The following is a 57,671-nucleotide window of genomic DNA, read 5'->3' on the forward strand; positions in this document are numbered from 1 at the left end:
AATGCCGATCAAAAGGGACACCAAAAAGGCAAAAAAGCACAGTTCCAAAGTGGCTGGGAATACAACGGCGAGCTCGTCGTAAATCGCATTGCCGTTTTTACTTATGCCAAAATCGAGTTGAGAAAGGTTGATTAAGTAAGTTTGCCAGCCAGACCAAAAATCAACGTTTGCCCAGTGCGAGAGAGGGTCAAGGCGAAGCAGAGAAAAACCTACTAATGTAAGGATCATCAAAGTGATGATAAATAGGTTAAAGCGTCGAACGGTATACCAAAACATCAGTGAATTCTCTCAACTCTATCAAACGGTTGGGCATTGAAAGGGCTTGATTTGAAGCCTGTCAGCGATTTGTCGTGCACACGGAACTGCACGCCATGCGCCAGAGGAATAACCGGGAACTCTTGATTCAAAATGTTCTGTGCTTGGCGATATAGGTTCAAACGGTAACGCGGTTCTTGAGTTTCTAACGCCAAATCGAGCAAGAAATCGAAGTCATCGTTACACCACATGGACACGTTAAGGCCAACGCGGTCAGACTCGCAAGATAATAAAGGGCGGAAAAAGTTGTCAGGATCCCCGGTATCACCAATCCAACCTGTTAAAAGTAAATCGATATCGTTGATGTTCTCCAAATCCACACGTTCAAACCTATCATCGGTCAGTAGCGTTAATTTAACCCCAATATCGGCAAAATTCGCTTGGATTAACTCCGCAGTCTTGCGAGGGCTTGGGTTAAAAGCACGTGGTTCAAGTGGTACCCACATGGTCAATTCTAGGCCGTCTTCGTAGCCTGCATCTCGAAGTAGTGCCAATGCATAATTCCGGTCATAACGAATTTTTACGCTGTCTTTTTGATAAGCCCATGAATTTGGTGGTAGCAAGGTATAAGCTTGGGAGCCAGTTCCGTAGTAAACCGAATCTAAAATATTTTGACGGTTGATCGCTAAGTTAAGAGCTTGGCGAACTCGAGCATCACTCAGCGCGGTGGTTTCTGTGTTTATCGCAATAAAGGAAACGTTGTTAGCTGGTGTAGCCGTCAGCTCAAGGTTGTCATTTTCTTGAATGACAGGTATTTGGCTCGAAATAGGTGAAGAGAGTACGTCACACTCGTTTCTTAAAAGTTTAGCTAATGTACCCGTGCCTCTGTGAGAGATATCGAACACCACTTGTTCCATTTTTGCTGGTGACTTCCAGTAATTAGAATGACGCTCTAATCGAATCAAATCGTTCACTTGGTACTCTTTTAATTGATAAGGGCCGGTACCGATAGGAAGTTGGTCGATTTCTTCTTTATGATCTTTTGCTGCCAATTGCTGTCCATACTCCGCAGACAAGATAACCGCATGGCTGGTGGCAATATTGGCCAAGAAAGAAAAGTTTGGCTGAGATAACGTAAACCTTACCGTATGCTCATCTATTGCAACCACGTCTTGGAGTAGGTTTTGAAAATCTAACCCTGCAAACCATGGATAAAAACCACCACCTACTTGGTGAAAAGGATGGTCTACATCGATGATTCGCTTGAAGCTAAATACCACATCTTTTGCATTCAATGGGCGAGTGGGTGTGAACCAAGGCGTGGTTTGGAATTTAACACCACGTTTAAGCTTAAACGTGTATTCCGTCCCTGATTCATTTACTGACCAACTCTCGGCGATGCTTGCCACGGGCTGATGTGATTTAGGATCGAGCGTGAGCAGCGTATCGTACAGCTGCGGGCTAAGAGCCTCTGCGGTAATACCGCTATCAATAAGCTGAGGGTTAAACGTGGTCGGCTTACCTTGTCCGCAAAACACAAAGCCAGCTTTGCGAATATCATTGTGGTCAATTTCATCGCCACAAGCGGTCAGTAGGCTAATCCCAATAAGGCTCAGCGATAATCTTATAAAAGCATTCATAATATGAAATGTTCATTGGATCTTGCTCGTTTCGTTTGATCTTACTCTTTCAAAGCTAACAAGCGAAAATGATCTCGCTAATTTATCACCTTTGTGAACTCGCTCCAAACATAAAATCCATACACTGTAAGGTGTTATGCCATAAATGCATGCGAATTAGAGCGCAGTCACGAGCTCGTGTATTGATTGAGTACTCTCGGTCAAGTTAGCTTTGTCCGACCAAACCATATTTTCTAACCATCCCTCGTAATTGGTGATAGCTCAAGCCAAGTAGCTCGGCTGCTTGTCGTTGATTAAACTTGGCTTCTTCCAACGCACGATTGAGTAAATGGATATCTTGTTCCTCTTGCCATTGTTTATAGTCTAGAGGGAATTGGATGGTGTTGCTTGATGCTTCCTCTTCTTGTTGTTCTGCTTGTGTTGCACTATGGCCAAGCGCGCTGTGCCAAACCGTTTCAAAAGGATTGAAAACCAGTTCATCAATTGGGTGAGCATTCAGACCATGTTGGTAAATCGCACGTTCAATCACGTTTTTTAGTTCGCGGACGTTACCGGGCCATTCATATTCAATAAGCGACTGCTGCGCTTTTGGGGTAAAACCGACAAAGTATTCCAGTTGCAGTTCACGACACATTTTCATCGCGTAGTGCTCTGCTAAAGAGAGAATGTCCTCTTTGCGCTCGCGAAGAGGCGGTAACATAATGACATCGAAGGCTAGCCTGTCGAGCAGATCTGCACGAAAATCACCTTGCTCTGCCAATTTTGGTAGGTCGGCATTGGTTGCACAAACAAGTCGAACATCCGCCTTTAGAGCGGTATGACCGCCAACTCGCTCATATTCACCATATTCAATGACACGTAATAGCTTTTCTTGAACCAAAAGTGGTGCGGTTGCCAGTTCGTCAAGAAACAAAGTACCGCCCTCGGCACGCTCGAAACGCCCTTTATGCTTACCTTTAGAGCCCGTGAAGGAGCCGGATTCATGTCCAAACAATTCGGAATCTATTAGCCCTTCGCTTAATGTCGCACAGTTGAGTGATAGTAGTGGTTTATCCCAACGTCTTGATAAATAATGCAAACGCTGAGCGATGAGTTCTTTACCCGTACCTCGCTCACCAATGATGAGGACAGGGCGCTCAATGGGTGCAAGTTGTGATACTTTATCTAGTACAGCGAGAAAAGCAGGTGATTCACCAATCAGGTTTTGCTTCATAAAATCCTTCTTATTTAACAGCCGAGCCATGATTCAGGGATAGAGTTGGTAAATTTCACCAACAGTTGGTGAAAAACATCATAGCACAATAGTGTGTAACGACAACAAAATGAATAACGCTCTGATTTAAAAGAAAATTATAAGTTGGCACGTTACTTGTTATATATTCAGGGAGACACAAGGTTAATCACCACCTTGTCGAGTTTTAATAGGAAAAAAGAGGAGTTCCGTTATGGGTATTTTTTCTCGATTTGCAGATATCGTTAACTCAAACATCAGTGCATTACTGGACAAGGCGGAAGATCCTGAAAAAATGATCCGTCTTATCATTCAAGAAATGGAAGACACACTTGTTGAAGTGCGTACTAACTCGGCTAAAGCGATTGCAGACAAGAAAGAGTTGGCTCGTAAGGTTGAAACGTTAGAAGAGCAAATTGGCGAATGGGGCCAAAAAGCGAGCTTAGCATTAGTGAAAGAGCGTGAAGATCTAGCTCGTGCAGCGTTAATTGAAAAGCAAAAGCTAGAGCAAGTGATTAAAGGCCTCCACACTGAGCAAACCTTAGTGGAAGAAACGATCGATAAGCTTACTGGCGAGATTGGTAAGTTGGAAAGCAAAATTGCCGAAACGCGCGCAAAACAGCAAGCACTAGCAATTCGTAACCAAACTGCATCTAACCGTCGTGATGTGCAAAAACACCTGCACACTAGCCGCACTAATGAAGCGATGGCGAAATTTGAGCAGTACTCACGTAAAGTGGATGAAATGGAAGCGGAAGCAGACCTGTATGCTCAAACTGGTAATGCTAAATCGCTAGAACAAGAGTTTGCAGAGTTGCAGGCACAAGACGAAATTGAAAAAGAGTTGGCAAAACTGAAAGAACAGATGTCATCGAAAGATAAATAAGAAAGGAGCCATTTATGTCGGCATTTTTTATAGCAGGACCAGTGATTGTCTTTTTAATCTTTGTCGCTCCACTATGGCTCTTCTTACACTATCGCAGCAAACGCAAAACAGATAGTGCACTGTCGAGCCAAGATTTAGAGCGCCTTCAGATACTATCTGAAAAAGCGGAAGCGATGCAGTCCCGAGTTGATACATTGGAGCGCATCTTGGATGCTGAGTCACCAACATGGAGACGAAAGTATGAATAATCGAGAACTGTATCGTGATCCAGTAAATGGCAAAATCTCCGGTGTTTGCGCCGGAATTGCCAACTACTTTGGTGCAGAAGTTTGGTTGATTCGTATTGTAGTGATTTCTGCAGCGCTGTTAGGTGGTACGTTTTTGGTATTGTTAGCGTACATCGCGATGGCGTTTATGTTAGAAAAGCAACCAGTAACGTATTCTGAAAATATCAGAGCGCAGCAAGAGCATACGCTCAAAAGTAAGCCTTGGCAGAAAGGGCAAAGCCCTGATCAACTGCTCAGTGTGTTGGAAAGGGATTTTGACCGTCTTGATGGCAAAATTCGTAACATGGAAGCGTATGTTACGTCTGATGCATATAGGGTGAACAGAGAATTCAGTAAGCTCTAGGCATTTTGTATCCAAAGAAGATTTAACTGAAGCAGGCATAAAGCCTGCTTTTTTATCACAAATTACTAATTTTAAAGCACTATTAATCTTTTCTGCTCTGGAAGTTCGTTCAAAATTCATCTACTTTAAAAATAATCCCCCAATTTTTATGGATGAATGTAATGAGAAAATTGCTCATTCCTATTGCCATCTCGGCTGTCTTGTCGGGGTGCGGTAAAGAACTTCCTCCTGTTCCTGAACCTGAATCGCGCCCTGCGAAGCTATTTACAGTATCTGTTGGCAATGCCCAGTTTGAGCGACATTTTCCTGCTACGACGGAAGCTGGCGATAGAGCAGTACTGACATTTCGAGTTCCTGGGCTTCTTCAAACGATAGAAGTGAATGAAGGTCAAGTCGTCAGTAAAGGTGATGTTTTGGCGTCATTAAACCCAGATGAATATTCTCTGCTCGAACAGCAAGCTCGGGCAAATTTTTTGCTCGCAGATGTGCAATACAAGCGATACCAAAAGCTACGTAAAGACCAAGTAGTATCTGAGCAAGATTTTGATGAGGCAAAAGCGAATCACAACTCGGCAAAAGCTCAATGGAATCAAGCAAAGGCAAACTTAAGATATACCAAACTTGTCGCGCCATATGATGGCACCATTTCGTACATTCCAGCAGAAAACCATGAATATGTTGCCGCGAAAGAAGGGGTGATGAATATTCAGTCCAACCAACTCCTCAAAGTGATATTCCAAATCCCAGACTATCTTCTAAATCGTTACACGCAGGGGAGCGATGTCTCTGCCAGAATGATATTTGATGCGTTCCCCGAGCGAGCCTTTGACTTAACCTTTCAGGAAATCGATACAGAAGCCGATCCTAAAACGGGCAGTTACAAAGTCACGATGGTCATGGAGCGACCAGCAGAAATAGGCCTTTTGCCGGGAATGTCTGGCAATGCTTACCTCCTGTCCAAAAGTGCAGGAGCGACAAAGATTCCTAACTCCGCGTTGCTAGAAGAGAACGGCAAAACATACGTTTGGCGTGTCGATGAGCAAGGCATTGTGTCCAAAGCCGCAATTGAGATGAATGACAAAAATCAAGTGTTAGCTGGGCTTAACGATGGCGACCAAATCATTATCTCGGGTGTCAGTGTAATTGAACCCGGAATTAAGGTAAGAGCGTGGATTAAGGAAAGAGGGTTGTAATATGAAAGGAATCATCTCTCTAACGACTTTACTTTCAACGCTTTTTCTCGTTGGCTGTGGGGATAAGGCGCCAGAAAAAGAGCTCGAAACGCCACGAGTTAGAGTTACGTCATTAGCGGGAAGCAAGGTGGATGACAACTTGTACTTCCCTGCGGTTGCGAATGCAGCGGATCGCTCTCATTTGAGCTTCAGAGTGGCAGGAGAAGTCAGCAGCATCATGGTAAAAGAGGGCGACAAAGTCACGAAGGGTGATGTTATTGCAACACTAGATCCTACTGACTATGAGTTGGATGTAGATAATGCGAGTGCGCGTTTTTCTGTTGTCGACAGTCAGTATCGCCGCTCACGCCCTTTGGTCGATAAAGGCCTATTAGCTAAGTCTCAGTTTGATGAAATTGCAGCACAACGACAAATCGCCTTAGCTGAGCTTCAGTTAGCCAAACTTCGTCTATCATTTACTGCCTTAAAAGCGCCCGTGGATGGGATTATTTCGCGAGTTAATATCGACCAATTCGAAAATGTTCAAGTCGGACAGCATATCGTTAATATTCACAGCTTGGAGCGAGTCGAAGTGTTGATTCAGCTTCCTGACCGCCTCTATGTGAACCAACCGCCAACGGAAGAAAGGCTTACCGCGATCAAAGCATTAGTGCGCGTGCCCAGTGGTAACGAATATAACGCGACGGTAAAAGAATTTACAACCGAACCCGACCCAACAACAGGTACGTTTACTGTCACACTGTCGCTTCCTATGCCGGAAGAAGAGTACATCCTAGATGGGATGGCTGTTGAAGTAACGTCTAAAGACGAGAATGTTGGGCTTGATCTCAACCTAGGAATTAATGTCCCTATCGAAGCCATTTTTAATGCGGATGGTGACGAGCTGGGGCGCGAAAACAAATTTGTTTGGGTACTGAATGACGACAATACGGTATCGCGCAAACAGGTGCGAGCAGGTAAGGCATCTAAAACGTCCATTCAAATCCTTGATGGTCTCATGCTCAAAGACAAAGTTGTGATTGCCGGTGTTTCTCGATTAAGGGATGGCATGAAAGTGGAAGTGATACAGGAAATGGCTACGCAGGAGGCCGGTCTATGAGCGATCTTAATAAATCAGCGCCTCAAAGTGATGATGATGTGACCGGTATTGCTGCGTACTTCATCCGAAATCGCGTCATCAGTTGGATGTTCGCACTGATATTTTTGATTGGTGGTATCGCCGCATTCTTTGGTTTAGGGCGTCTTGAGGACCCTGCTTTTACTATTAAAGATGCGATGGTAGTGACCTCTTACCCTGGTGCAACACCGCAACAAGTCGAAGAAGAAGTGACGTACCCAATCGAAAAAGCGATTCAGCAGCTTACTTATGTTGATGAAGTCAATTCGATTTCTAGCCGGGGATTATCTCAAATCACGGTCACGATGAAGAACAATTATGGCCCTGATGATCTACCACAAATTTGGGATGAGTTGCGCCGTAAAGTGAACGACCTTAAAGGGACGTTGCCTCCAGGTGTGAATGAACCTCAAGTGATCGATGATTTTGGTGATGTTTACGGGATTTTGTTAGCGGTGACTGGCGACGGTTATAGCTATAAAGAGCTACTGGATTACGTCGATTACTTACGCCGAGAGCTCGAACTGGTTGATGGTGTGAGTAAAGTTTCGGTATCCGGGCAACAGCAAGAACAAGTTTTCATCGAAGTATCGATGAAAAAGCTGAGCAGTATAGGTCTTGCTCCGGATACCGTGTTTAATCTTCTTTCGACGCAAAACGTGGTTTCTGACGCAGGAGCGATCAGAATTGGTGACGAGTACATCAGAATTCAGCCGACTGGCGAGTTCCAGAGTGTGGAGGAGCTGGGTGATTTGTTAATTACTGAGTCGGGTGCTCAGGGGCTCATCTTCTTGAAAGATGTGGCGGAAATAAAACGTGGTTACGTAGAAGTCCCGAATAATATTATTAATTTTAACGGCAGCCTCGCACTAAACGTGGGTGTTTCTTTTGCTGAAGGCGTCAACGTCGTTGAAGTCGGAAAAGCGTTTGATCATCGCCTTGCAGAGCTAAAGTACCAACAACCTGTTGGTATCGAAATCTCGGAAATTTACAGTCAGCCTAAAGAGGTGGATAAATCGGTTAGCGGTTTTGTTGTGAGCTTGGCTCAAGCTGTCGGTATCGTCATTATCGTACTTCTGTTCTTTATGGGGCTACGTTCAGGTCTGCTTATCGGTTTAATTTTACTGCTGACGGTGTTGGGTACGTTCATTTTCATGAAATATCTCGCGATAGATTTGCAGCGGATTTCATTAGGTGCCTTGGTTATCGCGTTAGGTATGTTGGTGGACAATGCAATCGTCGTGGTTGAGGGGATTTTGATTGGTACGCAAAAAGGGCGAACTCGACTCCAAGCAGCGACCGACATTGTTACCCAAACAAAGTGGCCATTACTTGGGGCAACTGTGATTGCGGTAACTGCATTTGCGCCAATTGGACTGTCTGAAGACTCGACGGGCGAATACTGTGGCACTTTATTTACGGTTCTGCTGATCTCTTTAATGTTGAGCTGGTTTACCGCTATCTCGTTGACACCATTCTTTGCTGACATCTTCTTTAAAGGCCAGAAGATTAAACAAGGTGAAGGGGAAGAAAATGATCCATATAACGGGGTTATTTTCGTTATTTATAAAAAGTTTCTTCAGTTTTGTATGCGTCGTGCTTGGTTTACCGTTGTGGTGCTGATTGCGGGATTAGCGGCAAGTGTTTACGGGTTCACCTTTGTGAAGCAAGCGTTTTTCCCATCTTCGACAACGCCGATTTTTCAGTTAGATGTATGGATGCCAGAAGGAACTGATATTCGAGCAACCAACACAACGCTTAAAGAGTTAGAAAGTTGGTTAGCTAAGCAAGAGCATGTTGACCATATCACGACGACCGCGGGTAAAGGCTTACAGCGCTTCATGTTAACGTACGCGCCAGAGAAAAGTTATGCGGCTTATGGTGAGATAACCACTCGTATGGAAAACTACGAAGCGTTAAAACCATTAATGGCGAAGTTTCGAGAGTATTTAAAAGCCAACTACCCAGAAATCAATTACAAGCTCAAACAGATTGAGTTAGGCCCTGGTGGTGGTGCAAAAATTGAAGCGCGCATTATTGGTTCAGATCCAACCGTCCTTCGTACGATAGCCGCTCAGGTCAAGGACATCATGTACGCCGATCCTCAGGCAACAAATATCAGGCATGATTGGCGTGAACGAACCCAAGTTCTTGAGCCTCAGTTTAATGAGAGTCAGGCACGTCGCTATGGCATTACAAAATCAGATGTCGATGACTTCTTGTCCATGTCATTCTCTGGAATGACGATAGGTCTTTACCGAGACGGCACTACGCTCATGCCTATCGTGGCTCGCTTACCTGAAGATGAACGCATTGATATTCGTAACATCGAAGGCATGAAAATATGGAGTCCAGCACAGAGTGAGTTTATCCCACTTCAACAAGTCACAATGGGTTACGACATGCGTTGGGAGGATCCTATTATTGTGCGTAAGAACCGTAAGCGTATGCTCACTGTGATGGCAGACCCAGATATTCTAGGTGAAGAAACCGCATCGACGTTGCAAAAACGCTTACAGCCCCAAATCGAAGCGATTCAATTACCACCAGGTTATTCCTTAGAGTGGGGTGGTGAATACGAATCTTCAGGTGATGCTCAAGAGTCACTGTTTACTACTATGCCAATGGGGTACTTGTTCATGTTCTTGATCACTGTATTCCTATTTAACTCTATCAAAGAGCCACTCATTGTTTGGCTTACCGTGCCGCTGGCGTTAATTGGTGTCACCACTGGTTTATTGGCGCTCAACACGCCGTTTGGTTTTATGGCATTGCTCGGCTTCTTAAGCTTATCGGGAATGGTGCTCAAAAATGGCATCGTATTACTGGACCAAATTGAAATTGAAATGAAGTCCGGTAAAGAGGCTTATGACGCGGTCGTTGATGCTGCGGTAAGTCGCGTCCGTCCCGTTTGTATGGCTGCTATCACGACGATCCTTGGTATGATCCCACTGTTGCCAGATATTTTCTTCAAACCAATGGCGGTTACGATTATGTTTGGTTTGGGTTTTGCGACAGTCCTGACACTGATTGTCGTGCCAGTGTTGTATCGTTTGTTCCATAAAGTGGCAGTACCGAAACAGGCTTAGTGCTACTGATATAACGATGAAAAATATCGCGCCTCTAGCTCATCAGTTAGAGGCGCTTTTTAAGGAAGAATAATGACAGAACAAAAAACGTGTGCGTGGGCGATGAATCACCCATTAGAACGCGAATATCATGATTCCGAATGGGGCGTGCCAGTATATGACGACCAAGTCCTGTTTGAATTTATTACTTTGGAAGGTGCGCAAGCTGGGCTTAGCTGGATCACCATCCTTAAAAAACGCGAAGGTTACAGAGAAGCGTTCGAGAACTACGACCTAGATGCGTTGGAACAAAGAAATGAAGAACGCGCTGAATACATCGTGGAAAACTTCGATGTTGTGAGACATCGCGGAAAGATTAACTCGGTATTTAGTAATGCCAAAGCGGCTAAAGCGTTAATTGCTGAATACGGGAGTTTATCAGACGCGTTGTGGCAGTTCGTGGACGGTGAACCAATCGTCAATCAATGGCAACATATGAGTGACGTACCAGCTTCGACAGAGCAATCCAAAGCCATGAGTAAATTCCTAAAAAAGAAAGGCTTCAAGTTTGTCGGTGAAACCATCTGTTATGCTTTCATGCAAGCCGTCGGCATGGGGGATGACCATATCGTTGGATGTCCTAAAAAGCAGAATAAGTGACGTTTGGCTATTAAGCTAATGTTGTTAGTTCTGGCTATCATGAATACGTTCCAAAGCTTCGATTCGACGCCATTGAGTGGCATCGAAGCTTTGTTTTCTTAAAGCAATGATTTCTGCCTGTTTTTCGTCTTGCCCTAGAAAATCCCTATTCAGAATATTTTGACGCTGCTTTAAGTAAGTGGCGAGTTGAGTCTTAAATGATGCTCTTTGCTCATCAAGCTTTTGCAGCCTCTGCGCTCCGGCATCTCCTACCAGAGCAACACGGGCGATGTACATGTCTTGTGAATCAAGCTGAGAAGCTTGCTCGAGCTGCTCTGCTAATGCGTTATTGCGTTCACTTTCTCGTATGTAATCCGGTTGTTCTGATAACGCTTGATTGAGAAGGTGGGTCTGACTCTCGATATCCGATGCCTGTTTTTTGATCGTCAGCTTTTCTAATGCAAGCTGGCGAAGTCGGTTTTCTTCGTCAAACAACTGGGTTATCTGCACCTCGTTAAAGTATTGAAGCTGTAAGTTCAGTATTGCTTCATTCAGCATGGTTAAATGTTCAAGCGTTAGGTGGTTGTGCTCAAAAGGCTCTAATGCAGAGAGTGCTTGCTTGTAGGAAAGGTAGGTTTGAAAAAGTTTGGCATCAATATTCAGAGTTTGCTTTGCTAAAGTGTCATCATTAACTTCCGCTTTGATCGTATCGAGATCTTCTTCGCCCAGCCGGCTAAGAGAATATTCGAAGAAGTCTTTTGGGGAAGAGACATCGGCGGCTATATCTTGCTGAGATTGCGAATGGTTAGAGGTTATCTCTTGTTGTTTGTCGCTTTGCAACAGAGAAAGCGCTCCCACGCCAAATATCGAGAGCAGGATAAAAGTGGTGAGAGCGACTTTCTTCATTGTGATGACCTCTTATAAACCTTGAAGTTTGAGACGATTTGCATGTTGGCGATAAAGCGTGACTGGATCGGTTTCAAAAAGATGATGAATACCGAGTAGGCCGTTAATTTCATCCAAATGGTTCATTTGATAATCATCACGTATGACTTTGCCCAAATGTGTGCTGCACGCACCAACTAAGCCATCATTTGGCCCATCAAAGGCTAAGCCAAGTACCATCATGGCAGCATCGGTCGGATCGAAAACGTTTGTAAAAGTGGATGATCCGGTCCATGAGTAGTAATAAACGCCATTTGAAGCCAGCAAGTCACCATTACCACATTCACTGGTAGGGACTCCCTCCGGGTAGTGTTGGTTAAACGCTAATGATCCTTCCGTGGTTAATGCTGCTAATGAGGCCAAAGGGTCTTGGTCGAGATCAGAACCACCTGATAGAAGATTAATAAGAGTGGTTAAACCTTGCGCCAGTTTTACCGCGAGCTGCTCACTACCCGACCCCTCAGATACGGTGCCACGAACTAAATCTGCCACTTTAGACCCTTTATTAACGCCACCTATACTCGTAACTGATGCGACTAGGTCAGGACGGACAGAGGCAACATAGCGCGTTGTTGGACCACCATGACTGTGACCAATGAGATTGACTTTCTCTGCGCCTGTTGCTGCAAGTAAGGTTTCGACTTGAGCAAGCAGTTGCTCCCCTCGAACTTCGCTGCTATTGGTCGCGGATACCTGCGCTACATAAACTTTAGCGCCGTCTTTCGTTAAGGAATGTGGTATTCCGAAAAAGTAATCAACGCCTGCCAGGGTATCAAAACCAAACAAACCGTGAACCAGAACAATCGGATACTTGGTTTGGGTATAACCTGTTGCAGCGTATACGGAGGTTATTGGGACGGTAACTAAGGTAAAAAGCATTAGCGCTATAAATTTGAGTTTCAAAACTATCTCCTTGTGGTATGACCTCTTATGAATGATAAAAAGTAGGAGAGAAACTCTAAATTTGGAAAGCCTATTTGTGGCACATTATTTCATTCTGTGACTGCTCAATTGAAAAACAACACAAATGATTAACATTAATTAATGGTTCGGGTGAATGTTTAGTTAATTCTAATTAAGTCAGGGAGTTATAAAAACGCCCCGCAATGCAGGGCGATCCAATCATTGTTATAGGGAGACTTCTTTTTCAAGCATTAAGGCATTATAACGCGCAAAACCAGCCTCTAAATCAGCGATCAAGTCATTTACGTCTTCTAAGCCAATATGAATACGAACCAAAGTACCTTCAAAGTGTGGGTGAGCTACGGTTCTCAGGCTGTTAAAGCTCTTAGGTTCGTTAGCTAGAATGAGGCTTTCATAACCGCCCCAAGAGTAACCCATACTGAAGTGTTTCATGCCATCAAGCAGAGCCGTCGTCGCTTTTGGATAAGACGTTTTGAGAACAAATGAAAACAAGCCGTTTCCACCTGTGAAGTCTCGTTTGAAAAACTCATGGCCAGGATTTGTTTCTAAAGCGGGATGGCGGACATGATCAACTTCTGGGCGAGAAGCGAGCCACTGAGCGACTTTTAAACTGCTTTCTGCGTGCTGTCTTAGGCGAACATCCAACGTGCGAATACCTCGAAGACCTAGGTATGCGTCGTCAGGAGAAACGCACTGACCCATCAGGTAGCTTTGTTCACGAAGCTGATCCCAATACTTTTCAGAAGCCACAGCAGTACCTAGCATGACATCTGAATGTCCAACGATATACTTAGTTGCCGCTTGAATGGAAATGTCTACGCCATGCTCGAAAGGAGAGAAGTTCACGCCTGCTCCCCATGTGTTGTCTAGCATCACGATGATATCTTGCTCGTGGGCAATGCGCGCTAATGTAGGCACATCTTGGACTTCCATGGTTATTGAACCAGGAGACTCCAAGAAAAGGACTTTGGTATTCGGCTGAATCAAGTCTTGGATACCTTCACCGATCATTGGGTCATAATAGGTGGTTTCGATACCCATCTTCTTCATGATGGTGTTACAAAAGTCACGAGTTGGTTCGTAACAAGTGTCCACCATTAGAATGTGATCGCCAGTTTCAACGAAAGAGAGGATGGCGTTTGAAATTGCTGCCGTTCCACAAGGGTAAAGCGCGCAACCAGCTCCACCTTCAATCTCAACCATTGCGTCTTGGAAAGCAAAGTGCGTGTTGGTGCCTCGGCGACCATAAAACAACGTTTTGTTTGCACGATTAATGGTGGCTTGGTTCTTTTCTGCAACGGTATTGAATACCACTGTTGAAGCGCGTTGAACGGGTGGGTTTACAACACCATTTGTCCACTTTTTATCGCGGCCAGCGGTAATGAGTTTGGTTTTTTTTCCCTCTGACATAAAAGTTCCCTGTCTTAAATATTGCGGTTTTGAATATTTAAAACATGGACGACGTAGGTTATGCAAGGGAAAAGTCGACTATCAGCCAATAACAGCCAAGATGAACAGGTAATGATGTCGAGAGGTATCGTGTAGATAGGGAGCTAAAAGAACAAACCTCCAGCAGGATGCATGTAGCGCTGGAGGTTTTTTAGTCGGTGTATTTGAGGTATTAGAGGAGTGGGTTGAAGAGATAGAACACTCGCTCTAAGAACCGAGAAAATAGGCTCCTTTTCTCCCATTCTTCCAATACAACAGTGTGAGATTGCTTAATATAGCTATCTTGTAACCAAGACATTTGCTTGGTGAACTCTTCGTCATCAACGGCGAGGGTCACTTCGAAGTTCAGCCACAAGCTGCGCATATCCATGTTTACGGTGCCAACTAAACAGAATTGGTCGTCAATTACGACAGATTTTGTATGCAGCAAACCACCATAAAACTCATAAATCTTGACCCCTGCACTCAAGAGCTCACTATAAAAAGCGCGTGACGCCCATTGCACCATCATAGAGTCATTTTTATGGGGAATAATGAGTTCAACGTCAATGCCTCGTTGTGCTGTCATCTTTAACGTTTCGAGTAAATCAGCATTGGGCACGAAATATGGTGTTGTGATTCGTACCGAGCGATTGGCTTGGTTTATTGCCAATGTTAATACTTGATAGATCAGATATTCCGGCATACCTGGGCCAGAAGGCACAACCTGAATAGGGTGTTGGAATTCACTCTCATCGATCTTGCATTCAGGTAGTCTTGGTAAATGACGTTCGCCAGTTTCGACTTCCCAATCCCAACAGTGGATGGCACTCAATACGTTTACCGTTGGTCCCGTAATGCGAACCATGATGTCCACCCAATGCCCGACGCCACTGTTTTGCTTGAAGTAAGCCGGGTCAACCAGGTTCATTGAACCGGTATAAGCAATTTCATCATCAATTACGATGATCTTGCGATGTTGGCGAAGATCAAGACGACGTAAGAAAATACGCCACATCTTCACTTCTAGCGCTTGAATAACTTCAATTCCAGCATCCTGCATCATTCGATACCAAGGACTTCTGAAAAAACGTGGACTACCTGCTGAATCGAGCAATAGCTTGACATCTACGCCGCGTTTAGCCGCTTGAATAAGCGCAGAAGCGACAGAGTCAGCCAAACCACCCGGATGCCAAATGTAGAATACCATTCGAATACTGCTCTGCGCGTTTTCGATGTCTTCAATAACGGAATGCAAAATCTCATTAGGTGACTGTTGCAGCGACAATGTATTACCGCTCAATGCGGGAAGACCAAGGCGGTTGTTACAAAGTTCATCAATTCGGTAGATGTGCCTTCCCATCGTTTCTGGGTTGTGCGCGTTACAGTCGTTAAGCTGACTGAACCACTTCTCGAATGGTGTAAACATCTCTTTCGCACGTTCGGCTCGCTTTCTGCCTAAGTTCAGTTCACCGAAGAGGAAATAACATGCGACACCCAGAACGGGAAGGATATAAATGATCATTAGCCAAGCTAAAGACACGCTCACTGCACGGCGCTTTAAAACGACACGAATGGTCACACCTGCGACCAGTAACCAATATAGCCCGATGCCAGCTAAAGTAAGAAAGTGATAAAACTTGTCCATATACGCTCAGAGTAATATGCCCTTCTAGGATATTAAGCATAAAAGTGGGTTGGGGGGAATAGATTTCCCATTTAGACGTGGGATTGACCTTATATGAGGAACGAATTTCATAACAGCTGATTCTGTTATTTTAATGTGAAAAATAAGGCCATTCTTTAACTTTTGAACAAAAAAGCAGCATTTAACCTGCGTAACTCGACACTTGTGCGATAAATGTACTTTTTTGGGGTTCCAATTTTAAAGGGGAGCTGCTTTACTTTCTAGACATAGTGCGTCGAACGCTTATTTTATAAGTGTACAATAATTTTTACATAAACTTTTTAGACGCCTATCTCTATGCATACACAACAAACTAATTTTGGAGAAAAAGCGTGGCTACAACTAATACAGCAGCACCACGTGATACGTGGGGGTCTAAACTAGGCTTCGTAATGGCAGCAGCGGGTTCCGCTGTCGGTTTAGGCAATATATGGAAATTCCCTTACACAGCAGGTGAGAGTGGCGGCGGTGCATTCGTTGCTATCTATCTTATCTTTGTAATTTTTATCGGCTTTAGCGTGATGCTGACAGAGTTCGCTATTGGTCGTAAGACAGGTCTTTCTGCCGTAGGTGCATTCAAAACAACTGACCGACGCTGGACGTTCACTGGCGTTATGGGAGTCTTCAGTGGTCTTTTGATCATGGGCTTCTACCCTGTGGTTGGTGGTTGGGCATTGGCCTACATCTTTAAAGTGGGTGGTGGTCTACTCAGCGCGCCAGAAGCAATTGGCGACAGTTTTGGCGGTTTCATCTCAGATCCGATTCAACCTTTAATGTGGATGGGTGTTTACCTGTTCCTTAATGTCATGATCGTGATGAAAGGGATTTCGGGTGGTATTGAGAAAGCCGGTAAGGTTCTGATGCCGCTTCTGTTCTTAATCCTAATCGTTGTTTCTGTTAAAGGCTTGATGCTGCCAGGTGCAATGGCTGGCCTTGAGTTCTTATTCATGCCGGACTTTTCTAAAGTCGACAGCAACGTAGTTCTTGCTGCACTAGGGCAGGCGTTCTTCTCACTTAGCTTAGGTATGGGTTGTATGATGACGTACGGTTCTTACCTGAAGAAGAAAGAGAACCTAGTTCAAACAACCGGTATGGTTACTGCGATGGATACAGGTGTCGCGATTCTTGCTGGTGTTGCTATGTTCCCAGCAATGTTTGCCTTTGGCATGGAGCCTGCAGCAGGCCCTGGTCTTGTATTCGTTGTCGTTCCTCAGCTATTTGCTGAAATGGGCGGTGTGATTGGGTTGCTATTCGCGTTGCTATTTTTCATCGGTTTGACGGTGGCGGCATTAACTTCTTCAGTATCACTATTGGAAGTTGTCGTGTCTTACCTAATCGACGAGAAAGGCATGAAGCGCTCTAACGCAGTTCTGTCTGCAAGCGCAGTTATGGCGGCATTATGTATTTTTGCGTCACTATCGTTAGGTGGAATGGGACCAACGCTGTTTGGTACCGGTGCCTTTGATATCTTCGACTTGCTAACGGACAAAATCTTCCTAGCGGTTGGTGGTATGTTGGTTTGTATCTTTGCTGGATGGCGCCTAAGCCGTGCTGAGCTAGAAAAAGAGATCACTAATGACGGCGAAGTATCCTTCCCGCTATTTGGATTGTGGTACAACCTAGTTAAATACCTGATTCCTGTTGCGATTGCTATTGTTGCCTTCATGGGGATTAAGTCTGGCTTTGACAGTGGCAAAGGTGAAATCATGCTGCTGGGTATCGCAATCATTGGTCTTGCTGGCATTTTCTCGAAGAAGCTTTAGCAAAGACCTTGGGGGCAAGCCTCGATAGCTTTGTCCGATAACTTATGTATACTGCTGGCTCCAAACGTGGAGCCAGTTTTTTATGTTCGATATTCTACATACCCATCCCGATTTTCTGATCATCAATAAGCATCCTAACGTCTCTGTTCATAAAGACGATGGCGACACAATGCTGCTGCAAGAAGTGGCTAAGCAGAGTGGTGATGAGCATCTCTATCTTATCCATCGCTTGGATAAAATGACATCGGGTATTCTGCTCCTCGGACGCAACGCCAAAGCGGGCAGTGCGTTATCGCAAGCTTTTGCTGACCGCCAAGTGGAAAAGTTCTATCTGGCGATTGGCTCTAAAAAGCCGAAAAAGAAACAAGGTTTGGTCGTTGGTGATATGGAGCGTTCGCGCCGTTCATCATGGAAGCTGGTCAACAGCAAAAATAACCCAGCCGTTACCCAGTTTTTCTCTCTTGCGGCAGAGCCCGGAGAGCGTTTATTTTTATGTAAGCCGCACACTGGTAAAACGCATCAAATCCGCGTGGCATTAAAATCGGTTGGCTCAGGTATTGTTGGCGACCCGATTTACAATGCAGGCAATGAGGCTGATCGCGGTTATCTGCATGCATTTTCACTTTGCTTCCAATACCGAGATGAGCAATATTGCTTTGTTTGCGATCCACGAGAATACCAAGTGCTTGGTAACAAATGGCACAGTGAAATCGTCTCTCAGGGTTTGGATACTTGGCTTTCCCCCTGGGAACTGAACTGGCCTACGATCAAATAACCGTCACAAAGAAAACTAATAAGAGAACTCGATGCAAGCATCACAACTTTCGCTGTTTTTTCAGCATCTAGAAACCGAGCTCGCGCAAGCTCCGAATGAAATTCGTCGACTGTTTCATGGTCGTGGTCGTCGTTTTGAGGGCCTAGAGCAAATCACCTGTGACTGGTTACAAGGTCAGTTGATCATCAACTTGTTTAAAGAAGTCGATGACGTGTTTCTCGCTGAGCTGAAAAGCGGCCTCAATGCGTTGGCACTATCACCACTGTGGGCAGACAAGCAAGGTCGCACTATGGTTCTTCAGCACCGTTATGCCGATGGTGCGCCTTCAGAAGTGCTTGTCGGTGAATTAGACGCTCGCCCTGTCGTTGAAGAAAGCGGTTTGAAATACCAATTGGATATTGGCCGCAACCAAAACTTCGGTCTGTTTTTGGACATGCGCTACGGTCGTGATTGGGTTCGCGAAAATGCGAAGCATAAAAATGTGCTCAACTTGTTTGCTTACACGTGTGGCTTTTCTGTCGCTGCCATTGCGGGTGGTGCAGATAAAGTGATTAACGTCGACATGGCGAAAGCGTCGTTGTCTAAAGGCCGTGAGAACCACAAGCTAAATGGTCATAACATCAACCAGGTAAGCTTTATGGGGCATGATATCTTTAAATCTTGGGGTAAGATTAAGAAATCTGGTCAGTATGACTTGATCATTATCGATCCGCCTTCATTCCAGAAAGGCAGCTTTGCGCTGACTAAAGACTACAAAAAGATTCTACGTCGATTGCCGGATTTGTTGGCAGAAGGCGGTCAAGTGATGGCATGTGTGAACTCACCATCTGTGACAAGCGACTTCTTGATTGAGAGCATGAAAGAAGAAGCGCCAGAGTTGACATTCCGTGAGCGTCTGGATAACCCGCCAGAGTTTATGGACGTAGACAGCGAAGCAGCATTGAAAGTGTTGTTGTTTAGCGAGAAGCAATGACGACGAAACGAAAGTTGTACCTATCTATAATACCAGCCGTTTGAGTACGGCTGGCATCTCCGCGATACCCCGTCAATCTGAATAGCGAGACGCGAGTGTGATTCAGAGTCTATTATCAGAGTGAGTTATTCCTAACACGCTGATTTTAGATTCCTGACCTCGCTTAGGCTCGTCGGAATGACGGGAAACAATAAAAGATCGATACCAGCAGCATTAACCGATCTGCACTTCAAGATCCGCTTCGATGGTTGATGAGCAGGCGAGCACATAGCCTTGTTCAATTTCTTCTGGCGTTAATGTTTCTAGGCTGGTGGAAGAGATGCTGCCTTGACGAACCTTGCATTTGCACGAGCCACAAATGCCGCTACGACAAGCGACGATTAATGGTAAACCTGCGCCTTCAAGCACATCGGCCAGTACCTGACCTTTTTGCGCATCGATGGTTTGAGCAAAGTCAGGAACAGAAACACGAACAACTTCATCGGAGACCGATGTTTCTGCGCCAGTCGCTGGCGTAAAACTCTCTTGGTAGAAGTTCGTCATGTCAAAACCAAGGTCATTCAAATAGCCGTGAACATCTTGCATAAACTGGCTTGGACCACACAGGTAAACGGTGCGCTGTTTGAAATCAGGAACAAGCTCTTTAAGCCAGTCGGCATTCAAACGACCTTGTGGATGCGATGTTCCTTCGCGGTTTTTCAGCAACAACTTTAAATTGAAGTTGGGATATACGGCGTCTAACGTTTCTAGCTGATCGTAGTAAATCGTCTCTTCTGGGCTGCGTGCAATATGAAGAAATGCGATGTCCACATCGTTGTCGTTTTCATCTTGATTACTCAGCCAGTGCTTTGCCATCGAAAATACGGGCGTGACGCCGCAACCTGCACTGATAAGCAAGGCTTTTGTTTCGCCATCACGTAACACGGGTGGATGGTCGATGCAGTTAAATTCGCCTGCTGGTGGTAATGCTTGAACAGTATCACCGAGCAGCAGCGAGTCAACGATGTAGTTCGATACTTTACCGCCAGATACTCGTTTGATTGTGAGTTGAAGGTGATCGTCTTCATTGATCGAGCTGATTGAATAGGCACGAAACTCCATTTTTCCATCAATTTCGACGCCCAAGTTAATAAACTGGCCAGGCTTAAACTGAAACAGAAGTGATTCGGTTAGTTCGGCCAATTTTATGCTGACGGTGTCGTGTGTTTCGAAGTATTTGTCGATGCAACGGAGTGTGACGGGTTGGTTACCTTGCCATTCAAAAAACATAACAATCTCTTTGGTTGTGGCTATTTTTGGTTCGAAATAGATAGCGCCTCCGCGTAAGGAGGCGCGTAACAAGCAAGTTTATTAAGCTGCTAGGATGGCTTTTAGATCATCCTGAACATTGCCAATACTGCGCATATCGAACTTCTCTTGGATGATGGCGATTAGGTTTGGCGTTAGGAATGCTGGTGCAGTAGGGCCTGTGTAAATGCCTTTCACGCCCAATGCAAATAGCGTTAGCAAGATAACGATCGCTTTTTGCTCGAACCAAGAAAGCACAAGCGTGAGTGGCAGTTCATTGATGTCACAGTCAAACTCTTTCGCCAGTGCAAGTGCAAGCTGGATTGCAGAGTAAGCATCGTTACATTGGCCCACATCCAATAGGCGAGGAATGCCGTTGATATCGCCAAACGTATTCTTGTTGAAGCGGAACTTACCACACGCCAAGGTCAGGATTAGCGTGTCTTCTGGTGCTTCAGCCGTAAAATCGGTGTAGTAGCTACGTTCCGCTTTATCGCCGTCACAACCGCCGACTAGGAAGAAGTGCTTGATGTTGCCTTGCTTCACTTGGTCGATAACCGCAGGGGCGGCGTTCATCAGTGCATTTCGACCAAAACCAACCGTGATGTGGTGTTCGATTTCATCGTGTTGGAAACCATCTTGCGCTAGAGCACATTCAATCACTTGGCTAAAATCATCGCCTTCGATGTGAGCCACACCAGGCCAGCCAACAATACTACGAGTGAATAAACGGTCTGCGTATTGACCCACATTTGGATTCAACAAGCAGTTTGACGTCATTACGATTGCGCCAGGGAAGTTTGCGAATTCTTTCTGTTGGTTTTGCCATGCGCTGCCGTAGTTGCCGACAAGATGAGGATATTTCTTCAGCTCAGGGTAGCCGTGTGCAGGCAGCATTTCACCGTTGGTATAAACGTTAATGCCTTTGCCTTCAGTCTGTTGCAGGATTTTTTCTAGGTCATGCAAATCATGGCCAGAAACAAGAATACATTTGCCTTTTACTGGCTTGACGTTCACCGTGGTTGGTTCTGGATGGCCGAAGGTCATTGTTTCACCTTGGTCGAGCATTTCCATCACTTTGTAGTTCATCAGGCCGATGCGCATTGAGCAATCAAGTAGTTCGCCGAGATCTTCAGGGTCTGTGCCCAACCACGCCATGATTTCATGGTATTCGGCATAGATATCGTTGTTGGTTTGCTCAAGAACACGTGCGTGCTCCATGTACGCGGCTGCACCTTTAAGGCCGTATAGGCAAAGTAGACGCAGGCCAATCACATCTTCATGTACTTGGTCTTTACCACGGTTAACGGCAACTTGAGGAGCAAAAGCTAAGATCGCTTCTGCGCTATTTGGTAGCTCAAAGTGAGAAACAACAGGGATGTCAGCAACTTCGGTATCGGCGAGTGTTGCAGCAGACATTACTTGCTCTTTTAGCAATGCTTTGTACGTTGCCGCTTGAGAAGTTAGCTCTAGGACACGTTCAGGGTCAAAGTTTACGTTCGTCAATGTAGAGAAAAATGCCTTTGGTGCCCATTGGTTGATTTCATCGTTAATGATGTTGAATTCAAGTGCTTTTGATGCCCAAAAAGAAACCCCTTGCAGTGTGTAAACCAACACGTCTTGAAGGTCAGATACTTCAGAAGTTTTACCACACATACCTTGTGCAAAAGAACAACCTTTAACAGCAGGGGTTTGAATTGTCTGTTCACATTGAATACAGAACATATTGGGTTCTCCAGTGATTGTTTTAATAGTCGTGATGTTGACCACTAGAGAGCAGAATGTGTGCCAATTGTTATCTTGTTGATTTGTATTGAATTTTATCAGATTTAGGAGAGTGGTTGATGTAATTAAGACAACGGGGTTGATGTCTTAATTACATCGGCTTCTTGTGGTTGGTTATTTATTGATCCCGAGCTTTTTACCCATCCGATATAAGTTCCCGCGATCCATTTGTAAAAACTCCGCTGCTTTTGCCCAAACGCCACCAGTTTGGCTCAAAGCATGTTCAATTAAATCACGTTGATAGCTTTCTATTAGCTCTCGCATTGGTTGGCTTTCTTTAGGCAGATAATGCGATGTGTTTTTTACATCATCGAGAGCCAGTGAGGTGTCAAAATGGTTAAGCATGATCGTGCTTGCACCTTGTTGAATGGCGTGTAAAGCCGCGCGAGTTAAAGTGTGTTCGAGCTCGCGTACGTTTCCGTACCAAGGTAAAGACTCCAGTTGAGTCAACACTTTAGGGTGAACGTGAAGATTGGGCGCATTAAATTGTTGGCGTACCTTTTCTAACAGATATCCGGCTAAAACGGGAATATCACCGTCACGGGCACGAAGTGGGGGAACTTGGATTGGGAATACGTTTAAACGGTGGAAAAGGTCTGCTCGAAACGTGCCAGCTTCGACCTCTTTTTCTAATTGTCGATTGGTCGCGGCGATGATGCGCACATTGACCATCAAATGCTGATCGCTACCCACACGTTGCAGCTCGCCTTGCTGAATTACGCGCAGCAATTTTGCTTGCAAAATCATAGGCAGTTCGCCCACTTCATCAAGGAAAATCGTTCCACCGTCTGCCAGTTCAAACTTACCGGCACGGTGGCTATTAGCACCTGTAAATGCGCCTTTGACATGGCCAAACAGTTCACTCTCAGCCAGACCTTCAGGCAGGGCCGCACAGTTGACGTAAATCATCGGCTTATCGCTACGATGAGATTGCGCGTGTACCGAGTGCGCGACCAGTTCTTTACCAGTACCGGTCTCTCCTGTGATAAGTACTGCGTAATCTGATTGAGCAACAGTCGCAATGTTGTTTCGTAACTGGTTGACCTGTGGACTAAAACCCACCATTTCGCCATGTTGAGAACGGGCTTGCTGGATAAGGGTTTGAGTGACGCTTTTTTGCTTCTGGTTTTGCGCTTTGAGCGCTTTTAATTGCGCAATGTTACGCAATGTCGCAGCGGTCAAAGCCGCAAAGGTTTCGATAGCGACAGGATCGATGCCATCAAACGCGCCCACCGTTAGTGCATCCATCGTTAGTGCGCCAACAAGTTGGCCTTCGACATACAAGCTAAAGCCCATGCAATCGTGAACATCAATGCATTGGTCTTCAGTTAATAGTGTGCCGTCGAAAGGATCCGGCAGTGAACAATCGGCATCGAAACGCACCGGTTCACGGCTATGAATAATGGCATCTAAGCGAGGGTGCGCTTTGGGGAAATAGCGACGACCTAAGACCGAGCTGGATAAGCCTTTTACCGCGACAGGAGTTAGAAACCCATCCTCATCGAAGATAAACAGGCAGCTCGCATCACATGGGAATACTTGCGCGACCCCATCAATGAGATTTTGATATTGCTGCTCGTGAGAGCGATTTGAGCTGAGGTTTAGCGCGATATTAAGGAGTACGTGGTCAACAGTCGGAGTCATAACAAGCCCAAAGTTATCTGGAATGGGCTCATGCTAGCAACTTGATGTCATTTGAACATCGAAAGGTGTGGGAGATTGATGTTCCATTGACGACGATCAAGTTTGATACGAAAAGAAACGCGCAAGTTAACAAGCCAGTGATGTAAGCTTGCGCGGGTTAGGTGTTTGAATTAAAGCAGGCCAAAGGTTTGGTTCGTCCGAATTAACGAGGAACGACTCTGGCGTCATTACCAGAAACATTGATTTGGACCGCTTGGCCTGGTTGGAAAATCATGTTTGGATTTGCTTCTTGAACAATAGAGATAATCTTTCCGTCCTCTAAACGAATGGTCAGATTCACGCCATTTCTTTTCGCGGTTGCTTCAGCCGCTTTGCTGCCTGCATAGCCACCCAATAGACCACCACCAATGGCAGCGATATCCGAGCCAGAACCGCCCCCAACTTTTGAGCCTAAGATCCCGCCCACGGCAGCACCAGCGATGGTGCCAATGGCATTGGATTGGGTAGAGGCATCAATGGTTACGGGTTCTACTTTTTCTACTGTGCCGTAGTAAACCTGCTGAACTTTGCGAGTGTCGGATGAGCCGTATGCATCTCCGTACGGGTTAGGTGAGCTACAGCCGCCAAGCACGAGCGCACAAGTAATGGTGAGCAACATGCCTAAATTGATCTGTTTTTTCATATAGCCTCCGAATGGTTTCTTCATTCAAAGAGTATATACCCCAATTTAACCTGCGTTTTGGTGCTTTATAAAACAGTGGCTTAGCGGCCTGTCCCTTAAGGAAACGCGATTGTCTAAGCAGTATTAATGATCGTTAAGCGTATGAAACCCTGAATAAATACGTGTAAAAGTAGTAAACCAGCATGCCGCGCCAAAGATATACGCGATGACGGCAAAGTGTTGCGGTAGCAAACAAAATAAAACCAAGCAGCCAATGGTTTCTGTACCTTCGGTTAAGCCGCTCATGTAGTAAAGCGATTTGTTTTTATATACCGGATTATCGATGCCTTGTTTTCCTGCCATGATGGCAAAAGCCAAAAAGCTGCTACCAGTGCCGATGAAGGAAAAAATCAAAAATGCGCCTGCAACGGCATTGTGCTCTGGGTTGGCAAGCACAAAGCCAAAAGGAATCAACGAATAGAACAAAAAATCTAAGCTGATATCAAGAAAGCCACCCGCATCGGTAATGCCTTGAATCCTTGCCAGTGCACCGTCTAACCCATCACAGATTCTGTTCAGCAAAATAAACAGCAACGCCAACAAGTACTGTTCGGTGATCAAAGCCGGCAGGGCAAAACAGCCAAGCACAAAACCAAATACTGTCGTCTGATTTGCGGTGATGCCACATTTATCGATATATGTCGCACTGAGTGCCAGCGGTTTGCGGATGAGCTTTATACTCAGGCTATCAAGCATGATTTGTCTCCCACGGCCAGTTTAGGCAGCGGCTGCCATCAGGAATATCATCTTCATCGTGCGTTACCATCAAAGTAGGGATGTTCGCTTGCTGCAATTGTTCGACCACCCAATTGCGAAATTGTACACGCAGGTCTTTATCCAACTTGCTATAGGGCTCATCAAGTAGCGCAACTTTCGGCTTTGCTAGCAGCATACGAGTCAATGAGATACGGGCGCGTTGCCCTCCCGAAATTTGGTCAGGAAAGGACTCTGCTAGTTTGGTCAATGAAATGTTCTTCAGTGCTTGCATGGCGTGAGCTTTACGCTCTTCACCTTTGATTGAGTTTGGTAGCGCGAAGGCAAGGTTCTCCCACACCGTTAAATGAGGGAAGAGCAAATCTTCTTGGAACAGAATACCGACCTGACGCTTATGGGCAGGGAGGGCATCCAACTTTTCGTTATCAAGCGTAATGGATCCAGAGTAGTTGAACTCGGCGGATAGGTGCCCGGCAATGGCATCCAACAAAGTGGATTTACCACAACCGCTAGGCCCCATCAGGGTAACGATTTCACCTTTTTCTACGGTCATATTGAACGCCGAGAAAAGCGCGTCGCCATTGGTTTTACGGATGGCGAGGTTTTCGAGACAAAGACTCATTCAGTAGTAAACCTTTTATAGACAAGCGGCGATACTTCCTGTGCAAGTGGCTAAGCAGTATCGCAAAAGAGAAGAACAAGAATGGCAGCAGAGCTTGCCAAATAGCGTAAATAGCGGTGACACGTCGGTCAAAACCACTGGATAGTGCAACGGCTTCGGTTGTGATGGTGCTAATGCGCCCAGCCCCTAGCACCAATGTCGGTAGGTATTGCGCCAGACTTACGCTAATACCGATAGCCCATGCGAATGCAATCGCAGGCAGGAGGATTGGTAGTTTCACTTTTAACCAAGCTTGCATCGGTGATTTACCCAAGCTGAGAGCGACACGAGTTAACCCATTGTCGAAGCTGCGCCACGGACCGTCTAGCGAGAGGTAAATAAATGGGAACGCAAAGAATACATGCGCCCAGCATACCCAAAAGAAATACGCGTTACTGTTTAAGTACAGTGTTACCACTTGCATACCGAATAGCACGGATAGCTGAGGAATCAGCATCGGGATGGCGATGATGTAACCGGGCACCTGCCAGCGATAACGGAGACGATACTCATGTGCTATTAAAGCAAGAACTAGCGCGACAGCCGCGCTGATCAGGGCGATTGACATACTTTGTTCTAGAGTCCCTAGAATACTGTGCCATTCGTATTCCCAAAAACGCAGGCTGTAACGGCTTGGGAGCAAATCTGGAAAGCGCCAACGTTGGGCAAAGCTCCACAGCACCATGAGTGGAATCATTAGAAGTGCAAGTAGAGCAATCAGTGAAAATAGGGTTTTACCGGGTAAACGAAACCCGTTTCGACCAGAGTACTGCCAGCGTTTGAAGCCTTTGGTAATACACCATTCCATTAAGCGTGCAAATCCAATCAAAACGCTAGCGATCGCAAACAGTATTACTGCGCCAGCGGCAGCTCTTGGTAGGAGCGATAAATCTGGATCGTTAAACCATTGCCATACCAAAACCGCGAACGTCGGTGGGTTGGTAGGGCCAATAATCAGGGCGACATCGACAACGGACAAACTGTAAGCCAATACCGCCAGCATTGGGAAACGAAGTTTTGCTAACCATTGCGGAAATACGCATTTCCACCACGTTTGCGCGGAACTGTAGCCCATCGAGTGACTGACTTTTTCAACCTTATCGACTTTCAATTGCTGAAGGATCGGAATACTCATCAACAATAAAAACGGCACTTCTTTAATCGCAAGCATGATGACCAAACCGAGTGCATGTGGGTCTTTAATCAGCAATGCTAAGTCATTCACCGTTTGTGCATTCGGGTCGTAACCAAACAGTTGGTTGAGAACACGAACGCCCATACCCGTAGGGGCAAATAAGAACGCAAAGCCAATGGCAAACGCGACGTGCGGCATAGCGAGAAGTGGGGAAAGGCTAACTTCAATTTTTCGCCAAAACTTGCTGCCCCAAGACGCCTGTAGAATGGCAAACGTGATGAAGCAAGCCAAGTAGCTACTGAAAATGGCGGAGTAGAAAGTAAGCCCGATGGATGTCCAAACACCTTCCCAATCAAAGACGGCATTGAAGCCATCAAAAGAAAAGTGGTGTAGACCGATAGGAGGTACATAACCGAGCGCAGAGACCACCACTCCAAATAGTCCCGGAATGGTAGGCAAAATACAAACTGCGATAATGACTAAATACAGCGCTCTTAACATGGATTCTTACTAATTCCCGTAGCGTTTCAACCATTCTTTTTCTAACGCCGCTTGCCAACTTGGATGTGGCTCAGCGATAGATTTGAATTGTTGAGTGTTTTTGGCCGAACCAGTTAGGTATTGGTTGCTTAGTCCAGTTAGGTATTGGTTGCTTAGTACCGAAGGGTCGCCCCAGATGTTTAGGTTACCTTTGCGAGACTGTGCTTCAGGGCTCAATAAAAAGTTTATCGCAACTTGTGCACCAGCACTGGCATTTGTGTTCCAAGGAATCGCTAAAAAGTGGATATTTGAGAGTGCTCCTGCGTCCATTGCGTACGCTTTGGTGCTCTCTGCAAGATTACCGCTCGACTGCGCAGAGAAAACCGCGTTCGGGTTAAAGGTAATCGCCAGGTCAGTCTGACCATCATCTAGTAGCTGAAGGGTTTCTGCTGTACCGCCTGGAAACTGCTTACCACCGCGCCAAGCGACTTTATGGAACTCATCTAGATAAGACCACAGCGGTTGAGTGACTTGCTCAAACGTGTCATCGGTAGCTGGTTGTTGCAGCTCAGGGGCGTTGTTAGACAGTTCAATGAGTAACGCTTTGATAAAGCTTGTGCCATGAAACTCTGGTGGTCGAGGGTAAGTCAGGCGATTCGGGAACGCTTTTGCATAGCTCAGCATTTCTGCGAATGATTTTGGAGGGTTATGGAGGGTTTGCTCGTCATGGATAAACACTAATTGTCCTACTCCCCAAGGTGCTTCTAGACCTTCTGTTGGCTCGGAGAAGTCCACATCAATTGGTAGAGATTTATCCACATATTGCCAGCTTGGCAAACCTTCGACAAAAGGACCAAATAGCAATTGGTTATCCTTCATTGATTTGAAGTTTTCGCCATTGATCCAAACCATATCAACACTACCACCGCTGTTTTTGCCTGCCGCTTTTTCTGCGATAAGTCGAGTAGTGGTCTCAGAAATATCAGTTACTTTAACGTGGTTTAGCGTCACGTTATAACGTGATTTTAGCTCTCTACTCGCCCACTGTATGTAGCGATTAATTTCTTGGCTCCCGCCCCAAGCATGAAAGTAGACGGATTGCCCGTCGGCTTGCTGTTCGATTTTTTGCCATTCACTATTCACTGATGAATCGGCAAAAGAAGGTATCGCAAAAGTCGTGGCTAAAATGCCAATGCTGCTGAGTAGCTTTTTCATATCTATTCCGTGTTATGTCTTTTGGTTCTTGCTTTCGTTTCTATTGACGTTTTCGCAAGTCGTTCCGCTCTGTTACAAGGATAGTAATTCATCTCTCTCTATTATCAATGCCAATCCCAAACGGAATCACTCATTGATTCAAAGAATTACTCTCAATGTGAAGCAAAACGAAGAAAGGACAAATTTGGTGTCATTTTAGGAGCGGACCGTTTGTTTGAGGATATTCTTTCAAGTAATTGAAAATTATTGTCCCCAGAGATATGAATAGGTTGTTTTACAGAGCAAAATTGATGTCTAAAGCATGGAATTGAGGGCGAAAAGAGAAAGAAAGTTGGCCATTTAAATGGCTTTAGCATGCATGACTAACGATTCATCGATGTAAAAAAAGCAGCCGTTTGGCTGCTTTAAGATACTATCTGGTTTACTTAGTTGGGATTAGTTTACCCAGTCACGTAGTGTAAACGTCAATTCGTGATCGGCACTTTTCAGAACAAGACCATCTTTAGTTAGCGTGATATCGCTCCAGTTAGATAGTGTTTGTGTCATTGCGTTTTCGATCTTCATTTGATCTTCCATACACATCTTCATGGTCATGCCCATTTTTTCGATGCGTAGTTGGTTGTTTTTCAGCTCGGCTTGACCGAAGAAGTTGTTACAACCTGCGTTGCCGTTTGCGGTTAGATTTTCACCGATTTCTAGGCGAGCCGCTTTTTGGTGTTCGTCTAGAACGATATTTTTGCCATCAACTTGAACAAGTTCCCAGTTGTGGTGCTGCAAATCTTGAGCCGTTATTTCTTTCACATCATCACCGTTGCTAGCACAAGCAGTCATAAGAACAGGGAGAGAGATTGCTGTAACTAACGTTTTTAGGCTAAGCTTCATTTTATAGACTCCGTTTTTATAAACGCGGTAAGTATAAGTAATAAAACACTGTTTTTGTCAGCATAAGGTTATGGTTTCGTATGTTTTTGACATAACGAAGTATATAGCAAGTTTTGTTGCTGACTAATCTTCTCATTATTTAAACTAGGCCAATACGCCCTAATATGGAAAGAGCGGTTTTAGTATGGAGCAACTGGAGTTTTTTACTGTCCCAAGCCCTTGTGTTGGAGTATGTACCTCCGATGAAAAAGGGTATTGCAAGGGGTGTATGAGAAAGAGAGAGGAAAGGTTTAATTGGCTTAACTTAACCCCCGCTCAGCAGTTGCACGTTATTAAGTTGTGTCGTCAAAGGTACAGAAGAAAGATGTTGGCAGGGAAGACGAAGCCAGAACAGCTTCAAGATGAGTCATCGCCTCAACAAGACTTATTCTAGAGTTCTTGTTCAGTCTGTGGGGTTACGCCTTCGCTTTCGGTTCTGATTAGGCTTTTACATATTCCCGGTCCGGCAAGGTGTCCTTTAAGAACCGGGAATCTCCTATCCATTTTCCCTATAAAGCGGTAATTGGCGTTATTTCATCGACCAACGGTCGCTAACCCAGCCTCCCGCTTGTTCGTCGAAGTGATTTCCTGAAAATCGATGATTGAATTCAACATCTAATTTACTTGTTGGGCGTTCATCCATCAGTTGATGAATGTATCTCGCCATAGGATCCGTACAAGCTTCACGCTCTCTACGGGTAACTACTTCTTTGATCATTTGGAGTCTGTAGCTATTGCTGGCTCGTTTCATTTTTGACCTCCAGAACTCGATGGCAGCAGTTTGAACACATTGACGTCCAGATCGCTGCTCATTAGTGTGCGCGTGGAGGCACATCACCATCGTTTGAAGTCCAAAGACAAATTGTTTGAGAGCAGTGTTTGTAACGCCATTCACATCTTTCTCAGAATCATTGACTATGCGATTAAAAATGTTTCGCGAAATTTAGCCGATGAACCTGCATATTTAAAAGACCTTATCAAACATAGAAGCCCAACACAGGGGCGTCAATAACACAAATGAACAATTTTTGAACATATTGTGAAGGTGGAGAGTTTTCAGTAATTTATCGAAAATAAAAAACCGAAGCACAAAGCTTCGGTTTTGAGGAAAGCCCTGACGAAATTGCTTGTAAAAGCTCTTAGTGCCAGGGGGAAGGTGTTTAGTATTAGCTACCAGATGCAGGACAGCCTTTTACTGGTTGGCCATTACTGAAGTACTTGATGTTCTCTAAGTTCTTGTTGTAGTTATCCGCAGAGATTTGTGGGTTGTTTACGAAGAACTCGCGCAAAACGTATGCATCGGTTAGCTGTGTAGATTGAACATCGATGATTGGATAGTTATCGCCACCAGCAGCACTGAAGCTGATTACAGAGAATGTGTACGTTGCGTCTAGATCGAAGCCTTTATTGTTAATATCGGTAATGGTTACTGAGCCAGCATCACAATTTACATCTAAAGTGATGTTATCTAGTTGAGCGTAAGCACCAGAGCCTGCAGATTTCGTCGCAACCACGTCTAGGTATTCTTTAACTTCTTTACCTGTCATAGTTGCTTTAGTCACGAAGTTACCAAATGGCTGAACCGTTAGTACGTCACGGTAAGTGATATCACCATCTTGGATTGAATCACGCACGCCGCCAGAGTTCATCACACCAAAGTCAGCATTTACCGTTTTGTAAGTACGGTATGCCTCGCCGAGTAGGTGACCTAGGTTAGTTTGTTGAGAGCGAACTACGTTACGATCACCTTCTAACTTACCCGTCGTATTAGAAATCTTCTCATCTAATAACTCTTGACCTTGTTGTTGGTATGGCAGTAGTAATGCTTTTACCGTTGCATCTTGTTGAATTCGTTCACCGATAACTTCATCATTTTCGTCTAGAAGGTTTACAGGAATCAGTGCGTAGTTCGCTAAGTGAAGCTTGCCGTCGTAGTATTCGAAGTCAGCACGACCCACATATTTACCCCACTCATGCGCTTGCATAATCCAAGTGCCTTTTTGTTGGTCTGGGGCACAATCATCCCCAGGTTTGAAATCAGCATACTCATTGGTACCTGGTTCCATACATACAGGGTTTTGTGAGTGACCACCGATGATAGCGTTTAGCTGTCCTTCTTCAAGAGAGCGAGCGAGTTTAACGTCACCTGGTGCTTCACTACCGTTTTTGCCATCTTCGTAGTGACCCATGTGCGTTGTTGCAAATACTAGGTCTACCTTTTCGTTCTCTTCGATTTCCTTCAGTACCTTTTTGATTTCTACTTGAGGGTCTTCGAAGTGGATGTTTGATACGTTGTCTGGATTGACTAGCTTCGCAGTGTCTTGCGTTGTTAGACCAATAACAGCGATCTTAAGGCCGTTGATAGTAAATACTTTGTAAGGGTCGAAGTAACGCTCGTTTGTATCTTTTTTATAGATATTCGCAGCCAGCATAGGGAAGTCAGCTAGCTCGGCTTGCATATCGAGAATATCTAGTGAGTTATCAAATTCGTGGTTACCGACAGCCATTGCATCGTAACCAAGTAGGTTCATCCCTACGAAGTCTGGAACCGCATCTTGCATGTCTGATTCTGGTACACCGGTATTAATATCACCGCCAGATAGCAGAATGGTTTCACCGCCTTTTGCTTCGACTTCTGCGCGGATAGATTCGATTAAAGTGTGACGCGCAGCCATGCCGTATTCGCCGTCGCTGTTATGCCAAAAGCGACCATGGTTATCGTTAGTGTGGAGAACGGTGAACTTGGTACAAGAATCTGCAGTCTCGCAGGTTACTGGAGAATTGTCGCTGTCTGAGCCGCATCCTGCTAGCGCAGCGCCCACTGCCACTACCAAAAGAGATTTGGAAAACTTCATAAGGGATCCTTTCTTTGTGATTTTGTTATTGTTACGGCGTGAAATATACGGAATTAATGTGAAACTTTAGTGATCTATCTCTTATTTATACTTCTATCGGAGAAATGAATTAATAAGCCTGCAAACTACGTCTATAAATAAACAGAATTGGTATTTAGTATTTATTTTATATCGCTAGCTCTATTTTTTGTGAGGTAGTTAATTGAATGTGTGTTGTTTGTGTGAATCAATGCGCATTTTTACGAAGTATTACGCTGATTTTGGTGATTATTTTGCCAAGTTTATGTTTTTCCTAATAGGTATGACACAAATCGTTATAAATTTTCGCTCTGATGATGAGGGGTGGCGGTTTGTATGCATAATGAACAGCACAGAGCTTAAACTCATTTGATCATGGCTTTATTCTGCCAAACTCTATCAAAAATTGTATTTATCTCTTTACTATAATTGCGATCGTTTAGAAACCTTATGCTTTAAGCATCGTTTATTTATCCTCATCCGATACCTTATCGTGCTTATTCCGCATTTGACACTCGAGTGTTTAAACAAATAGATTCAACCTAATGAGTCAAAATGAAAAGTAAATAATGGATCGTTCTTCTTCGAATATTATGATGTGAACTATCATTTAATTAATGAAAATGAAATGGATTAATGTAAAGCGTTGCGACTGTAGCCGTTATCTTTGAGCTTTGGTTTAAAGGGTAGGGTTAAAAGAATTTGTAAGTGGTGAACGCTAATAAAGGATGCTTATGAGATACACAGTAAGGGACGCACTCAAAAAGGAAGCAGCCCAAATCGCCAAGATACACGTTGATTCTTGGCAGGTGGCGTATAAAGGATTAATGCCAAAGAGCTACATAGAGCAGTTTACGATTGAGCGTCGAGAAAGGATGTGGGCACGAGTGATGACGGAGCAACTGGCCCAATTGATCGTAGTTGAGAGGCAAGGAGAAATTGTTGGCTTTTTAAGTTACGAGTTACCTAACCACACCAGCGAAGATAAAACGGCATTAGTGACATGTTGCTACGTTACGCCGCTACATTATGGGCAAGGAGCAGGAAGTGCACTGTTAGATGAGTTAGAGACACGTTTGCTCTCTACGTCAGTTATGCAGATCAGTTTGAAAGCACTGGATACTAATCAACAGGGACTTAACTTTTACAAGAAGTGTGGTTTTGTGCGTACTGGAGAGGAAGAGTCGGAAGTGATTGAGAGTATGACGCTGACCGATCTCACTTTAGTGAAGTATATTGCCCGCTCATAAATCAAATGCTATATGCCAAATATAGTAAAACCCCGGAGGTGGTAAGACTCCGGGGTTTTGAAATTTTTTAGATGTCTCGGTTGGTAAGTCCGATTATCTTTTATGCAAAAGGTTTGGATTTAATCCGATTAATTCCTTGGTAGGGAATTAGATACGGATGAAGTCCATGTGTTCAACTTTTGGCTTGAACGCGTGACGTTGAACGTCTTGTGGCTTAACTTTAACTTCTTTGCCATCGATAACTAGAACGATGCCTTCGTAGAATTCAGGCTTGTCCATTTGGTTTACGATGTCGTCGTGGTTAAGAACGATAGCTACTGCTGCTTCTTCACCGCCGTATACAACTGCAGGGAATTTGCCAGCGTGACGTAGGCGGCGGCTCGCACCTTTACCTAGTTCAGTACGTACTACTGCTTCGAATTTCATAGTATTTACTCTCAAATTAGTAAAAATCAAATGTTCACAATCAACAATGCGACCTTGTTGTTCGTGGTAAAGCTTGAAACAGGAACTGTTCAAGCGAGCGCGGATACTATCATTCCACTTATAAATGGGCAACCCAAATCGTATCCAAATCAACAAAAAGGTATGATTTAGCGGGGTGGAAGGCTATCCCTTTTAACGCTTTGCTTGGATTTTGTTCACATCGACTTCATTTTCATCGGTTTACTGATCATGGTCCGAAAAACAAAGTTTATGTGTTATATGCTTTATGTTCGGCTGAGATGTAAGACTAAAGATGCTTTTAATCCACCTAAAGCGCTTGTATCCAATGTTAATTGACCTCGGTAACTGTGTGCCATTTCACTGACTATGTTTAGACCAAGACCTGAGCCAGGGGTTGTTTCATCCAATCTAACTCCTCTCTTGATTACTTGACTCAGTTTCTCTTTAGGGATGCCTGGCCCATCATCTTCAATAATGATGTGTATATTTTCCTTATCCTGAGAGGAGTGCACACGAATCATGCTGTTGGCCCACTTATAGCCATTTTCTAGCAAGTTACCTAGCATTTCATCGAGATCGGTCTGCTCTACTGCTACATTCAGCTCTGAATCAAGTTCATTAATTAAGGTAATGCTTCGGCTCGCATACACTTTATCAAACGCCATTGAGATAGCATCCACACGATCTGCTGGGTTCGACTTCACTGATAATATGTTCATCGATCCGGCCATACGGGCACGACCCAAATGGTAATCGATATGGTCTTGTATTTGATTGATTGGAGCTCTGAGACGGGATTGTGCCTCAGGTTCTAACGTCTGAACTTCATTTTTTAGAACAGAAAGTGGCGTTTTAAGTGCATGAGATAGGTTACCTGCATGATTGCGAGCTCTCTCTAGTAATTCTTGGTAATGGAACAGCAGAGCGTTGAGGTCGAAGATTAGAGGAGAAATCTCTTTTGGGTAGGTTTCTTCTAGACTCTTTTTATTACCAGACTTCAGCTCGGCTAATTCTTTTTGTAGCTTTGTAAGCGGACTCAATGACCAAGCAATTTGCAGTAAAATGACGGTAAGCACGCCCGCGAATAATAAACCCAAAATAAGCCAAAGTTGGCCGATTAACGTCTGAAGGGTATTTTTAATGGGCTCTTCGTCAATACCAATAATAATGTGAATAGGACCATCGTAATCAGGAAGATACAGCGCTTTTTCTAGCGTAATTAGTTTTTCGCCTCTTGCTCCATACGCATCTTTATCCAAACCTTTGTATTCGATTTTTTTGTCCCACAAAGAACGAGAACGTTCGAGGCTTGCCTCTGTAGAGGCGCTCCAATACAAACCACTGTAAGGTCGATTAAATCGAGGATCTGATAGCTGAGCTGCGAGTGAAAGATGCCCGGTGTTATCGACTTCTAACTGTGCTGCGACTTCATCCATAAAAATGCTGAGCTGTGAGCGAGTGTCATCAACCATATAGTTGTAGACCTGCGTCGGTATCGTCACACCAGCGGCGAGGATCATTGCCGTTAACCAAACGATCGCCGCTAAAACGAGGCGACTTTTGATACTCAGTCGTTTTATTGCGTTCAACGGTAGCCTGTTTCTATTCGGCATTTAATTGGTATCCCAACCCTCGGACAGTTTTGATGATCTTTGGGGCGATTTTTTTGCGAATTCGGCCGATAAAAACTTCGATTGTGTTGGAGTCACGAGCAAAGTCTTGTTTGTAAATGTGCTCGACGAGTTCGGTTCGAGAAATCACTTTTTCCGGGTTATGCATAAAGTAAGCGACCACTTTATACTCTAGCGCCGTCAAGCTTACCGCTTGCCCTTGCCACATGACTTTAGAAGTGCGTGTATCCAAGCTCAAGTCGCCAATTTGCATCACAGGAGAGGCATTACCAGAGGCTCTTCGAAGCTGTGCACGAATACGAGCGATAAGCTCAACCATTTCAAATGGTTTAGTTAGGTAATCGTCTGCACCTGCGTTTAAGCCTTCAACTCGCTGCGTTAGGGTGTCGCGAGCGCTTAGAATCACGACAGGAGTATTAATGTTTTCATCTCTGATGCCTTTTAGGACGGTAAGACCATCCAGTTTTGGCAAGCCGAGGTCAAGAACAATGGCGTCCCATTCTTCCGAAGTCGCGCGATACAGAGCGTCTATGCCATCTTGGGACAATTCTGGTACCCAGCCGGTACTTTCTAATGTTTCGATGATTTGCTCGCCTAAACGAGGATCATCTTCAACAACAAGTATTTTCATATTGATGATTCTTATTATGTTTGGATTTTTATCGAAGTAAGCTTCGCATCGCGTCTGGATTACGTATTAGACAAGTTTAGTTGTTTTGCGGCTTTAACGCTTTGTTAAAGCTGCGACCTTTGATCTCAAGCATTTCCAGCGTGGCGGCGTCGTACTCAACTTTTAGGACGCTATTGTTGTACAGAATTTTCAATTCATACACCCAAGCATCATCATCTTCTTCAAGCTCGACCTTGATGATGCGGCCGTATAGGTCGTTTTCTACTGCGGCGTAAAGTTCCGAAAATGGTCGTATATATCCTTGTTGAACCGCGCGATAGACCTCATCTTGATCTTCATCGAATTCGATGCGTGTTCCTGGCTTTTCGACATCTTGCACGATGGCGTGGCCATTTTGTGATGTGTACTCGTTGCCATGCTTGGCAAAACTTGGTGCAGACATGAATGTCGTGATAAGGCCGAAAAGTAACGCAGAATGTAGAGAAGTCGTTGCTTTATACATAGTCAAACCTTTTCTGGAGCGTTAGCCGCAGTATATCGGATATAGATGAACAGAGAGTGAATCAGCTAATTAAGTTTTGCCATGTGTTGTCGATGTTATTTCAACTCATCTTCAAAAATCTTATCTCGCAGCTTCCAAAAGCGACCAGATTTTCTAGCAATAACAAACTGAGGCAAACGGAAACGATGTTGATTAGCTACAACGCGTGTCGGTGAAGCCTCTTCAAAAGGGCGATGCTTGTCTGCTAAGTGGGGGCGTACGAACTGATCTTTAAACGTTTGTTTTTGTTTTTTGGTACTCAATGACCAAAACTCATTAACTAACGCATTGCCTTCGCCTTGGTATGGTTCACCAGAATACGTCACTTTTAGCTGAGATTTACCATCACTGGACTTAAATAAAGATAGGTCCATTTCTGTGCATTCAAAGATTAATGCATCTTTGAGATTAAGCGCTTCTTTTAGCTTTTTATCTGGGTCAACGAGCGTCGCGTCACACTCATGACAAATTCGTGCAGCGATATCGTTGTCCGCACCACATTCACCACAGTATTTGGCACGAAAACGGTAGCCACAGTGTTCACGTTCGCCAGTGTCTTCATCTTCAAAGTAACCTTGGCAACGTCTGCCAAAGTGTTCAACCAAGAAACCGTTACTATCCAACTTACCCCAGAAGTTGTTATTGAATCCGCAAGCCGGGCAAGGAATCGTGATAATTTCACTGTCAGAGTCTGGTTTGGGATCACCGACTTCAGGTTGGTATAAATCGTAGCTGTTGCCTGCGTAATCAAGCACTAAACATTCTGATTTTCCGTCTGATAAGCGTAATCCTCGTCCTACTATCTGTTGGTACAGACTGACTGACTCTGTTGGTCGCAAAATCGCGATTAAATCGACATGCGGCGCATCAAACCCGGTTGTCAGTACCGAAACATTGACTAAGTATTTTATTTGACGATTCTTGAACGCTTGGATGATCGCATCGCGCTCCGGCGTAGGTGTATCACCAATGACGATTTCAGTTTCGCCTTCTGGCAATAAACCGTGTATCTCCTGTGCGTGTCGAACAGTTGCAGCGAAGATCATGACACCTTGACGCTCTTTCGCATATTGCATGATTTGCTCAACAATTTGTGGAGTCGCACGTTTGGCTTTATCGATCACCATGTCCATTTCTGCTTCTTTGTAGCGTCCGGTGTTAGCGGGCTTCAGCTGAGAGAAGTCGTAAGACAAAACGGGCGCATCCATCATGCGGGCTGGAGTGAGGAAGTTTTCGTCGAGCAAGTAACGGATCGGCAGTTCGAAAATACAATCGCGGAAGAATCGAGGCTCTTCGGTTCGCACTTGACCTCGGGTGTGATACTGATAAATCCAGCCCATTCCTAAACGATAGGGCGTTGCAGTTAGTCCCAGCACCTTAATGCCAGGGTTCAGTTCTCGTAAGTGAGTAATAACTTTTTGGTAGCTGCTGTTTTTGTCATCTGGCACACGATGGCACTCATCAATAACGAGCAGAGAAAACTGGTTTTTGAACGAATCTAAGTTACGTACGACCGATTGAACCGAAGCAAACACGACTTGCTGGTCAGTTTCTTTTCGTCCCAATCCTGCTGAGAAGATGGAACCTTTTAAACCATAACCTTCATACTTTGCGTGGTTTTGCTCGACCAGTTCTTTTACGTGGGCGAGGACTAACACTCGTCCTTTCGCAAGGCGAGCAAGTTCTGCGATCACCAAGCTTTTTCCTGCACCGGTTGGCAGCACGATCACTGCTGGTGTCGAGTGTTTACGAAAGTAATGAATAACGGCTTTAACCGAGTCGGCTTGATAAGGACGAAGTGTGTACATGAAAATATGTGAAATTGCTCAACTATTCGAACGAGGAACGCTATAATACCTGACTTTTATACCCAAGTGACCTTTAAACCAAGATTTAGAGATCACTTGGGTATAATTCAATGAGGTATTCATGCGTTTAGATAAATATTTGTGTGACGCTCTGGGTGCAACACGCAAACAGGCAACAAAGATCATCAAAAGTGGAGACATCACCGTTGACGGTGAGGTTCAAAAAAGTGGTGCATTTAAAGTACCTAAAGGTGCGGAAGTGATGTGGGAAGACCGTGTTATTGGTGCTCCTGGTCCTCGTTACATTATGTTGTATAAGCCTGCTGACTTTGTTTGTTCACATGAAGATGGCTACAACCAAACTGCATTCGCATTGCTTGATGAGCCTAAAATTGAAAACCTTCACTTTGCGGGCCGATTAGATGTCGACACAACTGGTTTAGTGTTGATTACGGATGATGGTAAGTGGTCTCACCGTATTACCTCACCTAAGCATAAGTGTGAGAAAACGTACCGTGTTTGGCTCGTCGATGCTATTCAGCCAGATTACGCGGAAAAGCTCGAACAAGGCATCATTTTGCGCAATGAATCAGAAGCAACATTGCCCGCTCGTTTGGAAATCGTGAACGAGGCCGAGAATGAAGTATTGTTAACTATCGTGGAAGGTAAGTATCACCAAGTGAAACGTATGTTCGCGGCGTTAGGAAATAAAGTTGAGTACTTACATCGTGAGCGTATTGGTTCTATCGAACTTGATGAGGCACTAGAACCAGGTGATTATCGCTACCTCACGCAAGAAGAAATTGATTCTATTTGGAATTAATTGTCGGCATGGGAAATTCTTTAGTTCCTAATAGGAACTAGTCTTTTGGTAGGAATTGGCTCAAAATAAATTTTCCTACCAAAATTAGTGCCTAGACAATTCCGGTGTGCTTACTCATCTCAGTGATATGCCTTTGCATTTAGCTGATGCATGCATACTCTTATTGCAAAGCCTTCGGCTACGGTGAATGGAATGATGGTGTCAACGCCATCATTTTTACTGCATTGTGTTTGTTTCCCATAAACACATTTCGCTTTCACATGCTTTTCTATGTCGAGTTCGTCAAGGTCACACCTTGGTACATATTTGCCCTTATGATTCTCGAACGTTGGATAGAACAGGTTTTTGGCTTCTACATTCAGCGATATGAGAACTTCCGTTATTTTCACTTTGTTCTGCAAGTATTGACGGTAGGGCTCCAACAAGAGGTAAAAGAATGACAGAAAAAGCTCAAAGTGCTCCGCAATCCCAAATCAGTTTTCTATTGTTTTTGGTACTAGGAGCGATTGGTGCTTTGACGCCTTTGGCGATCGATATGTATTTGCCTGCGATGCCGACAATTGCGAAAGATTTGGGGGTCGCGCCTGGCGCGGTTCAGATTACGTTGACGGCTTATACCGCGGGTTTTGCGATCGGCCAGTTAATTCACGGGCCGCTTGCCGATAGCTTTGGTCGCAGACCTGTGTTGATTTTAGGCGTACTTTTCTTCGGCTTGGCTGCTGTTGTGAGTGCGACAACAAATGGCATTGATGCGCTGACCTATGTACGTACGGCACAAGGTTTCGCTGGCGCGGCAGCGGCGGTCATTATCCAAGCTGTCGTGCGTGACATGTTTGACCGTGAAGACTTTGCACGCGCAATGTCCTTCGTTACTCTGGTCATTACTATTGCGCCGTTGGTGGCACCGATGATCGGTGGCCATCTCGCGATTTGGTTTGGTTGGCGTTCCATTTTTTGGGTATTAGCTATTTTCGCTGTAGTCGTGATTTTTCTCGTACTTTGGAAAATCCCTGAAACGTTACAGCTTGAAAATCGTCAGCCTCTTCGTTTCCGCACGACGCTGAGAAACTACGCCAGATTATGCTCCAATCCTGAAGCGATCGGTTTGATGCTCTCAGGTGCGTTTTCATTTTCCGGAATGTTTGCATTTTTGACGGCGGGTTCGTTTGTTTATATTGATTTATATGGTGTTCGACCAGACCACTTTGGTTACCTATTTGGTTTGAACATTGTGGCGATGATCATCATGACCAGTATTAATGGTCGCTTGGTGAAGAAAGTTGGTTCCCATGCCATGCTTCGTTTTGGGTTGTTCGTGCAACTTTTGGCGGGGATTGGTTTATTCGTAAGTTGGTTAATGGACTTCGGATTATGGGGCATTGTACCTTTTGTTGTGCTGTTTATCGGTACATTGTCGACGATAGGTAGTAACGCGATGGCGCTGCTTTTAAGTGGTTACCCATCAATGGCGGGTACGGCGTCGTCTCTAGCGGGGACATTAAGATTCGGTATCGGTTCATTGGTTGGTGCGCTGGTGGCATCACTGCCCGGGAATGTTGCTTGGCCGATGATCATCGTGATGTTTGCTTGTTCTGTGCTTTCAGCACTGTTTTATTGGACTTTAGGAAGAAAGGCGTAATGTCGAATTACACCAAAGAAATTCAAAACTTGGTTAACTCAGCACTTGAAGAGTTAGATCAAGAGCATCGCTCAGGTAAGTTAGCCAATGCCCCTGTTGCGAATAACCATTATTTAGTGCGTTGGGTAACAAAGGCGCTAAAATCACAACGTTTCGGACGTACGGTAGGCGATGACTTAACGCGTTGGCAAAAAGCAGGTCGCTCAAAGGGGAACGATGCTGGTTTGTTGTTTATCTTCAAGCGTATTTCTGCTTTTTATGCGCAATTCTTCCCTGAAGGTGAAGACTCCAAAGTGTTCAAAGATTCAGATATTGAGTCTTTTCTTGATTTGATGGAGCAAGCAGGCTGGGAAGTCTCAACATCTGAGCAACTGATTGGGTGCGGCAAAGTACAAATCTTCACTGAAGGTCAAAACTCTTTAGCGTTATGTGCAGACCAATGCGAAAGCTGTTTTGATGGCGAGTTGCTCGTAAAGCCAATGAGTTGGTTTGTACGCGGCAATCATGCTGAGTTTGTTGAGAAAGCAGCGCAAGCGGGCTTTATGGTTCATAAGGTAACAGACTACAAATCGATGGTGAAATACCATGGCGAGTACCTTATTTTTCCAGCAAACGAAGGCAACCAGTTAGCCGAAATTCCACTCTCGTTCAAAGCTGACTAAAGTGACATTGTGAGTGTTTAGAAGCCCCTGTTATTGGGGCTTTTTGTTTTCTAAACGGTTTGCTTCTTTCGCGATGGCTTTGACCATGCCTTTAAATATGAAAAGATGGGCTGGCATCATTGCAAACCAATAAAGCAGCCCAAGAAACCCTTGCGGGTGCCACCAGGCGGTAATATCCAGCTCTCGTTCGTCACCGAGATCTTTGATGGTAATTTCTAAACGCCCAAGGCCTGGGCCTTTCATACCAAAAAACAGTGAAAGAAACTGATTGTTATCGCAGCGAATCACTTTCCAAGAGTCAATAAAATCACCGACTTTGAGCTCTGGTCCAGGAGGAGAAACGCGAATCGGTTTTCCGCCGCCAAAAAAGATATCGAGCCATTCACGTGTACGCCACAAGATGTTGGCAAAGTAATAGCCTTTTTCGCGACTCCCGATCTTTTGCGCCACTTTCCATAATGCCGCAGCGGAGGCTTGAGTTTTAATGCTCGCTCCAGCTTGTTTTGGGTAATAGCCATATCCTGGTTGCCATCGACGAAGCGCTGCGGGTTCAAACCCCCAGACATTACTGCGTACAAATGTGCCTTCATCTTGAATGGTATCAGTTACCGCTTGCTCGTAGCTGATCAGCGTTTGAGGAAATCGTTCTTCAATCGCTTTGGAGTCTGCAATGTAGTCGTGCTCTAAGCCCGCAAGTAATGCTTTACCGATACTAGTTGGCACTGAGGTAACTAAACCTAGCCAGTACGATGCCATTTTCGGAGTAAGTAGCGGGGTCGACCACAGTCGATACGGCTTGTTCGTGATTCGGCAAATGACTTTGAACTGCTCGCGGTAGCTAAGTGTATCTGGCCCTCCAACTTCATAAATTTCACTTTCTTCTGGATAGGGAGCTTCTGCTAACTTCAACAAATAGTGGTTGAGATTGGGCAAGGCGATAGGGTTCGCTTTTGAGTCGACCCATTTAGGCGCGATCAAAATAGGTAAGTTGTAGACAAAGTCACGCATGATTTCGAAAGCGGCAGAGCCGGGACCGATGATAACGCCAGCACGCAATTCAGTTACTGGAACACCAGACTGTCGAATTATTTTTCCCGTGGCTTTACGAGCGGCTAAATGGCGAGAGTTTCCGGTTTGAGGTTGAATGGCACTCAAATATACAACATGCTCGACGGAGCTTTGTTCCAATGCATATTTGAAGTTCAAAGCAAGGTTTAGTTCGTACTCAACAAAGTCATCACCTTGAGCCATCCCGTGCACGAGAAAAAAGACTAAATCAAAATCGTTCACTACAGCCTTCGTGGTCTCTGCGTCAGCCAAGTCGAGATACCTTAACGTTAAATTAGGGTGAGGCTGAGTTCTTGACTCTAAATAATCAATATGTCGCGCCGCTGCTGTGACGGCGTAACCTTTGTCTAAAAGTAACGGAAGAAGTTGAGAGCCAATGTAACCCGAGGCGCCTAGCACCAACACCTTTTTCATTATCTGTCCTTTTATCGTTGGTGGAATAAACACCACAGAGTATAATCATGAGACACTTTCCCCATTCTATCAATAAGTTGTCGTTGGAGCGCTTGTGACTTTTCTTTCTCAACTCTCAATACACGCAGATAAAGCATTCTTACGTCGTTTATTTGCAATCGCGTTACCAATTACACTGCAAAGCATGATGTTTTCTAGCAGAAGCCTCGTCGATGTTCTTATGCTTGGTCAACTTGGTGAAGCTGAAATTGCCGCTGTTGGAGTTGCTGCGCGCGCGACTTTCGTCACCACCATCATGTTAGTTGGGGTGACAACGGGCGGTGCGTTGTTAACCGCTCAATATTGGGGGGCTGGCGATAAAGTTGGGGTGCGTCGCAGTACCGCTTTAACATGGATGATCGCAATGATGTTTGCTGCGATTGCTGTTGCTTTGTTTGTTGTTTTTCCACAGCCCATCATGAGTTTGACTACCGATTCACAAGAAGTGATTGAGCTAGGGGCCAGCTATCTCATTATTTCGTCGGTTAGCATGTTTGCTGTTGCATGTGTGGCCAGTATGTCGGTGGGCCTAAGGGCGATGCACCAACCAGGCCTAAGCACTTTTTTTAGTGGTATAGGCATTTTATCTAATGTGTTTCTTAACTGGGTTTTAATTTTTGGTCAATTAGGCTTTCCTGCTCTGGGTATTACGGGAGCAGCGATCGCAACGGTAATCAGTGGCGCGATCGAAGTAGGTTGCTTGTTTGGTTATCTATGGTTGAAAAAACACATAATCGCATTTGGTTGGGATGATATACGCGCAGGATTGGTCTTAGATAAAATTACGCGTTTCTTGAGCCTCTCTTTGCCAACCACATTTAACTTCTTGGCGTGGGCTGGTGGGCTGTTTGCTTATCACGCCATCATGGGGCAAGCAGGTGTACAAGGTTTGGCGGCACTTTCCGTAATGACACCTGTTGAGTCGATCGCATTGGCGATGATGATTGGTTTATCGAATGCGGCTGCAGTTCTAGTCGGGAACCAGCTCGGCGCTCGTAATTTTGAACCCGTTTATTATCAAGCATGGGCTACGGTCATTTTGAATGTGCTTATCGCATTTGTGGTCGCCGTCTTGTTGATAGTGTCAAATCAATGGATCCTTAATGCGTTTAGTGCACTGACAACAGACACTCGCGAGCTAGCTGAACAGTTTATGGTGATTCTTGCGTTGGGTGTCGTGCTACGCTCGGTGCCGATGATGGCGATTGTTGGTGTATTACGCGCGGGCGGTGATGTTAAGTTTTGTTTGTATCAAGACATCTTGGCGCAGTGGGTGATCGGGATTCCACTCGCAGCATTTGCAGCGATTTATCTCAATTGGGATCCACAATGGGTTTACTTACTCTTTTTGACGGAAGAAGTTGTGAAGTGGGCGATTTGCTTGCCAAGAATGGTTAGCCGAAAATGGATGAAAAACCTGATTGGCCAGTAAGGAGGAACAGAGTTTATTTTGGCTGCAAAAATCTGCTCAAAACGTCAACAAAATTAGAAACAGAAAGTGAATCGAGTTGCATTTGTACTTCCATAGTGTGATCAAGCATTCAAAATACTTTCTACTAACAGGATTTTAGTGTAGATTCTGATCCCAATTTTTAAACACCATCCGAGCGGCATAATCAATGTTAAAACTGTCAGACCTATGTAAAGGCTATGTAGACGGGGGAGAGTTTCACCCTGTATTACAAGGGGCAGAATTAACATTGCAGCAAGGCGACCAAGTTGCTCTGATGGGAGAAAGTGGTTCGGGTAAAAGTACTCTGCTGAATTTAATCGCCGGATTAGATACTGCTGACTCTGGTGAAGTGCAGTTTCCAAATTTTGCTATGCATGAAGCACCGGAGCATTTAAGAACCCTTTATCGCCGCAACAATATTGGTAATATCTTCCAACAATTCAACCTGCTTCCTACACTTAATATTGCCGACAATATTCGTTTTTGTCGTCAGTTAAAAGGTCTGCCGGAAGATAAAGAGTTGTGGCGTCAAATTCTTTCTGCTTTGGACTTAATGCCATTGCTAGGACGTTATCCGGAAGAGGCGTCTGGTGGTCAGCAACAACGTGCGGCGATTGCTCGCGCCCTTTATATGGAACCCAAAATCCTGCTTGCTGATGAGCCAACTGGTAGCCTAGACGAGCGAAACGCAGAAGCAGTAATGCGCTTATTAACGAGTCTCGCTCGCCAATTGGAGTGTACTTTGCTGTTAGTGACGCACAGTGAAAAAGTGGCCGCCCATATGGAAGGAAAGATTCGACTTCAAGGAGGGCAGCTACATGTTATGGCCCGTAGTTAAGGCACTACTCGGTCATTACCGTCGTTACCCTCTACAAATTATTCTTGTCTGGCTGGGATTAACTTTAGGCGTGTCCCTCCTTGTTGGTGTTACTTCTATCAACCAGCATGCAAAACAAAGTTATGCAACTGGGGAAAAACTTTTCTCTAATCCTTTGCCATACCGAATCCGAACGAAGCACTCTGCCAATAAAATTCCTCAAGGTTTCTATATTCAGTTACGTCGAGCTGGGTTTAACCAATGTGCACCGTTTGACGTGCTTCATCTAGATGCCAAGACCGATATGAGCCTGATGTTGGTGGGGATAGATCCTGTCGCGATGATCCCACTACAACAAGGAAAATCGCTAGGTGAGATGCCTGTTTTATCACTAATGAAGCCTCCTTATCCTATTCTTGTTAGTCAAGATTTGGCCGCTTACATGAGTTGGCAGGATGGGGACTTCATTGAGATGAATGACGGAAGCCGTCTTGGGCCTATTCAAGTAGATAAGGACAAGATGCTTTCGGGTACTCGGCTGGTTACTGATATATCGTTGTTGCGTATGCTCAAGCGGAGCTCAGGTTTGTCTGCGATTTCTTGTGGTGAAATGCCAGAGGAAAAGCTGATAGCACTGAAAAACATGCTGCCAAACGGAATGACGCTCGTTAGGAATACGCGTACAGAGCTTGAGTCGCTAACTAACGCATTCCATATGAATCTCACCGCGATGGGAATGCTGTCGTTTTTGGTCGGGTTGTTTATTTTTTATCAAGCGATGTCTCTGTCTTTCATCCAGCGACAACGTTTGGTAGGTATTTTGAGACAGACTGGTGTTAACGGAACACAGTTAGCGCAAGCTTTATTACTAGAGTTGTCTTTGCTCGTCTTTATTGCGTGGGCGTGTGGTAACTTTTTTGGCTTGATCTTAGCAAATGAACTTATCCCAGCAGTGTCTTCGAGCCTGAGTGATTTGTATGATGCCAACGTAGGCTTAACCATAGGATGGTCATGGCAATCTAGCTTATACAGTCTAATCATGGCAGCGATGGGTGCGTTGATATCGTGTCTGTGGCCATTAATCCGTTTGTTGAAGTCACAACCAATCCGCCTTTCTTCTCGACTGTCGCTAATGCGATTTGCTGGAAGAGAGTTCTCTTGGCAGGCGCTTGCGGCATGTGCGTTTTGTGTCGCTGCAATAGCGGTGTATCAGGCGCCGAAAACACAAGAAACCGGCTTTGCTATTATTGCGCTGATGTTGGTTAGTGTGGCGTTGTTTATGCCATTTATTATGTGGCATATGTTCCAAAGTTTTTCTTATACCATGCGATGGGTTCGTGTCCGTTGGTTTTTTGCTGATGCAGCAGCCAGCATGAGCTATCGCGGTGTGGCTACGATGGCGTTTATGTTAGCGCTGGCGGCAAACATTGGTGTAGAAACAATGGTCGGAAGCTTTCGAGATACAACCGATAAGTGGCTAAATCAGCGATTAGCCGCTGATGTGTACATCTATCCGACCAACAATTCAGCCGCTAGGATGAGCGCATGGCTCCAGAATCAGCCAGAGGTGAACTCGGTTTGGTGGCGCTGGGAAAAAGATATGCCGACCGAGCATGGTGCTCTGCAAGTTGTGAGTACGGGCTCTTCTGAAGGTGAGTTAGACTCACTTACCGTCAAGTTAGGTGTCCCAAATTACTGGTATCAACTGCACGCTACCAAGAGCTTAATGGTCAGTGAGTCGATGGCCTTGAAGCTGGATATCCGCCCTGGCGATTTCATTAACTTGCAAGAACCGCTTGGTGGTGACTGGCAAGTCGTAGGCGTTTACTACGATTATGGAAACCCATATAACCAGGTGATGATGTCGCACCGGAATTGGCTGTATGCATTTGCAGGTACGGGTAATGTTGGTCTTGGCGTAGTATTAAAAGATAACGTCAATGGAGAAGGGCTGAAAAATCGCTTAGAGAATGTATTCCGTCTCCCGCAAGATCGTGTGTTTGATAACGGTAATATTTATAGCCAAGCAATGAGAGTGTTTGATCATACCTTTGCGATAGCAGGAACCTTGGGCAATATCACGCTGATTATTGCAGTGTTTGGTTTATTCTTTGCGACGTTGGCAGGAGAACTTTCACGGCAGCGGCATTTTTCCTTATTAAGGTGCATGGGTGTGTCCGGAAAAGAACTTGTCGTATTAGGTGGTTTGCAGCTATTCGTCTTCGGAGCCATTTCTGCGATTATTGCAGTGCCGCTCGGCTTGGCGCTCGCACATTTGATCGTTGATATTATCATTAAGCAATCATTTGGCTGGTCTCTAGAGCTTCAAACGATTCCATGGGAGTATGCTCAAACCATTGCTTGGGCGATGCTTGCCATCATGGTTGCTGGCGCATTGCCAGTTATTAGAATGATCAAAAGTACACCGATGAAGTCATTAAGGGACGCGTTGTAATGAAAAAAATGGGCTCTAAAAAACGCTTGTTGGTTTCAACGCTCATTGTTGTTACGTTCGCTTTTCTGACTGGGGCTGCTTTTTACTCAACTTTTTGGTTAGAGGCGACAGCAACACGAGAAAGCGAACTTGATTCTATCTTAACGCGTGAAAATCAAACGATTTTCGAGCCTGTACTACCTAATGAGCATGTCTCTTTACCCTCAGACTTTCGCTTTCATCCCGAGTACCAGCATGAATGGTGGCACTACTTTGCGAAGCTAAAAGATGAGCAAGGCAAGATCTACAATGTTCAATGGAGCTATTTCAGGGTTGCGACGGACGAGCGAGAAACCAGCGGTTGGCAGAACCCTCAATTGTACATTTCACATGTTGTCGTCAGTCATGGCTCGCATGTATGGAAAGAGCAACGGGTAGCTAGAGGAGGGATAGGCCAAGCTGGTATGATCAATCGTCCTTTCAGGTTATGGATTGATAATTGGACTTGGCGATCACTCGGTGCGACGCCTTTCCCGGGTAACTTGAATGTGAATACTGATACGTTTGGACTTGAGCTCAATACCATGACAAACGGCCCCTTTGTCGTGAATGGAGACAAAGGTTTCCAAGTTAAACATGCGTTGCAATCTGTTGCTTCTTTCAGCTTCAGTGCTCCATTTTTAAAAGTAAAAGGCAGCTTAAGCTTAAATGGTAAGCGATTCTTAGTGACGGGTTCTGCTTGGGCGCAAAAAGAGTGGGGCAGCGGCTTAATTGGTGAGGGGCAACAAGGCTGGGATTGGTTTGTTTTCAATTTAGATGATGGTCGAGCATTAACTGTTAGCCGTTATCGTCACCATGGGCAAACACCGCACGTGTTTGGCACGTTGTCGACACGCTCAGGTAAAGTCATCAACCTCTCAGACGATGATATCAGTATCAAGCCAATGCAAGTGACCAGTTTATCCAATGGAAGAAGGTTACCTTTGCAATGGATTATCAATATTCCGAAGCATCAAATTAATTTGACTACCCGCATTATCAAGTCAGATATGTGGCTACCCTTTGTAATACCTTACTGGGAAGGGCCTACTTTAGCCTCCGGCTCCAATGAGGCTTGGGGCTTTATGCAGCTGACAGGCTATTGAGTTGTGAAGAAAACCACCCCCTGCGGGTGGTTTTTTAGTGCGCGAAGCTTCCTGGCTTTTTCTCAAAAGTACGGGGTTATCATGATGGTACAAGCCGTGTTATGCTGATTTTCTCATCATCTTGATAAATATTTGGTGCGACAAGTACAAATACGATCTCCGATCAAAATTGAGTGTCATGTTGGAAAATACGATGTATAGTAAACTTAACATCGAAAAAACCGAAGTTTATACTCTGAAGAAGCGATTATTCTAAAGTTTTCGACAGCTATACACTCTTATCACTCTTTGTTAATCGTTTATTAAGATAATAAATATAAGGACGAAACCATGAACGATGTCATTCGTGACTTTTTCAAAATGGAATCAGCAGGTGGTATTCTTCTTGTAATTGCAGCGGCAATTGCGATGACCATTGCTAACTCACCGCTGGGCGAAACTTATCAATCTGTACTGCATACTTATGTATTCGGTATGTCAGTTTCTCACTGGATTAATGATGGCCTAATGGCTGTTTTTTTCTTACTTATTGGCCTTGAAGTGAAGCGAGAGCTACTTGAAGGAGCGCTAAAATCAAAAGAAACCGCAATTTTCCCTGCGATTGCAGCGGTTGGTGGTATGTTAGCCCCTGCTCTTATTTACGTTGCGTTTAATGCTAACGACCCAGAGGCGGTTTCTGGCTGGGCCATCCCAGCTGCGACGGATATTGCATTTGCTCTAGGTATCATGGCGCTACTAGGTAAGCGCGTACCAGTAAGCCTTAAAGTGTTTTTGTTAGCTCTCGCTATCATCGACGATTTAGGCGTGGTTGTTATTATTGCACTGTTTTACACAGGTGATCTTTCTAGCATGGCGCTGCTTGTTGGCTTCATCATGACTGGTGTCCTGTTCATGTTGAATGCGAAGGAAGTAACGAAACTGACGCCATACATGATAGTCGGCGCGATCTTATGGTTTGCGGTACTTAAATCTGGTGTTCACGCAACACTTGCAGGCGTAGTGATCGGCTTTGCTATTCCTCTTAAGGGTAAACAGGGCGAACATTCTCCACTTAAGCACATGGAGCACGCACTTCATCCATACGTGGCATTTGGTATCTTACCTCTATTCGCATTTGCAAATGCGGGGATTTCGCTAGAAGGCGTATCGATGTCAGGCCTAACTTCAATGCTGCCATTAGGTATTGCTTTGGGGCTACTGGTTGGTAAGCCTCTAGGTATCTTCACCTTTAGTTGGGCAGCTGTGAAAATGGGTGTAGCTAAGTTACCGGAAGGCATTAACTTCAAGCATATCTTTGCGGTCTCTGTGTTGTGTGGTATCGGTTTTACAATGTCTATATTCATTTCCTCTTTAGCGTTTGGAAATGTAAGCCCTGAGTTTGATACCTATGCTCGACTCGGTATCTTAATGGGCTCGACGACAGCCGCGTTACTTGGCTACGCGTTACTGCACTTTTCTTTGCCTAAGAAAGCGCAAGCGTAAGATACACACTGTTTAGTAAAGCCTCCCATTCGGGAGGCTTTTTTATGTCTGCAGATCGGCACATCAACTACTTCAGGATGGTTACTTTTGTGACCAACTAAGGTCTAGCTTATGGAGTTGGGGCAAATCATCGAAAGAGGCGCTTGGCAAATCTATAGGCGAAAAAAAGCCCAGCCGAAAATTTGACTGGGCGGATACAAACATAGGAGTTAATAAGAAAAAAGCAGCAACGTAACAATTAGATGGAAACAAGTTTGACGGCCAGTGAAACTTCAAATGCCCTAACTGTTACGTATATTCAGACCGAGCCTTTTCCAAACAGTTCCATTTTTTTTCAAAAAATTTCTACTTAATGCTTTCTAGCTTCTTACACACCCGAAAGTAATAGAAAAATCGAGATGGATTACCAACTTGGCGAAGTTACTAACTTCTGTGTTTCTCATTTTATCTCCCCTAGAACCGAAGATGTATTTCATACTCTCGTCGCTCACTCCAAGCCGCCAAGGCTATTGTTAGCATTTCAATTGCGATGGACTGAGAAGTTTGATCGTTTTCTTCTGACAAGCTTCACTGGAGTATTCGATTGAATTTCAAAAGATTAGATCACACCTTTTACTGTCTGGTCAGACCAATTGGTTAAAGTGTGATGTTAATCATTTGTTAATCTTAAGTTTCGGGAGTATATTTTCAAACAGTTGTTTAATACGAGTGATTAAAATGGCCCCGAGAACATCAACAAAAGAAAAAATACTCGATGTCGCAGAAGGACTCTTTGCTGAACATGGCTTTAATGATACTTCGCTAAGAACGATAACAGGTAAAGCTAACGTTAACTTAGCATCGGTAAACTATCACTTTGGCGATAAAAAAACGCTGGTTAGAGCGGTTTTAGATAGGTATTTAGAAGCACTAATGCCGAGCATTAAGACTTCATTAATTGAGCTAAACACGCGCGATAGCTACAACATGGACGATGTCTTTGAGTCATTGCGATTACCTTTACGTACATTAAATGATGTACGCCCAAATGGTACTGCGCTATTTATGTTGTTAATTGGCCGCGGTTATACAGACGTTCAAGGTCATCTGCGCTGGTTCATTACCACCAGATACGAAGAGGTACTGAACCTTTTCACTTTCTCGATAATGAAGGCGAACCCGGAACTATGTGAAGAACAGTTGTTTTGGCGACTGCACTTCACGTTAGGAACCTGTGTATTTACGATGGCTTCAAGCCAAGCTCTTTCGGAGCTGGCAGAAAGTAAGTTTGAAAAGGAAGTCGATGTGAAATCTGTCGTCGATTTACTGATTCCATATTTGTCAGCAGGAATGTCAGCAAAGCAGTTGGCATAAGACAAATAAGAAAGTTAAACCAATAATAAGATTATACCCCGAGCGGTTACGTGAACAAAAGGATCTGAACTATGAGCTCTCTACGAAGAAAATGGATTAGTGACCCGGCTTTTAAAGTGTTCAAAAAAGTATTGCCACCTCTGTCTAGCACCGAGAAAGAGGCGATGGAAGCGGGTAGTGTATGGTGGGATGCCGAACTATTCTCAGGCAAGCCAAACTTCACAACATTGCATCATTATCCAACGCCTACACTGACGGCAGAAGAGCAGTCATTTATGGATAATGAGCTTGAAACCCTGCTAGAAATGCTTGATGACCAGAAGATTGTCAAAGAAGACAGGGATTTACCGCCTGAAGTATGGGAGTACCTACGTAAAGAGCGATTTTTCTCTTTGATCATCTCGAAAGCATATGGTGGTCGTGAATTTTCCGCTTTGGCGAACTCAACCATTGTTTCTCGTATTGCGACTCGAAGTATCAGTACCGCGGTATCGGTAATGGTACCGAACTCTCTTGGCCCTGGTGAGCTGCTATCGCACTATGGTACGCAAGAGCAAAAAGATTACTGGTTGCCTCGTTTAGCTGATGGTACAGACATCCCTTGTTTCGCCCTAACTGGCCCTGAAGCGGGTTCTGATGCGGGTGGCATACCTGATCAAGGCGTAGTTTGTTACGGCACCCATGAAGGCAAAGAAGTGCTTGGCGTGCGAGTTAGTTGGAATAAACGCTACATCACGCTTGCGCCAGTTGCGACAGTGCTCGGGTTAGCATTTAAACTGCAAGATCCTGAAGGGCTACTTGGAGACAAGAAAGAGGTTGGCATTACATGTGCGTTGATTCCCGCTGACCATGAAGGTGTCGAGATAGGTGAACGCCATGATCCTCTGGGGTCTGCGTTCATGAATGGTCCAACTCGTGGTGAAGATGTCTTCATCCCTATGGATTGGTTGATTGGTGGCGCTGATTACGCAGGTAAAGGTTGGCGTATGCTGGTTGAGTGTCTTTCTGCGGGGCGTGGTATCTCTCTCCCAGCGCTTGGCACTGCGATTGGTCACCTTACTACACGTACAACAGGTGCTTATGCTTACGTGCGTAAACAGTTTGGAATGTCGATCGGTAAGTTTGAAGGCGTCGCAGAAGCGATGGGGCGCATTGGTGGTCTTACTTACCTACTAGAAGCGACGCGTACGCTAACGACGACTTCTCTCGATATGAAAGAAAAACCTGGGATTGTAACCGCGATTGCCAAGTACCACATGACGGAAATCGCGCGTACCATTCTAAATGATTCGTTTGATATCCATGCGGGTCGTGCGATTCAAGATGGCCCAATGAACTATCTTGCTAAACATTACCTTGGTATCCCGGTTGCTATTACCGTTGAAGGCGCGAATATTCTGACTCGTAACCTGATGATTTTTGGTCAAGGTGCGACTCGATGTCACCCATATGTTCTAAAAGAAATGGAAGCCGCGGCGAATCCAGATTCTGAACAAGGTGCGAAAGAATTTGACAACTTACTCTTTAAACACATCAAGCACGCGCTCGGTAATACATTCGGTGCATTTGGTGCAGCACTAACTGGTTCTCGATTTGTTAACGCGCACATGAGTGGCCCAACGCAGCAATACTACAAAGACATTACTCGTCTCAGTCGTGCACTTGCAGTAAGTGCAGACTTTGCGATGTTAACCTTAGGTGGAGACTTGAAGCGTAAAGAAATGATCTCCGCACGTTTGGGTGATGGATTAAGCTATCTATACATGGCATCTGCTGCCTTGAAAAAGTATGAAGATGAAGGCCGTCAACAAGGCGATCTAGACTTCGTTCATTACGCTGTTCAACACTGTTTGTATAACGCTTCTAAGTCATTAAATGAGGCTTACACCAACTTCCCTGTGAAATACGTTGGCGGTGTGCTTAAGGGGCTATTGTTCCCGCTTGGTAATCATTTCAATAAGCCAAGTGATGAGCTGTGTGTGAATTTGGCTGAAGCGATGATGACGCCAGGCGCGCAACGTGATCGCCTCACGCATCTGTGCTACATCGGAAAATCAGAGGATGACAGCGTAGGCTTAATGGAGAATGCATTCCTTGCAATGTACGACATTAAACCTTTGGAGCGTAAACTTATGAAGGCTGCGAAGGATGGTAAAGTGGCTCGTAAAGGTCTGCTACATGATCGTTTGCAGCAAGCATTTGAAGCAGGCGTGTTAACTGAACAAGAAATTGATCAAATCATGGCTGCAGATAAATTGCGCTACAAGGCGATTCAAGTTGACCACTTTAGTCATGACTTTTCTGAAGTGCGAACTCATAGCCCAAAAAAGTCGCAGTTGAATCCGGCGGCATAATAGACAACTAATGTTAAGAAAAGCACCTCAATGAGGTGCTTTTTTGTATTCTTGGGGAGTGGATGGTGGGATAGTGCTCCAACCACTTGCCTTTTAAGAGCATTTTTACAGAAATTAGATGCGAAATCCCAACGAAACTTTTATCCTAACAAGGTTTTTTAAAGGAAGTTGAATATGATCATCAAACCTAGAATTCGTGGATTTATCTGTACTACAACGCACCCTGTTGGTTGTGAAGCTAACGTAAAAGAACAAATTGCGTACACCAAAGCGCAAGGTCCAATCAAAAACGCACCTAAGCGTGTTCTTGTTGTTGGTGCATCAAGTGGCTACGGTCTATCTTCTCGTATCGCTGCGGCATTTGGTGGCGGTGCATCAACTATCGGTGTTTTCTTCGAAAAAGAAGGTACTGAGAAGAAACCAGGTACAGCAGGTTTTTACAATGCCGCTGCTTTTGAAAAGCTAGCGCGTGAAGAAGGTCTGTACGCAAAAAGCTTAAACGGCGACGCTTTCTCAAATGAAGCGAAACAGAAAACTATCGAGCTGATCAAAGAAGACTTAGGTCAAATCGATATGGTGGTTTACTCACTGGCATCTCCAGTACGTAAAATGCCAGAAACTGGTGAATTAGTTCGTTCATCTCTTAAACCTATCGGTGAAACTTACACATCAACGGCTGTTGATACCAACAAAGATGTGATCATCGAAGCTAGCGTTGAGCCTGCAACAGAAGAAGAAATCAAAGACACTGTCACTGTAATGGGCGGTGAAGATTGGGAACTTTGGATCAATGCGTTGTCTGATGCTGGTGTTCTTGCTGAAGGTTGTAAGACCGTCGCGTACAGCTACATTGGTACTGAGCTAACTTGGCCAATTTATTGGGATGGTGCACTAGGTAAAGCAAAAATGGACCTAGACCGTGCAGCGAAAGCGCTAAACGACAAGTTAGCAGCAACAGGCGGCAGTGCCAATGTTGCGGTACTTAAATCTGTTGTAACTCAGGCGAGTTCTGCAATTCCTGTTATGCCACTGTACATCGCAATGGTATTCAAGAAAATGCGCGAAGAAGGTGTACACGAAGGCTGTATGGAACAAATCTACCGTATGTTCAGCCAACGTCTATACAAAGAAGACGGTAGCGCGGCAGAAGTTGATGAGATGAACCGCCTACGTCTGGATGACTGGGAACTTCGTGACGACATTCAGCAGCACTGTCGTGAGCTATGGCCTCAAATTACGACTGAGAACCTAAAAGAGCTGACTGACTACGTTGAGTACAAAGAAGAGTTCTTGAAACTATTTGGTTTCGGCGTTGAAGGCGTAGATTACGAAGCGGATGTGAATCCAGCAGTTGAAGCAGACTTCATTCAAATCTAATCGAATCACAGACTAGATAACCAATAAACAAAAGGCGCTCATTGAGCGCCTTTTTGTATTTCATAGTCAAAGTGAGTATTAACTTAGTATTATCAGAATCGTACCAGCTAGCGTCATTAAAATATTCGCAATCGCATAGGTACCCGCATAACCAAGGGCAGGGATGGTGGACTTAGCGTAGTCGTTAACGACATCCATAGCTGGAGCGCAAGTACGGGCGCCAATAATGGCTCCGAAGAGCAGGGCACGGTTCATCTTGAGTACGTGTGCGCCAACTAAGTAAGCCAGAACTACAGGTACAACACTGACAATAAATGCCAAACCAATGACTTTTGGTCCTACTTGCGTTAGGTGCTCGAACATCTTTCCACCTGCACTTAGACCAATTCCGACCATAAAGAACATTAACCCTAGATCTTTGACCATATTCAGCGCCCCTTGTGGGACATAACCGAAAGTAGGGTGATTTGCTCGTAAGAAACCAAGCGTAATACCGGACAACAGAAGACCCACCGCATTACCCAAACTGAAAGACACCTGACCGAACGTCATTGTGATGAGGCCAAACAGAATACCCAAAATAAAGAAGCTACAAAAAGCGAGCAAATCGGCCATTTGACTGTGGATCGAGATGAAACCGATTTTTTCCGCCAGTCCATGTACTCGGCTTTTCTCGCCGCTCACTTGAAGGACGTCCCCTTTAGCGAGCACAATGTCTAAGTCCATAGGCATTTCAATCTGAGCGCGAACTACGCGGTTTAAGAAACAGCCAAACTCAGACAAATTCAAATCCGATAAACGCTTACCAGCGATTGCGTCACTTTTTACGACGATTTCTTCTTCAACGATGCGTAAATCAAGCAAGTTACGGTCGAATACTTCTTTACCATTACGGAAGCTAGGGTCTAAGCGAGCATGGCTGTCAGGGAAGCCAACCAGTGCAATTTCATCTCCCTCTTGCAAGATAGCATCACCATCTGGGTGGGCGAGAATACCATTTCGGCGGATTCGTTCAATGTAACAGCCAGTTTGACGATAAATACCCAGTTCTCGTAAGTTTTTACCATCAGTCCAGTCAATTAGCTCTGGGCCCACTCGGTAAGCTCGAATAATGGGTAAATACACTTTTCTCTGGCTTGAATTTCCAAGGCCACGCTCTTGTGCGATTTGCTGCGCGGAATCAGAAAGGTTTTGTTTTTGCAGTTTTGGCAACAATTTAGCAAACATGATCATGCTAATTAAGCCGACCAGATAAGCCATCGCGTAGCCTACGGATAGATTTTCTAATACCAGAGAAAATTCCATATTCCGCGGTATAGTCGCAAGGCCAGAGTTAAGAGCATCTTGTGCACCAACCAGTACTGGCGTTGCGGTCAATGCGCCTGCCATCATACCGGCGGATAAGCCAAAATCGAGGCCGAAATAGTGACTCAAGCCATACGTTAAGCTGACCGCAGACACGAGAACAGTCATGCTTAAAATAAAATAATGCTTACCATCTCTGAAGAATATACCAAAAAAGTTTGGTCCAGCTTCAATGCCAACGCAGTAGATAAACAGCATAAAGCCAATGGTTAAAGCTTCTGCATTAAATGAGAAACCAAGGTGGCCCATTACCAAAGAGGTAATAAGAACGCCAATAGAGTTGCCTAATTGTAATTTGCCAAATCGAATTTTTCCGATGGCAAGGCCAATGGCTAATACGACGAAGAT

General features: G+C 44.8%; 48 protein-coding genes (2 of these 48 only partly in view). 23 read left to right on the forward strand and 25 right to left on the reverse strand.

Going from position 1 to position 57,671, the window contains the following annotated elements; genetic code table 11:
• The 3 genes from R7P67_RS07935 to pspF form a co-directional block, all read right to left on the reverse strand.
• Positions 1-276 carry the 5' portion of an ABC transporter permease gene (locus R7P67_RS07935; protein ID WP_005378122.1) on the reverse strand. The gene continues 687 nt to the left of window position 1, outside the view, so 276 of the gene's 963 nt are visible here — the first part of the coding sequence; it begins with the start codon at positions 274-276; its stop codon lies beyond the left edge, outside the window.
• On the reverse strand, positions 276-1,895 hold the full coding sequence (gene sapA, locus R7P67_RS07940) for an ABC transporter substrate-binding protein SapA (protein ID WP_017820870.1): 1,620 nt from the start codon (positions 1,893-1,895) through the stop codon (positions 276-278). Before sapA ends, R7P67_RS07935 begins: the two co-directional genes overlap by 1 nt.
• Before the next feature lie 205 nt (positions 1,896-2,100).
• A complete protein-coding gene (pspF, locus tag R7P67_RS07945) occupies positions 2,101-3,108 on the reverse strand; it encodes a phage shock protein operon transcriptional activator (RefSeq protein ID WP_318085929.1) in 1,008 nt (335 codons plus the stop codon).
• Positions 3,109-3,340: 232 nt separating this feature from the next.
• Between pspF and pspA the strand changes: the two genes are divergently transcribed.
• From pspA to R7P67_RS07980, 7 genes are all read left to right on the forward strand, one after another.
• Entirely contained in the window at positions 3,341-4,012 is a 672-nt protein-coding gene (gene pspA / locus R7P67_RS07950; protein WP_005378119.1) for a phage shock protein PspA, read from the forward strand.
• A gap of 14 nt (positions 4,013-4,026) precedes the next feature.
• Positions 4,027-4,260: an envelope stress response membrane protein PspB gene (pspB, locus tag R7P67_RS07955; RefSeq protein WP_238765138.1), complete on the forward strand. Its 234-nt coding sequence runs from the start codon at positions 4,027-4,029 to the stop codon at positions 4,258-4,260.
• The gene (pspC, locus tag R7P67_RS07960) at positions 4,253-4,642 is read left to right on the forward strand and encodes an envelope stress response membrane protein PspC (protein ID WP_318085930.1); all 390 of its coding nucleotides are present in this window, start codon (positions 4,253-4,255) and stop codon (positions 4,640-4,642) included. The genes pspB and pspC overlap by 8 nt, the downstream gene beginning before the upstream one ends.
• Positions 4,643-4,803: 161 nt before the next feature.
• Positions 4,804-5,835: an efflux RND transporter periplasmic adaptor subunit gene (locus R7P67_RS07965; protein WP_005378114.1), complete on the forward strand. Its 1,032-nt coding sequence runs from the start codon at positions 4,804-4,806 to the stop codon at positions 5,833-5,835.
• A gap of 1 nt (position 5,836) precedes the next feature.
• Entirely contained in the window at positions 5,837-6,934 is a 1,098-nt protein-coding gene (locus R7P67_RS07970) for an efflux RND transporter periplasmic adaptor subunit (protein ID WP_170897155.1), read from the forward strand.
• Complete coding sequence (vmeI, locus tag R7P67_RS07975; RefSeq protein ID WP_213963955.1) at positions 6,931-10,041, forward strand: efflux RND transporter permease subunit VmeI; 3,111 nt, start codon at positions 6,931-6,933, stop codon at positions 10,039-10,041. Before R7P67_RS07970 ends, vmeI begins: the two co-directional genes overlap by 4 nt.
• A gap of 72 nt (positions 10,042-10,113) precedes the next feature.
• Complete coding sequence (locus R7P67_RS07980) at positions 10,114-10,680, forward strand: DNA-3-methyladenine glycosylase I (RefSeq protein ID WP_318085931.1); 567 nt, start codon at positions 10,114-10,116, stop codon at positions 10,678-10,680.
• 24 nt (positions 10,681-10,704) lie between these two features.
• Here R7P67_RS07980 and R7P67_RS07985 read toward each other — a convergent pair whose 3' ends face one another.
• The 4 genes from R7P67_RS07985 to cls all read right to left on the reverse strand — a co-directional run bounded on the left by R7P67_RS07985 (position 10,705) and on the right by cls (position 15,604).
• Positions 10,705-11,565 (reverse strand): lipase secretion chaperone, encoded by an 861-nt coding sequence (locus R7P67_RS07985; RefSeq protein WP_213903551.1) that lies wholly within the window; start codon positions 11,563-11,565, stop codon positions 10,705-10,707.
• Between the two features lie 12 nt (positions 11,566-11,577).
• Positions 11,578-12,483: an esterase/lipase family protein gene (locus R7P67_RS07990; protein WP_005378107.1), complete on the reverse strand. Its 906-nt coding sequence runs from the start codon at positions 12,481-12,483 to the stop codon at positions 11,578-11,580.
• A gap of 249 nt (positions 12,484-12,732) precedes the next feature.
• On the reverse strand, positions 12,733-13,938 hold the full coding sequence (locus tag R7P67_RS07995) for a cystathionine beta-lyase (protein WP_258480947.1): 1,206 nt from the start codon (positions 13,936-13,938) through the stop codon (positions 12,733-12,735).
• Between the two features lie 211 nt (positions 13,939-14,149).
• Positions 14,150-15,604 carry a cardiolipin synthase gene (gene cls, locus R7P67_RS08000; RefSeq protein WP_213898138.1) on the reverse strand — a complete coding sequence of 485 codons (1,455 nt, stop codon included), beginning with the start codon at positions 15,602-15,604 and terminating at the stop codon, positions 14,150-14,152.
• Positions 15,605-16,035: 431 nt separating this feature from the next.
• On the opposite strand from cls, the gene R7P67_RS08005 reads away from it, so the two are divergent.
• From R7P67_RS08005 to R7P67_RS08015, 3 genes are all read left to right on the forward strand, one after another.
• Positions 16,036-17,406, forward strand: a complete 1,371-nt coding sequence (locus R7P67_RS08005) for a sodium-dependent transporter (RefSeq protein WP_042522154.1) — start codon at positions 16,036-16,038, stop codon at positions 17,404-17,406.
• 82 nt (positions 17,407-17,488) lie between these two features.
• Positions 17,489-18,181: a TIGR01621 family pseudouridine synthase gene (locus R7P67_RS08010; protein WP_005386705.1), complete on the forward strand. Its 693-nt coding sequence runs from the start codon at positions 17,489-17,491 to the stop codon at positions 18,179-18,181.
• A 31-nt stretch (positions 18,182-18,212) separates the two neighbouring features.
• Positions 18,213-19,154 (forward strand): class I SAM-dependent methyltransferase, encoded by a 942-nt coding sequence (locus R7P67_RS08015; protein ID WP_262652499.1) that lies wholly within the window; start codon positions 18,213-18,215, stop codon positions 19,152-19,154.
• Between the two features lie 213 nt (positions 19,155-19,367).
• On the opposite strand, the gene R7P67_RS08020 is transcribed toward R7P67_RS08015, so the two are convergent.
• From R7P67_RS08020 to R7P67_RS08060, 9 genes are all read right to left on the reverse strand, one after another.
• Positions 19,368-20,423: a hybrid-cluster NAD(P)-dependent oxidoreductase gene (locus R7P67_RS08020; RefSeq protein ID WP_005386701.1), complete on the reverse strand. Its 1,056-nt coding sequence runs from the start codon at positions 20,421-20,423 to the stop codon at positions 19,368-19,370.
• An 81-nt stretch (positions 20,424-20,504) separates the two neighbouring features.
• Positions 20,505-22,166: a hydroxylamine reductase gene (hcp, locus tag R7P67_RS08025; RefSeq protein ID WP_262652498.1), complete on the reverse strand. Its 1,662-nt coding sequence runs from the start codon at positions 22,164-22,166 to the stop codon at positions 20,505-20,507.
• 174 nt (positions 22,167-22,340) lie between these two features.
• A complete protein-coding gene (gene norR / locus R7P67_RS08030) occupies positions 22,341-23,870 on the reverse strand; it encodes a nitric oxide reductase transcriptional regulator NorR (protein WP_213898142.1) in 1,530 nt (509 codons plus the stop codon).
• 202 nt (positions 23,871-24,072) lie between these two features.
• Complete coding sequence (locus R7P67_RS08035) at positions 24,073-24,552, reverse strand: glycine zipper 2TM domain-containing protein (RefSeq protein ID WP_005386695.1); 480 nt, start codon at positions 24,550-24,552, stop codon at positions 24,073-24,075.
• A gap of 123 nt (positions 24,553-24,675) precedes the next feature.
• Positions 24,676-25,287, reverse strand: a complete 612-nt coding sequence (locus R7P67_RS08040) for a CDP-alcohol phosphatidyltransferase family protein (RefSeq protein WP_047100743.1) — start codon at positions 25,285-25,287, stop codon at positions 24,676-24,678.
• Complete coding sequence (locus R7P67_RS08045) at positions 25,280-25,927, reverse strand: ATP-binding cassette domain-containing protein (RefSeq protein ID WP_042522013.1); 648 nt, start codon at positions 25,925-25,927, stop codon at positions 25,280-25,282. The genes R7P67_RS08040 and R7P67_RS08045 overlap by 8 nt, the downstream gene beginning before the upstream one ends.
• Entirely contained in the window at positions 25,893-27,602 is a 1,710-nt protein-coding gene (locus R7P67_RS08050; RefSeq protein ID WP_262652497.1) for an ABC transporter permease, read from the reverse strand. Before R7P67_RS08050 ends, R7P67_RS08045 begins: the two co-directional genes overlap by 35 nt.
• 9 nt (positions 27,603-27,611) lie before the next feature.
• The gene (locus R7P67_RS08055; protein ID WP_318085932.1) at positions 27,612-28,796 is read right to left on the reverse strand and encodes an ABC transporter substrate-binding protein; all 1,185 of its coding nucleotides are present in this window, start codon (positions 28,794-28,796) and stop codon (positions 27,612-27,614) included.
• Positions 28,797-29,231: 435 nt separating this feature from the next.
• Positions 29,232-29,678, reverse strand: coding sequence for an META domain-containing protein (locus R7P67_RS08060; RefSeq protein ID WP_005378077.1), 447 nt, complete (start codon positions 29,676-29,678; stop codon positions 29,232-29,234).
• 184 nt (positions 29,679-29,862) lie between these two features.
• On the opposite strand from R7P67_RS08060, the gene R7P67_RS08065 reads away from it, so the two are divergent.
• Positions 29,863-30,111 (forward strand): DUF1289 domain-containing protein, encoded by a 249-nt coding sequence (locus R7P67_RS08065; protein ID WP_005378062.1) that lies wholly within the window; start codon positions 29,863-29,865, stop codon positions 30,109-30,111.
• Between the two features lie 135 nt (positions 30,112-30,246).
• On the opposite strand, the gene R7P67_RS08070 is transcribed toward R7P67_RS08065, so the two are convergent.
• Together R7P67_RS08070 and ushA are read right to left on the reverse strand one after the other, a co-directional pair.
• Entirely contained in the window at positions 30,247-30,468 is a 222-nt protein-coding gene (locus R7P67_RS08070) for a hypothetical protein (protein WP_005386686.1), read from the reverse strand.
• A 415-nt stretch (positions 30,469-30,883) separates the two neighbouring features.
• The gene (gene ushA, locus R7P67_RS08075; RefSeq protein WP_017634888.1) at positions 30,884-32,572 is read right to left on the reverse strand and encodes a bifunctional UDP-sugar hydrolase/5'-nucleotidase UshA; all 1,689 of its coding nucleotides are present in this window, start codon (positions 32,570-32,572) and stop codon (positions 30,884-30,886) included.
• A gap of 752 nt (positions 32,573-33,324) precedes the next feature.
• Between ushA and R7P67_RS08080 the strand changes: the two genes are divergently transcribed.
• The gene (locus R7P67_RS08080) at positions 33,325-33,840 is read left to right on the forward strand and encodes a GNAT family N-acetyltransferase (protein ID WP_017634886.1); all 516 of its coding nucleotides are present in this window, start codon (positions 33,325-33,327) and stop codon (positions 33,838-33,840) included.
• Positions 33,841-33,987: 147 nt separating this feature from the next.
• Here R7P67_RS08080 and rplY read toward each other — a convergent pair whose 3' ends face one another.
• The 5 genes from rplY to R7P67_RS08105 form a co-directional block, all read right to left on the reverse strand.
• Positions 33,988-34,266, reverse strand: a complete 279-nt coding sequence (gene rplY / locus R7P67_RS08085; RefSeq protein ID WP_005378066.1) for a 50S ribosomal protein L25 — start codon at positions 34,264-34,266, stop codon at positions 33,988-33,990.
• Between the two features lie 284 nt (positions 34,267-34,550).
• The gene (locus tag R7P67_RS08090) at positions 34,551-35,900 is read right to left on the reverse strand and encodes an ATP-binding protein (RefSeq protein WP_005378071.1); all 1,350 of its coding nucleotides are present in this window, start codon (positions 35,898-35,900) and stop codon (positions 34,551-34,553) included.
• On the reverse strand, positions 35,890-36,549 hold the full coding sequence (locus tag R7P67_RS08095; RefSeq protein ID WP_318085933.1) for a response regulator transcription factor: 660 nt from the start codon (positions 36,547-36,549) through the stop codon (positions 35,890-35,892). The genes R7P67_RS08090 and R7P67_RS08095 overlap by 11 nt, the downstream gene beginning before the upstream one ends.
• A gap of 76 nt (positions 36,550-36,625) precedes the next feature.
• Positions 36,626-37,051, reverse strand: a complete 426-nt coding sequence (locus R7P67_RS08100) for a PepSY domain-containing protein (RefSeq protein WP_167415138.1) — start codon at positions 37,049-37,051, stop codon at positions 36,626-36,628.
• Positions 37,052-37,146: 95 nt separating this feature from the next.
• Positions 37,147-38,898 (reverse strand): DEAD/DEAH box helicase, encoded by a 1,752-nt coding sequence (locus R7P67_RS08105; RefSeq protein ID WP_262652496.1) that lies wholly within the window; start codon positions 38,896-38,898, stop codon positions 37,147-37,149.
• 121 nt (positions 38,899-39,019) lie between these two features.
• On the opposite strand from R7P67_RS08105, the gene rsuA reads away from it, so the two are divergent.
• The 3 genes from rsuA to R7P67_RS08120 all read left to right on the forward strand — a co-directional run bounded on the left by rsuA (position 39,020) and on the right by R7P67_RS08120 (position 42,022).
• Positions 39,020-39,721 carry a 16S rRNA pseudouridine(516) synthase RsuA gene (gene rsuA, locus R7P67_RS08110; protein WP_005388670.1) on the forward strand — a complete coding sequence of 234 codons (702 nt, stop codon included), beginning with the start codon at positions 39,020-39,022 and terminating at the stop codon, positions 39,719-39,721.
• 436 nt (positions 39,722-40,157) lie between these two features.
• Positions 40,158-41,360 carry a Bcr/CflA family multidrug efflux MFS transporter gene (locus R7P67_RS08115; RefSeq protein ID WP_005378055.1) on the forward strand — a complete coding sequence of 401 codons (1,203 nt, stop codon included), beginning with the start codon at positions 40,158-40,160 and terminating at the stop codon, positions 41,358-41,360.
• The gene (locus R7P67_RS08120) at positions 41,360-42,022 is read left to right on the forward strand and encodes a DUF2913 family protein (RefSeq protein ID WP_005378053.1); all 663 of its coding nucleotides are present in this window, start codon (positions 41,360-41,362) and stop codon (positions 42,020-42,022) included. Before R7P67_RS08115 ends, R7P67_RS08120 begins: the two co-directional genes overlap by 1 nt.
• 30 nt (positions 42,023-42,052) lie before the next feature.
• On the opposite strand, the gene R7P67_RS08125 is transcribed toward R7P67_RS08120, so the two are convergent.
• Positions 42,053-43,504, reverse strand: a complete 1,452-nt coding sequence (locus R7P67_RS08125; protein ID WP_042522001.1) for a DUF2867 domain-containing protein — start codon at positions 43,502-43,504, stop codon at positions 42,053-42,055.
• A gap of 94 nt (positions 43,505-43,598) precedes the next feature.
• On the opposite strand from R7P67_RS08125, the gene R7P67_RS08130 reads away from it, so the two are divergent.
• The 8 genes from R7P67_RS08130 (at position 43,599) to fabV (ending at position 55,958) form a co-directional block, all read left to right on the forward strand.
• The gene (locus R7P67_RS08130; RefSeq protein ID WP_005378048.1) at positions 43,599-44,975 is read left to right on the forward strand and encodes an MATE family efflux transporter; all 1,377 of its coding nucleotides are present in this window, start codon (positions 43,599-43,601) and stop codon (positions 44,973-44,975) included.
• A gap of 187 nt (positions 44,976-45,162) precedes the next feature.
• Entirely contained in the window at positions 45,163-45,834 is a 672-nt protein-coding gene (locus R7P67_RS08135; protein WP_005378040.1) for an ABC transporter ATP-binding protein, read from the forward strand.
• Entirely contained in the window at positions 45,815-48,268 is a 2,454-nt protein-coding gene (locus R7P67_RS08140) for an ABC transporter permease (protein WP_005378038.1), read from the forward strand. The genes R7P67_RS08135 and R7P67_RS08140 overlap by 20 nt, the downstream gene beginning before the upstream one ends.
• Complete coding sequence (locus tag R7P67_RS08145) at positions 48,268-49,392, forward strand: lipocalin-like domain-containing protein (RefSeq protein ID WP_025766852.1); 1,125 nt, start codon at positions 48,268-48,270, stop codon at positions 49,390-49,392. Before R7P67_RS08140 ends, R7P67_RS08145 begins: the two co-directional genes overlap by 1 nt.
• Before the next feature lie 330 nt (positions 49,393-49,722).
• Positions 49,723-50,874: a Na+/H+ antiporter NhaA gene (nhaA, locus tag R7P67_RS08150; RefSeq protein WP_005378034.1), complete on the forward strand. Its 1,152-nt coding sequence runs from the start codon at positions 49,723-49,725 to the stop codon at positions 50,872-50,874.
• A gap of 717 nt (positions 50,875-51,591) precedes the next feature.
• Positions 51,592-52,227 (forward strand): TetR/AcrR family transcriptional regulator, encoded by a 636-nt coding sequence (locus R7P67_RS08155; RefSeq protein ID WP_005378033.1) that lies wholly within the window; start codon positions 51,592-51,594, stop codon positions 52,225-52,227.
• 71 nt (positions 52,228-52,298) lie between these two features.
• Positions 52,299-54,581 carry an acyl-CoA dehydrogenase gene (locus R7P67_RS08160; protein WP_017634878.1) on the forward strand — a complete coding sequence of 761 codons (2,283 nt, stop codon included), beginning with the start codon at positions 52,299-52,301 and terminating at the stop codon, positions 54,579-54,581.
• A 174-nt stretch (positions 54,582-54,755) separates the two neighbouring features.
• On the forward strand, positions 54,756-55,958 hold the full coding sequence (fabV, locus tag R7P67_RS08165; RefSeq protein ID WP_005388648.1) for an enoyl-ACP reductase FabV: 1,203 nt from the start codon (positions 54,756-54,758) through the stop codon (positions 55,956-55,958).
• A 78-nt stretch (positions 55,959-56,036) separates the two neighbouring features.
• On the opposite strand, the gene R7P67_RS08170 is transcribed toward fabV, so the two are convergent.
• On the reverse strand, positions 56,037-57,671 hold the 3' portion of the coding sequence (locus R7P67_RS08170; RefSeq protein WP_005378028.1) for an aspartate:alanine antiporter. Its footprint extends 48 nt past the window's final position; only the last 1,635 of its 1,683 coding nucleotides appear in the window; its start codon lies off the right edge, out of view — the gene reads right to left on this strand; its stop codon occupies positions 56,037-56,039.

This window comes from Vibrio sp. Vb0937, assembly GCF_033338855.1.

Bases quoted from the DNA above. Each gene is read 5' to 3' on its own strand.
- pspF (WP_318085929.1), bottom strand. From the start codon at position 3,108: ATGAAGCAAAACCTGATTGGTGAATCACCTGCTTTTCTCGCTGTACTA.
- R7P67_RS08040 (WP_047100743.1), bottom strand. From the start codon at position 25,287: ATGCTTGATAGCCTGAGTATAAAGCTCATCCGCAAACCGCTGGCACTC.
- pspB (WP_238765138.1), top strand. From the start codon at position 4,027: ATGTCGGCATTTTTTATAGCAGGACCAGTGATTGTCTTTTTAATCTTT.
- R7P67_RS07980 (WP_318085931.1), top strand. From the start codon at position 10,114: ATGACAGAACAAAAAACGTGTGCGTGGGCGATGAATCACCCATTAGAA.
- norR (WP_213898142.1), bottom strand. From the start codon at position 23,870: ATGACTCCGACTGTTGACCACGTACTCCTTAATATCGCGCTAAACCTC.
- rplY (WP_005378066.1), bottom strand. From the start codon at position 34,266: ATGAAATTCGAAGCAGTAGTACGTACTGAACTAGGTAAAGGTGCGAGC.
- R7P67_RS08115 (WP_005378055.1), top strand. From the start codon at position 40,158: ATGACAGAAAAAGCTCAAAGTGCTCCGCAATCCCAAATCAGTTTTCTA.
- R7P67_RS08140 (WP_005378038.1), top strand. From the start codon at position 45,815: ATGTTATGGCCCGTAGTTAAGGCACTACTCGGTCATTACCGTCGTTAC.
- R7P67_RS07965 (WP_005378114.1), top strand. From the start codon at position 4,804: ATGAGAAAATTGCTCATTCCTATTGCCATCTCGGCTGTCTTGTCGGGG.
- R7P67_RS08035 (WP_005386695.1), bottom strand. From the start codon at position 24,552: ATGAAAAAACAGATCAATTTAGGCATGTTGCTCACCATTACTTGTGCG.
- R7P67_RS07970 (WP_170897155.1), top strand. From the start codon at position 5,837: ATGAAAGGAATCATCTCTCTAACGACTTTACTTTCAACGCTTTTTCTC.
- R7P67_RS08155 (WP_005378033.1), top strand. From the start codon at position 51,592: ATGGCCCCGAGAACATCAACAAAAGAAAAAATACTCGATGTCGCAGAA.
- R7P67_RS08045 (WP_042522013.1), bottom strand. From the start codon at position 25,927: ATGAGTCTTTGTCTCGAAAACCTCGCCATCCGTAAAACCAATGGCGAC.
- R7P67_RS08010 (WP_005386705.1), top strand. From the start codon at position 17,489: ATGTTCGATATTCTACATACCCATCCCGATTTTCTGATCATCAATAAG.
- R7P67_RS07990 (WP_005378107.1), bottom strand. From the start codon at position 12,483: ATGCTTTTTACCTTAGTTACCGTCCCAATAACCTCCGTATACGCTGCA.
- nhaA (WP_005378034.1), top strand. From the start codon at position 49,723: ATGAACGATGTCATTCGTGACTTTTTCAAAATGGAATCAGCAGGTGGT.
- pspA (WP_005378119.1), top strand. From the start codon at position 3,341: ATGGGTATTTTTTCTCGATTTGCAGATATCGTTAACTCAAACATCAGT.
- R7P67_RS08080 (WP_017634886.1), top strand. From the start codon at position 33,325: ATGAGATACACAGTAAGGGACGCACTCAAAAAGGAAGCAGCCCAAATC.
- ushA (WP_017634888.1), bottom strand. From the start codon at position 32,572: ATGAAGTTTTCCAAATCTCTTTTGGTAGTGGCAGTGGGCGCTGCGCTA.
- R7P67_RS08105 (WP_262652496.1), bottom strand. From the start codon at position 38,898: ATGTACACACTTCGTCCTTATCAAGCCGACTCGGTTAAAGCCGTTATT.
- R7P67_RS08095 (WP_318085933.1), bottom strand. From the start codon at position 36,549: ATGAAAATACTTGTTGTTGAAGATGATCCTCGTTTAGGCGAGCAAATC.
- pspC (WP_318085930.1), top strand. From the start codon at position 4,253: ATGAATAATCGAGAACTGTATCGTGATCCAGTAAATGGCAAAATCTCC.
- R7P67_RS07985 (WP_213903551.1), bottom strand. From the start codon at position 11,565: ATGAAGAAAGTCGCTCTCACCACTTTTATCCTGCTCTCGATATTTGGC.
- R7P67_RS08005 (WP_042522154.1), top strand. From the start codon at position 16,036: ATGGCAGCAGCGGGTTCCGCTGTCGGTTTAGGCAATATATGGAAATTC.
- rsuA (WP_005388670.1), top strand. From the start codon at position 39,020: ATGCGTTTAGATAAATATTTGTGTGACGCTCTGGGTGCAACACGCAAA.
- R7P67_RS08015 (WP_262652499.1), top strand. From the start codon at position 18,213: ATGCAAGCATCACAACTTTCGCTGTTTTTTCAGCATCTAGAAACCGAG.
- R7P67_RS08050 (WP_262652497.1), bottom strand. From the start codon at position 27,602: ATGTTAAGAGCGCTGTATTTAGTCATTATCGCAGTTTGTATTTTGCCT.
- R7P67_RS08135 (WP_005378040.1), top strand. From the start codon at position 45,163: ATGTTAAAACTGTCAGACCTATGTAAAGGCTATGTAGACGGGGGAGAG.
- sapA (WP_017820870.1), bottom strand. From the start codon at position 1,895: ATGAATGCTTTTATAAGATTATCGCTGAGCCTTATTGGGATTAGCCTA.
- cls (WP_213898138.1), bottom strand. From the start codon at position 15,604: ATGGACAAGTTTTATCACTTTCTTACTTTAGCTGGCATCGGGCTATAT.
- R7P67_RS08060 (WP_005378077.1), bottom strand. From the start codon at position 29,678: ATGAAGCTTAGCCTAAAAACGTTAGTTACAGCAATCTCTCTCCCTGTT.
- R7P67_RS07995 (WP_258480947.1), bottom strand. From the start codon at position 13,938: ATGTCAGAGGGAAAAAAAACCAAACTCATTACCGCTGGCCGCGATAAA.
- R7P67_RS08120 (WP_005378053.1), top strand. From the start codon at position 41,360: ATGTCGAATTACACCAAAGAAATTCAAAACTTGGTTAACTCAGCACTT.
- vmeI (WP_213963955.1), top strand. From the start codon at position 6,931: ATGAGCGATCTTAATAAATCAGCGCCTCAAAGTGATGATGATGTGACC.
- R7P67_RS08145 (WP_025766852.1), top strand. From the start codon at position 48,268: ATGAAAAAAATGGGCTCTAAAAAACGCTTGTTGGTTTCAACGCTCATT.
- fabV (WP_005388648.1), top strand. From the start codon at position 54,756: ATGATCATCAAACCTAGAATTCGTGGATTTATCTGTACTACAACGCAC.
- hcp (WP_262652498.1), bottom strand. From the start codon at position 22,166: ATGTTCTGTATTCAATGTGAACAGACAATTCAAACCCCTGCTGTTAAA.
- R7P67_RS08100 (WP_167415138.1), bottom strand. From the start codon at position 37,051: ATGTATAAAGCAACGACTTCTCTACATTCTGCGTTACTTTTCGGCCTT.
- R7P67_RS08020 (WP_005386701.1), bottom strand. From the start codon at position 20,423: ATGTTTTTTGAATGGCAAGGTAACCAACCCGTCACACTCCGTTGCATC.
- R7P67_RS08070 (WP_005386686.1), bottom strand. From the start codon at position 30,468: ATGAAACGAGCCAGCAATAGCTACAGACTCCAAATGATCAAAGAAGTA.
- R7P67_RS08090 (WP_005378071.1), bottom strand. From the start codon at position 35,900: ATGCCGAATAGAAACAGGCTACCGTTGAACGCAATAAAACGACTGAGT.
- R7P67_RS08065 (WP_005378062.1), top strand. From the start codon at position 29,863: ATGGAGCAACTGGAGTTTTTTACTGTCCCAAGCCCTTGTGTTGGAGTA.
- R7P67_RS08125 (WP_042522001.1), bottom strand. From the start codon at position 43,504: ATGAAAAAGGTGTTGGTGCTAGGCGCCTCGGGTTACATTGGCTCTCAA.
- R7P67_RS08055 (WP_318085932.1), bottom strand. From the start codon at position 28,796: ATGAAAAAGCTACTCAGCAGCATTGGCATTTTAGCCACGACTTTTGCG.
- R7P67_RS08160 (WP_017634878.1), top strand. From the start codon at position 52,299: ATGAGCTCTCTACGAAGAAAATGGATTAGTGACCCGGCTTTTAAAGTG.